At 64.7% G+C, this 56,924-nt stretch carries 51 protein-coding genes and 1 tRNA gene (2 of these 52 only partly in view); 30 read left to right on the top strand and 22 right to left on the bottom strand.

Annotated elements, in window-relative coordinates; translation table 11 throughout:
- From AC25M7_RS09755 to AC25M7_RS09730, 6 genes are all read left to right on the top strand, one after another.
- Nucleotides 1-1,267, top strand: partial view of a sensor domain-containing diguanylate cyclase gene (locus AC25M7_RS09755; RefSeq protein WP_486970979.1) — the 3' portion only. Its footprint begins 224 nt before the window's first position; 1,267 of the gene's 1,491 nt are visible here — the last part of the coding sequence; the start codon falls outside the window, past its left edge; it ends in the stop codon at nt 1,265-1,267.
- Nucleotides 1,260-1,481: a cysteine-rich CWC family protein gene (locus tag AC25M7_RS09750; RefSeq protein WP_028690173.1), complete on the top strand. Its 222-nt coding sequence runs from the start codon at nt 1,260-1,262 to the stop codon at nt 1,479-1,481. Before AC25M7_RS09755 ends, AC25M7_RS09750 begins: the two co-directional genes overlap by 8 nt.
- A gap of 34 nt (nt 1,482-1,515) precedes the next feature.
- Nucleotides 1,516-2,208, top strand: coding sequence for a 16S rRNA pseudouridine(516) synthase (locus AC25M7_RS09745; RefSeq protein ID WP_062364144.1), 693 nt, complete (start codon nt 1,516-1,518; stop codon nt 2,206-2,208).
- A gap of 379 nt (nt 2,209-2,587) precedes the next feature.
- A complete protein-coding gene (locus AC25M7_RS09740; RefSeq protein ID WP_088852653.1) occupies nt 2,588-3,472 on the top strand; it encodes an alpha/beta fold hydrolase in 885 nt (294 codons plus the stop codon).
- Between the two features lie 115 nt (nt 3,473-3,587).
- Nucleotides 3,588-3,661, top strand: a tRNA-Gly gene (locus tag AC25M7_RS09735).
- Nucleotides 3,662-3,849: 188 nt separating this feature from the next.
- Nucleotides 3,850-5,550, top strand: coding sequence for a SulP family inorganic anion transporter (locus tag AC25M7_RS09730; RefSeq protein WP_028690176.1), 1,701 nt, complete (start codon nt 3,850-3,852; stop codon nt 5,548-5,550).
- 91 nt (nt 5,551-5,641) lie between these two features.
- Here the strand turns inward: AC25M7_RS09730 and AC25M7_RS09725 are convergent, their stop codons facing one another.
- Complete coding sequence (locus AC25M7_RS09725; RefSeq protein ID WP_028690177.1) at nt 5,642-6,700, bottom strand: glycerophosphodiester phosphodiesterase family protein; 1,059 nt, start codon at nt 6,698-6,700, stop codon at nt 5,642-5,644.
- 140 nt (nt 6,701-6,840) lie between these two features.
- Here AC25M7_RS09725 and AC25M7_RS09720 point away from each other — a divergent pair, with 140 nt between their 5' ends.
- The 4 genes from AC25M7_RS09720 (at nt 6,841) to AC25M7_RS09705 (ending at nt 12,071) form a co-directional block, all read left to right on the top strand.
- Entirely contained in the window at nt 6,841-7,857 is a 1,017-nt protein-coding gene (locus AC25M7_RS09720) for a DUF4917 family protein (RefSeq protein ID WP_486970978.1), read from the top strand.
- Between the two features lie 76 nt (nt 7,858-7,933).
- Nucleotides 7,934-8,455 (top strand): RNA polymerase sigma factor, encoded by a 522-nt coding sequence (locus AC25M7_RS09715; protein WP_486970977.1) that lies wholly within the window; start codon nt 7,934-7,936, stop codon nt 8,453-8,455.
- Complete coding sequence (locus AC25M7_RS09710; protein WP_062364137.1) at nt 8,452-9,399, top strand: FecR family protein; 948 nt, start codon at nt 8,452-8,454, stop codon at nt 9,397-9,399. The genes AC25M7_RS09715 and AC25M7_RS09710 overlap by 4 nt, the downstream gene beginning before the upstream one ends.
- Nucleotides 9,400-9,518: 119 nt before the next feature.
- Entirely contained in the window at nt 9,519-12,071 is a 2,553-nt protein-coding gene (locus tag AC25M7_RS09705; RefSeq protein WP_028690181.1) for a TonB-dependent receptor, read from the top strand.
- A 33-nt stretch (nt 12,072-12,104) separates the two neighbouring features.
- On the opposite strand, the gene AC25M7_RS09700 is transcribed toward AC25M7_RS09705, so the two are convergent.
- The 4 genes from AC25M7_RS09700 to AC25M7_RS09685 all read right to left on the bottom strand — a co-directional run bounded on the left by AC25M7_RS09700 (nt 12,105) and on the right by AC25M7_RS09685 (nt 15,035).
- The gene (locus tag AC25M7_RS09700; RefSeq protein WP_247284096.1) at nt 12,105-12,599 is read right to left on the bottom strand and encodes a helix-turn-helix transcriptional regulator; all 495 of its coding nucleotides are present in this window, start codon (nt 12,597-12,599) and stop codon (nt 12,105-12,107) included.
- Nucleotides 12,599-12,871: a hypothetical protein gene (locus AC25M7_RS09695; protein WP_486970976.1), complete on the bottom strand. Its 273-nt coding sequence runs from the start codon at nt 12,869-12,871 to the stop codon at nt 12,599-12,601. Before AC25M7_RS09695 ends, AC25M7_RS09700 begins: the two co-directional genes overlap by 1 nt.
- Nucleotides 12,872-13,048: 177 nt before the next feature.
- Nucleotides 13,049-14,269 (bottom strand): class I SAM-dependent methyltransferase, encoded by a 1,221-nt coding sequence (locus tag AC25M7_RS09690; protein ID WP_088852650.1) that lies wholly within the window; start codon nt 14,267-14,269, stop codon nt 13,049-13,051.
- Between the two features lie 157 nt (nt 14,270-14,426).
- Nucleotides 14,427-15,035 (bottom strand): TPM domain-containing protein, encoded by a 609-nt coding sequence (locus AC25M7_RS09685; RefSeq protein ID WP_486970975.1) that lies wholly within the window; start codon nt 15,033-15,035, stop codon nt 14,427-14,429.
- Between the two features lie 203 nt (nt 15,036-15,238).
- On the opposite strand from AC25M7_RS09685, the gene bglX reads away from it, so the two are divergent.
- From bglX to AC25M7_RS09650, 7 genes are all read left to right on the top strand, one after another.
- Nucleotides 15,239-17,530 carry a beta-glucosidase BglX gene (gene bglX / locus AC25M7_RS09680; RefSeq protein WP_028690186.1) on the top strand — a complete coding sequence of 764 codons (2,292 nt, stop codon included), beginning with the start codon at nt 15,239-15,241 and terminating at the stop codon, nt 17,528-17,530.
- 118 nt (nt 17,531-17,648) lie between these two features.
- Nucleotides 17,649-19,406, top strand: a complete 1,758-nt coding sequence (locus tag AC25M7_RS09675; protein ID WP_028690187.1) for an ATP-binding protein — start codon at nt 17,649-17,651, stop codon at nt 19,404-19,406.
- Complete coding sequence (locus AC25M7_RS09670; protein ID WP_088852649.1) at nt 19,400-20,734, top strand: sigma-54-dependent transcriptional regulator; 1,335 nt, start codon at nt 19,400-19,402, stop codon at nt 20,732-20,734. The genes AC25M7_RS09675 and AC25M7_RS09670 overlap by 7 nt, the downstream gene beginning before the upstream one ends.
- Nucleotides 20,735-20,993: 259 nt before the next feature.
- Nucleotides 20,994-22,313, top strand: coding sequence for an MFS transporter (locus tag AC25M7_RS09665; protein ID WP_028690189.1), 1,320 nt, complete (start codon nt 20,994-20,996; stop codon nt 22,311-22,313).
- 124 nt (nt 22,314-22,437) lie between these two features.
- Entirely contained in the window at nt 22,438-23,589 is a 1,152-nt protein-coding gene (locus tag AC25M7_RS09660) for a Fic family protein (protein ID WP_088852647.1), read from the top strand.
- Nucleotides 23,590-23,937: 348 nt separating this feature from the next.
- A complete protein-coding gene (locus AC25M7_RS09655) occupies nt 23,938-24,342 on the top strand; it encodes a heme utilization protein (protein WP_197866699.1) in 405 nt (134 codons plus the stop codon).
- A gap of 118 nt (nt 24,343-24,460) precedes the next feature.
- The gene (locus AC25M7_RS09650) at nt 24,461-25,066 is read left to right on the top strand and encodes a flavin reductase family protein (protein ID WP_062364125.1); all 606 of its coding nucleotides are present in this window, start codon (nt 24,461-24,463) and stop codon (nt 25,064-25,066) included.
- On the opposite strand, the gene AC25M7_RS09645 is transcribed toward AC25M7_RS09650, so the two are convergent.
- A complete protein-coding gene (locus tag AC25M7_RS09645) occupies nt 25,067-25,300 on the bottom strand; it encodes a hypothetical protein (RefSeq protein ID WP_028690193.1) in 234 nt (77 codons plus the stop codon).
- Nucleotides 25,301-25,342: 42 nt separating this feature from the next.
- Nucleotides 25,343-25,636 (bottom strand): putative quinol monooxygenase, encoded by a 294-nt coding sequence (locus AC25M7_RS09640; protein WP_028690194.1) that lies wholly within the window; start codon nt 25,634-25,636, stop codon nt 25,343-25,345.
- A 202-nt stretch (nt 25,637-25,838) separates the two neighbouring features.
- Between AC25M7_RS09640 and AC25M7_RS09635 the strand changes: the two genes are divergently transcribed.
- Entirely contained in the window at nt 25,839-26,759 is a 921-nt protein-coding gene (locus tag AC25M7_RS09635) for an AraC family transcriptional regulator (RefSeq protein ID WP_028690195.1), read from the top strand.
- A 73-nt stretch (nt 26,760-26,832) separates the two neighbouring features.
- Here the strand turns inward: AC25M7_RS09635 and AC25M7_RS09630 are convergent, their stop codons facing one another.
- Nucleotides 26,833-28,470: a 5-guanidino-2-oxopentanoate decarboxylase gene (locus tag AC25M7_RS09630; protein ID WP_486971003.1), complete on the bottom strand. Its 1,638-nt coding sequence runs from the start codon at nt 28,468-28,470 to the stop codon at nt 26,833-26,835.
- 112 nt (nt 28,471-28,582) lie between these two features.
- On the opposite strand from AC25M7_RS09630, the gene AC25M7_RS09625 reads away from it, so the two are divergent.
- Nucleotides 28,583-29,464, top strand: coding sequence for a LysR substrate-binding domain-containing protein (locus AC25M7_RS09625; RefSeq protein WP_028690197.1), 882 nt, complete (start codon nt 28,583-28,585; stop codon nt 29,462-29,464).
- Between the two features lie 120 nt (nt 29,465-29,584).
- On the opposite strand, the gene AC25M7_RS09620 is transcribed toward AC25M7_RS09625, so the two are convergent.
- Entirely contained in the window at nt 29,585-30,199 is a 615-nt protein-coding gene (locus AC25M7_RS09620; RefSeq protein WP_028690198.1) for an NAD(P)-dependent oxidoreductase, read from the bottom strand.
- Between the two features lie 28 nt (nt 30,200-30,227).
- Complete coding sequence (locus tag AC25M7_RS09615) at nt 30,228-31,103, bottom strand: MBL fold metallo-hydrolase (RefSeq protein ID WP_069016085.1); 876 nt, start codon at nt 31,101-31,103, stop codon at nt 30,228-30,230.
- 103 nt (nt 31,104-31,206) lie between these two features.
- Here AC25M7_RS09615 and AC25M7_RS09610 point away from each other — a divergent pair, with 103 nt between their 5' ends.
- Together AC25M7_RS09610 and AC25M7_RS09605 are read left to right on the top strand one after the other, a co-directional pair.
- Nucleotides 31,207-32,115 (top strand): LysR family transcriptional regulator, encoded by a 909-nt coding sequence (locus tag AC25M7_RS09610; RefSeq protein ID WP_028690200.1) that lies wholly within the window; start codon nt 31,207-31,209, stop codon nt 32,113-32,115.
- Nucleotides 32,116-32,191: 76 nt separating this feature from the next.
- Nucleotides 32,192-32,365 (top strand): hypothetical protein, encoded by a 174-nt coding sequence (locus AC25M7_RS09605; protein ID WP_167388398.1) that lies wholly within the window; start codon nt 32,192-32,194, stop codon nt 32,363-32,365.
- A gap of 6 nt (nt 32,366-32,371) precedes the next feature.
- Here the strand turns inward: AC25M7_RS09605 and AC25M7_RS09600 are convergent, their stop codons facing one another.
- Nucleotides 32,372-33,241: an isocitrate lyase/PEP mutase family protein gene (locus AC25M7_RS09600; protein ID WP_486970974.1), complete on the bottom strand. Its 870-nt coding sequence runs from the start codon at nt 33,239-33,241 to the stop codon at nt 32,372-32,374.
- 396 nt (nt 33,242-33,637) lie between these two features.
- Here AC25M7_RS09600 and AC25M7_RS09595 point away from each other — a divergent pair, with 396 nt between their 5' ends.
- Nucleotides 33,638-35,089, top strand: coding sequence for an MDR family MFS transporter (locus AC25M7_RS09595; RefSeq protein WP_028690202.1), 1,452 nt, complete (start codon nt 33,638-33,640; stop codon nt 35,087-35,089).
- A gap of 78 nt (nt 35,090-35,167) precedes the next feature.
- Here AC25M7_RS09595 and ttgR read toward each other — a convergent pair whose 3' ends face one another.
- Nucleotides 35,168-35,800, bottom strand: a complete 633-nt coding sequence (ttgR, locus tag AC25M7_RS09590; protein ID WP_028690203.1) for an efflux transport transcriptional regulator TtgR — start codon at nt 35,798-35,800, stop codon at nt 35,168-35,170.
- Nucleotides 35,801-36,047: 247 nt separating this feature from the next.
- Here ttgR and ttgA point away from each other — a divergent pair, with 247 nt between their 5' ends.
- The 5 genes from ttgA to AC25M7_RS09565 all read left to right on the top strand — a co-directional run bounded on the left by ttgA (nt 36,048) and on the right by AC25M7_RS09565 (nt 44,450).
- Nucleotides 36,048-37,202 (top strand): toluene efflux RND transporter periplasmic adaptor subunit TtgA, encoded by a 1,155-nt coding sequence (gene ttgA / locus AC25M7_RS09585; protein WP_028690204.1) that lies wholly within the window; start codon nt 36,048-36,050, stop codon nt 37,200-37,202.
- A gap of 3 nt (nt 37,203-37,205) precedes the next feature.
- On the top strand, nt 37,206-40,358 hold the full coding sequence (ttgB, locus tag AC25M7_RS09580) for a multidrug efflux RND transporter permease subunit TtgB (RefSeq protein ID WP_028690205.1): 3,153 nt from the start codon (nt 37,206-37,208) through the stop codon (nt 40,356-40,358).
- A complete protein-coding gene (locus AC25M7_RS09575; RefSeq protein WP_028690206.1) occupies nt 40,355-41,800 on the top strand; it encodes an AdeC/AdeK/OprM family multidrug efflux complex outer membrane factor in 1,446 nt (481 codons plus the stop codon). Before ttgB ends, AC25M7_RS09575 begins: the two co-directional genes overlap by 4 nt.
- 241 nt (nt 41,801-42,041) lie before the next feature.
- Nucleotides 42,042-43,295: an OprD family porin gene (locus AC25M7_RS09570; RefSeq protein WP_207851285.1), complete on the top strand. Its 1,254-nt coding sequence runs from the start codon at nt 42,042-42,044 to the stop codon at nt 43,293-43,295.
- 171 nt (nt 43,296-43,466) lie between these two features.
- Entirely contained in the window at nt 43,467-44,450 is a 984-nt protein-coding gene (locus tag AC25M7_RS09565) for a LysR family transcriptional regulator (protein ID WP_028690208.1), read from the top strand.
- Here AC25M7_RS09565 and AC25M7_RS09560 read toward each other — a convergent pair.
- The gene (locus AC25M7_RS09560) at nt 44,350-45,036 is read right to left on the bottom strand and encodes a Crp/Fnr family transcriptional regulator (protein ID WP_028690209.1); all 687 of its coding nucleotides are present in this window, start codon (nt 45,034-45,036) and stop codon (nt 44,350-44,352) included. The genes AC25M7_RS09565 and AC25M7_RS09560 overlap by 101 nt on opposite strands.
- A 92-nt stretch (nt 45,037-45,128) precedes the next feature.
- Here AC25M7_RS09560 and AC25M7_RS09555 point away from each other — a divergent pair, with 92 nt between their 5' ends.
- Nucleotides 45,129-45,653 carry an Mpo1 family 2-hydroxy fatty acid dioxygenase gene (locus AC25M7_RS09555; RefSeq protein WP_486970973.1) on the top strand — a complete coding sequence of 175 codons (525 nt, stop codon included), beginning with the start codon at nt 45,129-45,131 and terminating at the stop codon, nt 45,651-45,653.
- Between the two features lie 120 nt (nt 45,654-45,773).
- Here AC25M7_RS09555 and pcaC read toward each other — a convergent pair whose 3' ends face one another.
- The 9 genes from pcaC to pcaR all read right to left on the bottom strand — a co-directional run bounded on the left by pcaC (nt 45,774) and on the right by pcaR (nt 55,358).
- Nucleotides 45,774-46,175 (bottom strand): 4-carboxymuconolactone decarboxylase, encoded by a 402-nt coding sequence (gene pcaC / locus AC25M7_RS09550; RefSeq protein ID WP_028690211.1) that lies wholly within the window; start codon nt 46,173-46,175, stop codon nt 45,774-45,776.
- Nucleotides 46,176-46,185: 10 nt separating this feature from the next.
- Nucleotides 46,186-46,977 carry a 3-oxoadipate enol-lactonase gene (gene pcaD / locus AC25M7_RS09545; protein WP_486970972.1) on the bottom strand — a complete coding sequence of 264 codons (792 nt, stop codon included), beginning with the start codon at nt 46,975-46,977 and terminating at the stop codon, nt 46,186-46,188.
- A 12-nt stretch (nt 46,978-46,989) separates the two neighbouring features.
- On the bottom strand, nt 46,990-48,342 hold the full coding sequence (locus tag AC25M7_RS09540; RefSeq protein ID WP_486970971.1) for a 3-carboxy-cis,cis-muconate cycloisomerase: 1,353 nt from the start codon (nt 48,340-48,342) through the stop codon (nt 46,990-46,992).
- A 9-nt stretch (nt 48,343-48,351) separates the two neighbouring features.
- Nucleotides 48,352-49,641, bottom strand: a complete 1,290-nt coding sequence (locus AC25M7_RS09535) for an MFS family transporter (protein WP_062364114.1) — start codon at nt 49,639-49,641, stop codon at nt 48,352-48,354.
- Nucleotides 49,642-49,776: 135 nt separating this feature from the next.
- Nucleotides 49,777-50,982, bottom strand: coding sequence for a 3-oxoadipyl-CoA thiolase (pcaF, locus tag AC25M7_RS09530; RefSeq protein ID WP_486971002.1), 1,206 nt, complete (start codon nt 50,980-50,982; stop codon nt 49,777-49,779).
- Entirely contained in the window at nt 50,979-51,758 is a 780-nt protein-coding gene (locus AC25M7_RS09525; protein WP_028690216.1) for a CoA-transferase subunit beta, read from the bottom strand. Before AC25M7_RS09525 ends, pcaF begins: the two co-directional genes overlap by 4 nt.
- Entirely contained in the window at nt 51,755-52,615 is an 861-nt protein-coding gene (locus AC25M7_RS09520; RefSeq protein ID WP_028690217.1) for a CoA transferase subunit A, read from the bottom strand. The genes AC25M7_RS09525 and AC25M7_RS09520 overlap by 4 nt, the downstream gene beginning before the upstream one ends.
- Before the next feature lie 168 nt (nt 52,616-52,783).
- Nucleotides 52,784-54,130, bottom strand: coding sequence for a 4-hydroxybenzoate transporter PcaK (pcaK, locus tag AC25M7_RS09515; protein ID WP_288519650.1), 1,347 nt, complete (start codon nt 54,128-54,130; stop codon nt 52,784-52,786).
- Between the two features lie 358 nt (nt 54,131-54,488).
- The gene (gene pcaR, locus AC25M7_RS09510) at nt 54,489-55,358 is read right to left on the bottom strand and encodes a pca regulon transcriptional regulator PcaR (RefSeq protein WP_028690220.1); all 870 of its coding nucleotides are present in this window, start codon (nt 55,356-55,358) and stop codon (nt 54,489-54,491) included.
- A gap of 566 nt (nt 55,359-55,924) precedes the next feature.
- Between pcaR and AC25M7_RS09505 the strand changes: the two genes are divergently transcribed.
- Both AC25M7_RS09505 and AC25M7_RS09500 read left to right on the top strand, forming a co-directional pair.
- Nucleotides 55,925-56,125 (top strand): hypothetical protein, encoded by a 201-nt coding sequence (locus AC25M7_RS09505; protein WP_028690221.1) that lies wholly within the window; start codon nt 55,925-55,927, stop codon nt 56,123-56,125.
- 312 nt (nt 56,126-56,437) lie between these two features.
- Nucleotides 56,438-56,924: the beginning of an inorganic phosphate transporter gene (locus AC25M7_RS09500; RefSeq protein WP_028690222.1), read on the top strand. It continues 986 nt past the right edge of the window; 487 of the gene's 1,473 nt are visible here — the first part of the coding sequence; its start codon is at nt 56,438-56,440; the stop codon falls past the right edge of the window.

Below are 56,924 nucleotides of genomic sequence, written 5' to 3'. Positions count from 1 at the left end.
CCAGGACACCTTCCTGCGCGACTGGGTGCTGGCCGGCGAGCAGGACACCGGGCGCATCACCCGCTACCTGGGCGCCGTGATGGGCAGTCAGGCCACCTGCACCAGCTTCTTCGTCTCCGACCGCAGCCTCACCTACTACCAGGCCAAGGGCGTACTCAAGCAGGTGCGGGCCAACGCCTGGCGCGACGCCTGGTACTTCCGCCTGCGCCAGTCGGGCAAGCCCTATGAGATCAATGTCGATGTGGACATGGCCAACCAGGACAAACCCACCGTATTCATCAACCACCGCGTGCTCGATTATCAGCAGCGCTTCATCGGTGCCGCCGGCGTGGGCTTGAGCGTGGAGTCGGTGGTCCGACTGATCGACGAATACCAGCGACGCTACCAGCGCTCGGTGCTGTTCACCGACGCCGGTGGAAAGGTTTTGCTGACCGGCTCCGACGGTGGCCCCCATGGCCTGCGCGCCGGCCAGCAACTGGCCGACAGCAGCCAGTGGCAGGACCTGCTGGCACGCATGCCGACACCGGCCAGCGGCAGTCACGAGTACACCGACAACGACGGCCACAGCCACTTTCTCAATGTGCGCCTGCTGCCGGAACTGGACTGGTACCTGCTGGTGGACAAGCGCGAAAGCGGCGCCCTGGACCGCATCCGCCAGTCGCTGTACCTGAACTTGGCTATTTGCGCCATGATTACCCTGGTAGTCCTGTCACTGCTCAATGCCATGATCAAGCGGCACCAGGACAACGCCGAGGCACTGGCCACCCTCGACAGCCTCACCGGCCTGCCCAATCGCCGCAGCTTTGACCTGCTGGCCGGCCAGGCGCTCATCGAAGCACAGCGTGACAGCGCGCCGCTGGTCGCCCTGCTGATCGACCTCGACCACTTCAAGACCCTCAACGACACCCATGGCCACCTGGCCGGCGACGAAGTGCTGCGCCAGTTCGCCAATGTGCTGCAGGGCAGCCTGCGCCAGTCCGATATACTGTGCCGCTGGGGCGGCGAGGAGTTCATCGTGCTGCTGCGCGAAGCCGAAGGCCGCCAGGCCATCGAGGTGGCGGAAAAGATCCGCCGGCGCACCGAGCAACTGACCTTCAGCCACGCCGACCAGCCTCTGCGCCTGACCGTGAGCATCGGCCTGTCCGCCCTGCGGCGCGACGACAGCCTGCACAGCCTGCTGACCCGGGCCGACCATGCGCTCTATCGTGCCAAACAAGGCGGACGCAACCGCGTCTGCAGCGAAATGCCCGGACCCGACCATGCCTGAACTTCAACGCTGCCCCGCCTGTGGCGCCCTCAACCAGTGCGGCCTGGCCGACCCGCGCAACGCCGCGCAAGGCTGCTGGTGCTTCGACGTGGCCATCGATCCGACGCTGATCGAGGCCCTGCCGGCCGAGCTGCGCGACAAGGCCTGCCTGTGCCCGCGCTGCGCGCAGGTGGACGCGCAGCTCAAGGCAGCACCAGCACGCACGATCCGCTAGACTGCGCGCCGATTTCCCGCAAGCGACCCGCCCCATGCGCCTTGACCGATTCCTCGGCAACCTGCCCTGCTACAACCGCCAGCAAGTGCGCCTGCTGCTGGCTCAGCGGCGCGTGCGCGTGGATGGCCTGCCGACCGGCGACCCGCTGCTGGAGGTGCGCGAATTCAACCGCGTCGAGGTCGACGAGCAACTGCACCAGCCCGGGCGTCCAGCGCGCTACCTGATGCTGCACAAGCCCGCCGGGTGCGTCAGCGCCACCCAGGATCCGCAGCACCGCACCGTGCTCGACCTGCTGCCGGCAGCGCTGCGCGATGACCTGCACATCGCCGGACGTCTGGACTACAACACCACCGGGCTGCTGATCCTGACCAACGATGGTCAGTGGTCGCGGCGCCTGACCCAGCCACGGACCAAGCAGCCCAAGACCTATCTGGTGCACACCGAGGACGAAATCGGTGCACATTACATCGATCGGTTCCGCGAAGGGTTCTACTTCGCCTTCGAAGACCTCACCACCCTGCCCGCGCAGTTGGACATCCTCGGCCCGCGCAGCGCGCGCCTGGTCATCGTCGAGGGCCGCTATCACCAGGTGAAGCGGATGTTCGGACACTTCCAGAACAAGGTCGTGGGACTGCATCGGGAAAGCATGGGGTCGATCACACTGGACCCGATATTGCATCCGGGAGAATTCAGGGCGCTGACCGCCGAGGAAATCGCCTCGGTCTGAACGAACTCGCCATTCGGCAGTTTCCCACGAAAGATTGCCTCAACGGCACTTGCGCGATCCCGGCCTCGCTGCTTGACTGCTAACTCGTCGGTCTGCATGTGACTCATTGGTCACAACCGCAGTCCAAGACGCCCTTTACCGGCCACCCGGGGTCTCGATGCCCTGGGGCACGGTAATCGCCCGCACAACAATACCGTCGTCTACAAGCGTCAAGGATCGACACAAGGGCCTACCGGTTTCAGTTCCAGGCGAATGCCTACCTGTCATAAAGCACGTGCACCCTAATGGCCTGTCCGATCGATTCGGCGCCCAACCCGCCTGCCGATCGCACACGCCACCAGGTGACGCGAATACCCTTTTTGCGCCAGGAGTCGATGACATGAGGCCAGAAATCGCTGTACTTGATATCCAAGGGCAGTACCGGGTTTACACGGAGTTCCATCGCGCGGAAGGCGCCGAAAAGACGATCATCCTGATCAATGGCTCATTGGCCACCACGGCGTCCTTTGCACAGACAGTGCGCAACCTGCACCCACAGTTCAACGTGGTGCTGTACGACCAGCCCTACGCCGGCAAGTCCAAACCCCACAACCGCCATGAACGGTTGCTGACCAAGGAAGCCGAGGCACACATCCTGCTCGAGCTGATTGAACACTTCCGTGCCGACCACGTGATGTCGTTCTCCTGGGGCGGCGCCTGCACCCTGCTGGCGCTGGCGCACCAGCCGCGGCTGGTGAAGAAGGCCATCGTCAGCTCGTTCTCACCGGTGATCAACGAACCGATGCGCGACTACCTGGAGCGCGGTTGCCAGTACCTGGCCGCCTGCGACCGCTACCAGGTGGGCAACCTGGTCAACGACACCATCGGCAAGCACCTGCCGTCGCTGTTCAAGCGCTTCAACTACCGGCACGTCAGCAGCCTGGACAGCCACGAGTATGCGCAGATGCACTTCCACATCAACCAGGTGCTCGACCACGACCTGGAGCGGGCACTGAAGGCCGCGCGCAACATCGACATCCCGGTGCTGTTCATCAACGGTGACCGCGACGAGTACACCACCGTGGAGGATGCCCGCCAGTTCAGCCGGCATGTGGGGCGTAGCCACTTCAGCGTGATCCGCGGCGCCGGCCACTTCCTGGACATGGAGCACAAGACTGCCTGCGAGGATACCCGCAATGCGATGCTCGGTTTCCTCAAACCGGCGCTGCGCGAACCCCGCCACCGCTACACACAGGAAACGGGGCAGCATGCACTGGCCATCTGAGCGCATCGGCGTCCTGTAGCCCTCGACAGCCGCAGGCTACGGGCCGCCGACAGGCTTTTTTACAGCCTTGGGCTTCTCATTCAGGGAGGGTTCTGGTAAAAAGTCGTGCTTCGAAGCGGGTATAGTTTATTGGTAAAACTATAGCTTCCCAAGCTATTGAGGAGGGTTCGATTCCCTCTACCCGCTCCAACTCGCATTCCCCGCCCGACGTTCCAATAGCGTCGTCGCTGTCAAAAGGAGCCTCGGCTCCTTTTTTCGTTTCCAGTGTTCCTTTGTTGATCTGGCCCATGGCCATGGCCGCGCCGATTGGCTTGAATGCCCAGTGATTCGCGGTGCATAACCGCTACGCTTTGTGAAACATTTCCAAAGGACTGCGCATGTTTCTCTCCCGCTGGCTACCGGGCCTGGCCAACCTGTTGCACTACCGCCGCGAGTGGTTCCACGCAGACCTGCAAGCCGGCCTGTCGGTGGCCGCGATCCAGATCCCCATCGCCATCGCCTATGCGCAGATCGTCGGCCTGCCACCGCAGTACGGCTTGTACGCCTGCGTGCTGCCGATGATGGTCTATGCCCTGGTCGGCAGCTCACGCCAGTTGATGGTCGGCCCGGACGCCGCCACCTGCGCCATGATCGGCGGGGCCGTGGCGCCGCTGGCCATGGGTGATGCGCACCGCATCGCCGAGCTGTCGGTAATCGTCACCGTGCTGGTGGGCGTGATGCTGATCGCCGCCGGGGTGGCGCGGGCCGGTTTCATCGCCAGCTTCTTCTCGCGGCCGATCCTCATCGGCTACCTCAATGGCATCGGCCTGAGCCTGCTTGCCGGGCAGTTGTCGAAAGTGGTGGGCTTCAGGATCGAAGGCGATGGGTTCATCCTCAGCCTGATCAACTTCCTCCAGCGCCTGGGCGAGATCCACTGGTTGACCCTGGCCATCGGCCTGGCCGGGCTGGGCCTGCTGATCTGGCTGCCGCGACGCTACCCGCGGCTGCCGGCGGCACTGGTGACGGTGGTGGTGTTCACCGCCCTGGCCGGGTTGTTTGGTCTTGACCGTTATGGGGTGGCGATCCTCGGCCCGGTACCGGCGGGCATCCCGGAGCTGGCCTGGCCGCAGAGCACCCTGGCGGAAACCAAGAGCCTGCTGCGCGATGCCCTGGGTATCGCCACCATCAGTTTCTGCAGCGCAATGCTCACCGCCCGCAGCTTCGCCGCCCGCCACGGCTACGCGATCAACGCCAACCACGAGTTCCTCGCCCTGGGCGTGAGCAACCTGGCCGCCGGCATCTCCCAGGGCTTCGCCATCAGCGGCGCCGACTCGCGCACCGCGGTCAACGACATGGTCGGCGGCAAGAGCCAGCTGGTGGGCATCATCGCCGCCCTGGTGATCGCCTTGATCCTGCTGTTCTTCACCGCGCCCATGGCCTGGATTCCCCAGGCCGCGCTGGGCGCGGTGCTGCTGATGGCCGGCTGGGGGCTGATCGACGTGAAGTCGCTAAAGACCATCCGCAAGCTCAGCCGCTTCGAGTTCTGGCTGTGCCTGCTGACCACGGTCGGCGTGCTCGGCCTGGGCGTGTTGCCGGGCATCGTGTTCGCCGTGACCCTGGCCATCCTGCGCCTGCTCTACAGCATCTACCAGCCCACCGACGCCGTGCTTGGCTGGGTGCCGGGCATCGAAGGCCAGGTGGACGTGCGCCAGCACAAGGACGCCCGTACCGTGCCAGGCCTGGTGGTGTACCGCTTCGACGACGCGATCCTGTTCTTCAACGCCGACTACTTCAAGATGCGCCTGCTCGAGGCCGTGCAAGGCGTGGAGAAACCCCAGGTGGTGCTGTTCGACGCAGAAGCCGTGACCAACATCGACGTCAGTGGCGTGGCAGCCTTGCGCGAAGTCCGCGACACCCTCGCCGCCCAGGGTATTCATTTCGCCATCGCCCGTGCCCGTGGCACCTTCCTGCGCATGCTGGTGCGTTCCGGGATGGCCCGGGAGATGGAGGAAAAATTGCTGTTCGGCTCGGTACGGGCGGGGATTCGGGCGTATCGGGTATGGCGCAACAGGGCTCGCCGGGAGGGTACCGCGGAGTGAGGGAGGGGACTACCACCCACGACGTCCCTTGAACGGGACGTGGGCTCGGTATCACGGCACAGCCTGTGTCCCCTGCCGATCATGTTGCCGTTCAGTAACCCAGCTTGCGCAGTAACTGGCCTTCGCTCTGTGGCATCGGTCGTTTATAGAAACGCATCAGCTCACCGGCACGGTTGGTGAAGATGCCATCGACGCCGGCCTTCATCGCCTTGTCGAAGTCCACCGCCTCGTCGAGGGTGTAGACGTGCACCAGCAGGCCTTTGTCATGACTGGCCTGGTTCATCCAGGGCTGAATCAGGTCGGAATAGCTCTGCTCGCCCAGGTGGGTGCGGATCGCCGAAGGGCCGGTGCCGATGGCGCCGCCGGCCTTGGCGTAGTCGAGCCAGCGCTCGAACTCGGCGCGGTCCTTGGGCTGCTGGCGGGCGTAGAAGGCCGACTTGTCCTGCTCGCCGGACTCGGCGAAGTCCTGCCCGGAGGCCGGTTCGATGCTGCCCTTGGCCACCCAAAGCAAGAGGATCTTCGGTACCTGCGGCATGGCTTCGTGCAGCAGCTTGAGGCTGTTGCGGTCGAAGGTCTGCAACACCACCCGGCCCGGCTTGTCGAGCCAGCCACGGGCTTCGAGGCGCTGCTTCAGATCTTGCTCGATGCCGGGGAACTGGGCCGGTTCCTTGGTCTCGATGTACAGGCCGGGGTGACGCTCGGGATTGCCTTCGGCGATGTCGATCACCTCGTCCAGGGTCAGGATGCGCTGGCCCTTGAACGCATCCCGGGCACGCTCGGGGTAGGCCTTGTTGAACCAGCTGCCGGCATCCAGCGCCTTGAGCTCGGCCAGGGTGAAGGCGCTGACCGGGCTGGCCTTGCGCTCCGGGTAACGTTCGGCGACGTCGCTGGTGCGCGCCAGCACATCGTCGTGGACCACCACCAGCACGCCATCGCGGGTGCGCTGCAGGTCCATTTCCAGGTAGTCGGCGCCCAGTTCACGGGCCAGCAGGTAGGCAGGGGTGGTGGACTCGGGCGCGTCGAACGAGGCGCCGCGGTGGGCGATCACGGCCGGGTGAGGGATGTCCTGGGCATTGGCAAGGTCCTTGCCATCAGTGGCATGGGCGGCAGTGCTCGCCAGCAGGGTGGCCAGGAGAAGGGTCTTGTACATGGGTAGTCCTTTGCAGATCGGGGCCAGCCTCTGGAAGCGCCGGCAAGGTCAACGGTGCAGTCCTTGAAGGCGCAAGCCTCGCACACTCTGCCTGACATGCTAAAGTCCCTGGCGTTTCCGCCCCACCCAACGGACCACCCATGCCCGCACTCGACGCCCACCTGCCCTCCTGGGCCGACCTCAACCAGCGCCACCCCTGCACCGCCCTGCTGCTGGGCAACGGCGCCAGTCGCGCGCTGTGGAAGCCGTTCGGCTACTTCTCGTTGTTCGAGCAAGCCCAGCAGGTACGGCACAAGGCGCTGGGGGTGAGCGACCAGGCGCTGTTCAAGGCTTTGGGTAGCGAGCTGTTCGAGCCGGTGCTCAGCACCCTGAACACCACGGTACGGGCCAATGCCGCGCTGGCGATCAACTCCACCGCACCGCTGAACCGCTACTACTCGATCAAGGAGGCGCTGATCCACGCGGTGCGCGCCGTGCACCTGCCCTGGCCGCTGTTCCCCGCCGCGACGCGCACGGCCATCAACCAGGCGCTGCGCCAGTACCGTACCGTCTACACCAGCAACTACGACCTGATCCTGCCCTGGGCCGTGGCCCAGGATGCGCAAGGTTTTGCCAGCCTGTTCGACGAACAGGGTTTCTTCGATGTGCGCCGCAGCGAGGTAGAAGGCATCCGCGTGCTGCACCTGCATGGCGGCATGCACCTGCTTAAACTACCCGACGGCAGCACCCGCCAGCGCGGCGCGGAACAGGCCGAGCTGCTCGAAGGCTTCGCCGTCAACATCCCTGGCGAAGTGCCGCTGTTCGTCAACGAGAGCCGCAGTGACGACAAGCTACGCGCCATCCGCCACTCGGACTACCTGTCCTGGAGCCTGGGCCAGCTGGCCCGCGAACAGGGTGGCCTGTGCCTGTTCGGCCAACACCTGGATGCCAGCGACCAGCACCTGCTCGAGGCCATCCGTCAGGCACGGCCATGGCACTTGTCAATCGCCATCCGACCATTGAGCGAGGCGTCGATCATCAACCAGAAGCAACACTTTATCGACCGTTTCGCCGACCTTGACCAGGTTTCACTGCATTTCTTCGATTCAACCAGTCATCCCTTGGGGTTGGCTGAGCTGGCGATTGCCGTACCCGCCAGCCACGCTCGTCGGCATTGAATCGGCCACTTTGCAAATGTAAATAATTCTCGATAAGATCCGCACCCTTTCCTCCACGCCAGCCCGGAAAGCGTGCATGCAGCGCCCCAAGCCCGACCCTGTCGCCCACGGTTTCTATGCCGACATCCTGCATTTCCTGCGCAAGCGCATGAACAATGCCAGCGATGCCGCAGACATGACCCAGGATGTGTTCGCCCAGTGGCTGGGCTATCGGGACCGGGTCAAGGTGGAACAGCCGCGCGCGTTCCTGTTCCAGGTGGCGCGCAACCTGCTGAGCGACCATTGGCGACGGCAAAAAGTCCGCCACGCGGTTTTGGCCGACGACACCCTGCCCGAGGCCCATGACACGTCCGCCAATGACCCGCTGGATCACGCCCAGCAGCAGCAACGACTGAATCAATTGCGCCAAGTGCTCGCCGAACTCTCGCCGCGACGCCGCGAAGCCCTTATGCTCCACCGTTTCGAAGGCCTGACCCAGGCCCAGATCGCCGAACGCATGAACATTTCCGTCAGCATGGTCGAGAAGCACATCGCCGCCGCCCTGCTGCAATGCAAGCAACGCCTGGACAGTGACAACGGCACGGAGCAGTTCCCATGACCCCCACCGACGAGCTCGACCCGCGCCCGATCGACGCCCAGGCGGCGAGCTGGTTCAGCCGCAACCGCAACCAGCCGTCGCGCCAGGAGCGCAAGGCCTTCGCCCTGTGGATGCAGACGCCCGAGCACACCCGTGCCTATCGTCAGTTCGAACAATTGTGGGATGACCTGGCCGCGCTCAAACAGGCCAACCGCCCCGTGCCCTTGCCGGTGCGCCGCACGCCACGCTGGCGCCCGGCCCTGGCAGCCGCGGCGGCCCTGCTCTGTGCGGTGCTGGCGGGCAATCTGGGGGCGGGCAGCACCGCCTTCAGCCAGTACATCGCCGCCGGCCAGGCCCTGCAGCCCCTGCAACTGCCCGACGGCAGCCAGCTCTTCGTCAACGCCCAGACTCGCCTGCGCCTGGACTTCAGCGCCGAGCGCCGACTGATCCATCTCGACCACGGCCAGTTGTACATCGAGGTGGCACCCGACAAGGAGCGCCCCCTGTTCGTCGACGCCGGCAGCGGCCAGGTGCGCGTGGTCGGTACCGGCTTCGACCTGCGCCGTGGCGAGCGCGAACTGGTGGTGGCGGTCGCCCACGGTCAGGTGGCGTTCGATACGCCGGGTGAGCGACAACCACCCGTGCTGCTCGGTGCCCGACAGGGCGTCACCTACGACCTGGCGCGCGGCAGCCTGACCCGCCACGAACTCGGTGAGCAGCAGGTCGCCGACTGGCGCGAAGGCCATGTGAGCTTCCGCAACCGCGAGCTGGCCAGCCTGGTCGACGAGCTCGGCCTGTATCGCCAGCAGCCGGTGGTGCTGGCCGATCCGGCGCTCGGCCGCTACAAGGTGTCCGGCAACCTCGACGTGCGCGATCCGGACGCCCTGCTCAATGCCCTGCCTGCGCTGTTGCCGGTCAAGACAACCTTGCTCGCCGATGGGCGCCTGCGCATCGAGCGGCGCTAAAAAATAATTTGAGAATTTTTATCATTCGCAGGTGAGGTTTTGTCGCAACGCCGCGTCTTCCTCCCCGCCTGCTGTTTGATGGCGGGCTTTTTCCGGCCTTTTGCCGTTTGGGGGAATCCATGTTGTCCGCGTTGCGTCCATTGCACTGCCTGCCTGCCCGACCCACCCTGCTGGCCCTGTGCCTGGCCATGAGCCTGGCCGCTGAAGCCGCGCCGGTACCCTTCGACCTGCCTGCACAACCGCTGGCCCGTTCGTTGAGTCAGCTGGCCCAGCAGGCCAAGGTCCAGTTGCTGTTCGACGAGGCCCTGCTCGGCAGCGCACAGGCACCGGCACTCAAGGGAGATTTCGAGGCCGAGGCGGCCATCGGGCGCCTGCTGGTGGGCAGCCGCTTCAGTGTCGTGCGCATGGGCAACACCTACGTGGTACGCCTGCGCGAGGACGCCCCGAGTGCCGACAACAGCATCCAGCTCGGCGCCTTGAGCATCGTCGGCGACGGCAAGCAGGTGGAGCCCGGCAACGTCGGACGCTCGACCCTCGACCAGGAACAGATCGACCGCTACCAACCGAACAACATCCCCAGCGTACTGGCCACCTTGCCCGGCGTGAACATGGGCGGCTCGGCCAAACCCGGCGGCCAGACCATCAACATCTGGGGCCTGGGCGACGCCGAGGATGTGCCGATGACCCTTGATGGCGCGCCCAAGAGCGGCTTCGAGCGTTACCAGCAAGGCACGATCTTCATCGAGCCGGAACTGATCAAGCACATCGAGGTGGACAAGGGTCCACATTCGGTGAAGACCGGCAACGGCGGCTTCGGCGGCAGCGTCAACATGCAGACCAAGGACGCCGGCGACCTGCTGCAGGAAGGTCGCGACAGTGGCGCCATGCTCAAGTATGGCTACGCCAGCAACGACCATCAGCAGATCTACAGCTCGGCGCTGTTCGGCCGCAGCGATGACAGGCGCTTCGATGGCCTGGTCTATTACACCAAACGCGACGGCGGCAACCTGAAAATGGCCGACAACCTGCCGGACCCGAACAACCAGTGGCCGGTCAACCCCAAGCGCGTGCCCTACAGCGCCTTGGACCTGGACGGCATGCTGCTCAAGGGCAACGTCCACTTCACCGACGAGCACAGCCTGGGCCTTTCCTACTCGCGCTCCGAAACCGACCGCTGGACCACCTTCGCCGCCACCGCCTACCCGGCGCCACCCTCGGCCGCAGACATCAAGAAGTATGGCTACGAAGGCTCTCTCAAACGCTTCCTGGCCTATCGCACCACCATCGACACCACCTGGTCGGCCACCTACAAGTACCAGCCCATCGAGAATCCGTGGGTCGATTTGCAGGTGAAATACTCCGAGTCCGACACCAAGCAGACCGACGAGCGTGAAGCCACGGCGTTCTTCCAGCCGGCCACCGGTGGTCGCAAGATGGACACCGAGTACAAGGACCGCATGCTCGATGTGAAGAACACCAGCACCTTCCTTACTGGACCGCTGGAGCATGCGCTTACCGCTGGCGTACAGCTTCGTCGCCACGATCGCGACACGCAGATGTGGATGCCCGGCAAGACCTATGAAGTGCCCAAGTACAACTATGGCCACTACCAGCCCTACTTCATGCCCAGCGGCCAGGTCCACAGCCAGGGCTACTACCTGCAGGACGCCGTCACCCTGGGCAGCGTGACCATCACTCCGTCATTGCGCTATGACCACGTCACCAACGAGGGCAAGCCCAACCAGGCGCCCTACTACAACAACCCGGCCGCCGGCCACGACTACAGCGACAAGACCTACAGCGGCTGGTCGCCACGCCTGTCGCTGTTCTGGAAGGCCACCGAACAGACCGTGCTGTTTGCCGACTACAGCAAGACCTGGCGCGCCCCCGTGCTGGATGAGCAGTACGAGGTGCAAGGCGTGGGAAGCCGCACGTCCACCAGCCGCGACCTTGACCCGGAACGCATTACCGGCGTGCGCGTGGGGAGCATCAGTGATTTCTCCAACGTGTTTGTTCAGGGCGACAGCGCCCAGGTACGCACGACCTTGTTCCGCAACAAGATCACCGACGAGATCTTCAAGGCCACTGGCGTCGGCTGCCAGGAGCAACTGGTCACTGGCGGCAGCATCGCCAACACCTGCGGCGGTGGCCTGATGGGCAACTACCGCAACATCGGCGACGTGGAGTACAAGGGCTTCGAGATCGAGACGTTCTACGATTCCACCTACCTGTTCGGCGCGGTATCGTACGCCTGGATGGAAGGTCGCCATGAGGGCGCCTATACCAACCCTTGGGGCCCCGACGTATGGGCCAAGGATGTGCCGGCGCCGAAATGGATCACCACCCTGGGGGTCAAGATTCCGTCCTGGGACGCCCGTGTCGGCTGGACCGCACAGTTCGTCGGCGCCACCCGCCACCTGCCCAGTGACAAATACTTCGAGGGCCCGGCCAGCGCCCTCGGTGACCGCTACTACGACAACTTCGGCAACGAGAAGTACGAAATTCACGGCCTGTTCGCCAACTGGAAACCCCAACAGCCGTACCTCAAGGGCACCGAGGTCAACCTGACCGTGGACAACCTGTTCAACAAGGCAATCCGACCGGAATTGTCAGGCGAGAACGCCTATACCCAAGGGCGCAATGCCAAGATCAGCGTGACCCGGTTCTTCTGAGTCTGTCCAACGGCGATGATGCAAAGGACTGCATCACCTGCCACTCGCCACCCGTTCCTGGGCCCTGGCGACATTCACCTGCATCGCCACGACAGCCAGTTCGTGAAGCGCCTGGCCCACGGCGTGGGTACCACGTTCCTGCATCCAGGCCAGGATGTCGGCCAGGTGCCAGAGCGAAAGGCTGCCGTCATGCACCGGGGCCGGGAAAGTGCGGTGATGCGTGAGCATGAGCTTGCGCATGTTCTGTCGGGACACCCCCACCAGCGTCGCCACATCGGTCAGGCCGACCAGGTCAGGACTGGCTTCGATCAGGCGGGCCTCCGGCAAGACCTGCCGGACATTCTCCAGGGCGCTGTGCACCGCTTCCCGCGCAGTCTTGCCCTCGCGGGAGAAAGCCAGGGCCAGGCGTCCGGGCTGACCGCTACCGACCATCGCGTCATCGCAACCGGCCTCTCCCAGAAGCTCGATCAGTGCATCGACGTCCACACCGTCGTGCAATTGGTACTTGAGGGTGAATTCGTACTCCATCACTTTCGCTCCACTGGCTGTTTGACGATCCCGCGCATCGATGTGCAGTTGTCCACGCCCCGGCGCAACTGGCGAGCGAAGGTGCCCGGATTTCTGGGTGTGCTCCACACGCTGGTGATGCAGAACTCGCCACAGCGGCATTCGCGGTCGTTGTTGGGGCAATAGATCCGCCCCCAGCAGTGGCCGCCCCGCACCGTGACTTTCCAGCCCTGCGCCTCAGCGTGTGCCAAGGACTGCTCGACTTCCTTGTTTGGATGGAGGGGACGGGCCATCGATTGAGCTCCAGTATGGGCATGGGAAGAAGGTTGTCAAGTGACAACCCAGTAACGCCGACGGGCGTCACCACAAGCCAGACTAGGTGCCAGGAAGGCTGCAACAGACTCAGAAAAGCTCTTTCGGAAACGGCCTAACCGAAACGGGGAAGGTGCTGTAGGTCCAGGCGAGGTCGATCACCCAGCGATCAGGCCATCCGCCTGCAGCAGGGTTTCCAGGCAATGCTCGCGTACCCCATAGAACGCCTTGAGCTCGGCGATCTTCTCCAGCAGCGCCGCATTGTCCTGGGGCTGTCGGCGCTTGACCGCAAGAATCATCTTGTTCTTGTTGGTGTGCTCGAGCGAGATGAATTCGAACACCTTGGTCTCGTAGCCACAGGCCTCAAGATAGAGTGCCCGCAGGCTGTCAGTGAGCATTTCAGCCTGCTGCCCCAGGTGCAGCCCGTATTGCAGCATCGGTTGCAACAGGCCGGGGCTGCGCAGTTGCGGACGAACCTGCTTGTGGCAACACGGCGAGCACATGATGATCGCGGCCTTGCAGCGAATGCCGGTATGGATGGCGTAGTCGGTGGCAATGTCGCAGGCATGCAGGGCGATCATCACGTCGATGGCTTCAGGCACCACGCTGCGCACATCACCGCATTCGAACACCAGGCCCGGATGCTCCAGGCGAGCGGCGGCGGCGTTGCACAGCTCGACCATGTCCGCGCGCAATTCGACACCGGTGACCTGCGCCTCACGCCCTAGGGTATTGCGCAGGTAATCGTGCATGGCGAAGGTCAAGTAGCCCTTGCCCGAGCCGAAGTCGGCGACCTTGAGCGTCTGTTGCGCACTCACCGGCGCGCTGCTCAAGGCATGGTCGAAGACTTCGATGAACTTGTTGATCTGCTTCCACTTGCGCGACATCGAGGGGATCAGCGCACCTTGACCGTCGGTCACCCCCAGGTCGCGCAGGAACGGTCGCGACAGTTCCAGGTAGCGCTTCTTTTCGCGGTCGTGCCCGCCAGCCCCGGTCTCGCGTGGCGTCGGCTGGGCCAGGTGGCGGCGCAGCATCGGCTTGCCCTTCTTGCTGAATTCCAGTTGCACCTCGCCGGCGGCGGTGAACAGGTGCGCGTTGCGAAAGCTTTCCGGCAGCAGCTCGGTCACCAGCGCCAGCGCCGGGTCCAGCCCCAGGTTGCGGGTGATGTCGCGGGTCTGATGACGGTAGACCAGCGACAGGCAGGCCTGCCCCTTGATCTGCACCGGTTTGGCGATGATCCGCTGCAGGGTCTGGTCGGCGCCGACATGGCGGGCCAACACCAGCTTGCTCAGGCTGCCATCGGCCAGGGCGTCGGCGAGCAGGTTCAGGAACTGGGCACGCGCGTCCGGCGCGGTGGGGGCTGAAGAAGGGGACGACATGGGAACGGGTGCCTCGGAATGCGGGGGGCGCAATGCGCAATGCCCGGCATTCTACGTCGATGGTGATCCTCACGAAACCAGCACCCGGCGTAATGCACCGGCTTCACCGGTGTTTGCGGGGCAAGCCCGCTGCGACTCGCCTCCGGTCTGATCAGACTCAGTCGAGAATCACCAGGCGGTTGGGCAGCTCGTTGCGCGCATGGGTGGGCGGCACGTGTTCGCTGAGCAGCTCGCCGCAGGCCTCGATGCATTCGACGAAACCCTGCAGGGTATGACCCAGGCGCACCTGCTCGGTGAAGCGGGCAACAATCGCCTCGCGTGCCTGCTCCGGCAGGTGTCGGACAATGCCTTCGTCAACCAGGATCTCGACATGACGCTCGGCTTCGCTGACGAAGATCAACACCCCGGTGGCACCGGCGGTACGCTGCAGATTGAGTTCAAGAAACTGCTGGCGGGCCAGGCCCGAGGCACGTCGGCGCCGCAGCACCGACGGCACCACCCAGGCCGCCAGACGCGGATGGCGCAGCAGCAGGCACAGGCTGATGAAGGTCAGCATCTGCGCCAGCAGCAGGCCATTGACGCCGATACCGCCCAGCCACAGGTGCAATGCGCCGGGGATCAGCAAGGCCAGAAGGGCGGCCCAGAGTAACGGCAGGTAGGGAAAGTCGTCGGCGCGGCGGGCCAGCACGGTCACCAGCTCCGCATCGGTACGCCGCTCGGCGCGGGCGATCGCCTCGGCGATCTGGCGCTGTTCGTATTCGGTCATGCCATCGTCTCTCGAGCGTTCTTATCGTTGTTATCCCGGCAATCGGGTGGGCGAGAGTGTATCTCAACAAGCGCTTCATATAAGGCATAATCCGCGACTGCGCTGGATCATGGATGAATGATCCACAGAACCGCCAGCGGACGCGACAGCTACAAGCGTACGAAACGTCTCGACCAGCCGCTTATCACTCGACAACGGAATTGATGATGAAACTGTCTTTGCTGGGCCTGGCCATGGGCCTTGCCAGTCAGGCGGCCCTTGCCGCCCCCACCGCCGCGCCCCTGCAAGACAAGCAGGCGTTCATCGACCACCTGGTCGGCCAGATGACCGAGGCCGAGAAAATCGGCCAGTTGCGCCTGATCAGCATCGGCCCCGAGATGCCCCGCGACAAGATCCGCGAGGAAATCGCCGCCGGACGCATCGGTGGCACCTTCAACTCGCGCACCGCCCCCGAGAACCGGCCGATGCAGGACGCGGCCATGCGCAGCCGCCTGAAGATCCCGATGTTCTTCGCCTACGACACCATCCACGGCGAGCGCACCATTTTCCCGATCGGCTTGGGCCTTGCCTCGTCCTGGGACATGGATGCCATCGCCAAGGTCGGCCGCACCTCGGCCATCGAGGCCGCCGCCGATTCCCTGGACATGACCTTCGCGCCGATGGTCGATATCGCCCGCGACCCGCGCTGGGGCCGCACCAGCGAGGGCTTCGGCGAGGACACCTACCTGACCTCGAGGATCGGTCAGGTGATGGTCAAGTCGTTCCAGGGCTCGAGCCCGGCCAACGCCGACAGCATCATGGCTATCGTCAAGCACTTCGCCCTCTACGGCGCGGTCGAGGGCGGGCGCGACTACAACACGGTCGATATGAGCCTGCCGAAGATGTACAACGACTACTTGCCGCCCTACCGCGCAGCGCTCGACGCCGGTGCCGGCGGGGTAATGGTCGCGCTGAACTCAATCAACGGCGTGCCGGCCACCTCCAACACCTGGCTGATGAACGACCTGCTGCGCAAGGAGTGGGGCTTCAAGGGTGTGACCATCAGCGACCACGGCGCAATCCAGGAACTGATCCGCCATGGCGTGGCCCGCGACGGCCGCGAAGCGGCCAAGCTTGCGATCAAGGCCGGCATCGACATGAGCATGAACGACACGCTCTACGGCGAAGAGCTGCCGGGGCTGCTGAAGTCCGGCGAAGTCAGCCAGGCCGAGCTGGACCAGGCAGTGCGCGAAGTGCTGGGCGCCAAGTACGACATGGGGCTGTTCAAGGACCCCTATGTACGCATTCCCAAGGCCGATACCGACCTGAAGGACTATTACGCCGAAGACCGCCTGCACCGTGACGCCGCTCGCGACGTGGCACGCCGTGGCCTGGTGCTGCTGGAAAACCGCGAGCAGACCCTGCCGCTGAAGAAGTCCGGCACCATCGCCCTGGTCGGCCCCCTGGCCGACGCGCCGATCGACATGATGGGCAGCTGGGCCGCTGACGGTAAACCGCAGCATTCGGTCACCGTGCGCGAGGGGCTGCGCCGCGCCGTCGAAGGCAAGGCCAAACTGGTCTACGCCAAGGGTTCGAACGTGACCGGCGACAAGGCCATGTTCGACTACCTGAACTTCCTCAACTTCGACGCGCCGGAAATCGTCGATGACCCACGTCCCGCCGCCGTGCTGATCGACGAAGCGGTCAAGGCGGCCAAGCAGGCGGATGTGGTGGTGGCCGTGGTCGGCGAGTCCCGTGGCATGTCCCACGAATCGTCGAGCCGTACCACCCTGGAAATCCCAGCGGTACAACGTGACCTGATCAAGGCGCTGAAGGCCACCGGCAAGCCCCTGGTGCTGGTGCTGATGAACGGCCGCCCGCTGTCGATCGCCTGGGAGCGCGAACAGGCCGATGCCATCCTCGAGACTTGGTTCAGCGGTACCGAGGGCGGCAACGCCATCGCCGACGTGCTGTTCGGCGACTACAACCCGTCCGGTCGCCTGGCCATCACTTTCCCGCGCTCGGTCGGGCAGATCCCGATGTACTACAACCACATGCGCATCGGCCGCCCGTTCACCCCGGGCAAGCCGGGCAACTACACCTCGCAGTACTTCGAGGAGCCGAACGGCCCGCTGTACCCGTTCGGCTACGGCCTGAGCTACACCCGTTTCGAGCTGTCGGGGCTGGCGCTGTCGCAGAAGGCACTCAAGCGTGGCGACACCCTGCAGGCCAAGGTGACGGTGAAGAACACCGGCAAGCGTGACGGCGAGACCGTGGTGCAGCTGTATATCCAGGACCAGAGCGCGTCGATGAGCCGCCCGGTCAAGGAATTGAAGAACTTCCAGAAACTGATGCTCAAGGCAGGCGAAGCGCGAACCTTGACCTTCGACATCAGTGAGCAGGACCTGAAGTTCTACAATGGCCAACTGCAGCACGTCGCCGAGGCTGGCCAGTTCAATGTCCAGATCGGCCTCGACTCGCAGGCGGTACAGCAACAGAGCTTCGAGCTGCGTTAAGCAGGATCGGCCCCTTCGCGAGGCAAGCCGGCTTCCACAGGACCCTCTGCAATCCTGTGGGAGCGGGCTTGCCCCGCGATAAGGCTGGCACAGACAACCGAGATCCCGGATCCGCCCCATGCCCTCATCCTTCCGCGCCCTGCGCCTGGGTTTGATCATCCTGCTGATCCTGGTCGGCACCACCCTCAGCGCCGGCTGGGCCATGCACCAGGCCAAGCGCCAGGCCATGGAAACCGACGCCCGCCGGGCCAGCGAACAACTGGGGTTGTACGCCAACGCCCTGCACACTCTGATTGAGCGCTACCGCGCCCTGCCCGCAGTGCTGGCGCTGGATCCAGAGCTGATTGCCGCCCTGCGCGGCCCAGTCACCGAGCCGGTGCAGGACGCCCTGAACCGCAAGCTCGAACGCATCAACGGCGCCGCCAACTCCTCCACCCTGGAGCTGCTCGACCGCACGGGCCTGGCCATCGCCGCCAGCAACTGGCGCCTGCCGACCACCTATGTCGGTTCCAACTACGGCTTTCGCCCCTATTTCAAGCAGACCCGCAGCCAGGGCAGCGGCCGCTTCTACGCGGTCGGCGTGACCAGCGGCGTGCCGGGCTACTTCCTGTCCAGCGCGGTAGACGACGAACACGGCCGCTTCCTCGGCGCCATGGTGGTCAAGCTGGAGTTCCCGGAGCTCGAGCGCGAGTGGCGCCAAGGCAGCGATATCCTGCTGGTCAGCGATGCCCGCGGCATCACTTTCATCGCCAATCAGGACGGTTGGCGCTACCGTGAGCTGCAACCGCTGTCCGGCGCCGACCGCGCCGAGCTGGCCGAAACCCGCCAGTATGACAAGCAACCGCTGGTGCCCCTGCAGCACCAGGTCCTGACCCGCTTCACCGACACCAGCCACCTGACCCGCGTCCAGGGCCCGGATGGCACCGCCGAGTACCTGTGGGAGCGCCTGCCGCTGGAGGCCGAAGGCTGGACCCTGCACCTGCTGCGCAAGCCACAGGTCGCCGAGGACGGGCGCAACGCCGCCCTCGCCGCCGCGGCCATCTGGCTGAGCCTGGTGTTCGCCGCGCTGTTCGTCAGCCAGCGCCTGCGCCTGGCCCGACTGCGCCAACGCAGCCGACAAGAGCTCAAGCGCCTGGTCGAAGAGCGCACCCGCGAGCTGCATACCGCCCAGGAAGGCCTGGTGCAGTCAGCCAAGCTGGCGGCGCTGGGGCAGATGTCGGCAGCCCTGGCCCATGAAATCAACCAGCCGCTGACCACCCAGCGCATGCAATTGGAAACCCTGCGCCTGCTGCTCGACCATGGCCGCCATGACGAAGCGCGCCAGGCCTTGGAGCCTCTGGAGCAGATGCTGAGCCGCATGGCCGCGCTCACCGGCCACCTGAAGACCTTCGCCCGCAACAGCCCCGGCGGCCTGCGCGAGCGCCTGGACCTGGCCACGGTGGTCGACCAGGCGCTGCACCTGCTGGACACCCGCATCCGTGCCGAAGGCGTCGAAGTGGCGCTGTACCTGGCACGCCCGGCCTGGGTCCGCGGCGACGCGATCCGCCTGGAGCAGGTGCTGATCAACCTGCTGCGCAACGCCATCGACGCCATGGCCGACAAGCGTTACAAACGCCTGGAGATCCGCATCGAGGCCGACGATGCGCAGTGGCGCCTGAGCGTGCTCGATTCCGGTGGTGGTATCCTCGACTGCGACCTGGACCGGGTCTTCGATCCGTTCTTCACCACCAAGCCGGTCGGTGAGGGGCTGGGGCTGGGCCTGGCCATCTCCTATGGCATCGTCATCGACGCCGGTGGTCGCCTGCAGGTCGAGAACCTGCCGGGCGGTGCCCGCTTCAGCCTCACCCTGCCGCGCGACCTGGAGCCTGTATGTTGAATTCGGTGATCGTCGTCGACGACGAAGCGAGCATCCGCACCGCGGTGGAACAGTGGCTGAGCCTGTCGGGCTTCAACGTGCAGTTGTTCGCCCGCGCCGAGGACTGCCTGGACAGGCTCGAGCCGCACTTCCCCGGCGTGATCCTCAGCGACGTGCGCATGCCCGGTATGTCCGGCTTGCAGCTGCTCGAACGGTTGCAGGCAAGCGATCCCGACCTGCCGGTGATCCTGCTCACCGGCCATGGCGACGTGCCCATGGCGGTGGAAGCCATGCGCAATGGCGCCTATGACTTCCTGGAGAAACCGTTCACCCCGCAACACCTGATGGGCAGCCTGCGCCGGGCCCTGGAAAAGCGCCAGCTGGTCCTGGAGAACCGCCGCCTGCATGAACAGGCCGACCTCAAGGCACAACTGGAGAACACCCTGCTGGGCATGTCCCAAGGCTTGTTGCAACTGCGCCGTCAGGTGCTTGAGCTGGCCGGCCTGCCGGTCAACGTGCTGATTCGTGGCGAAACCGGCAGCGGCAAGGAGCGCGTGGCGCGCTGCCTGCACGACTTCGGCCCGCGCGCCGACAAGCCCTTCGTCGCCCTCAACTGCGCGGCCATTCCCGAGACGCTGTTCGAGGCCGAGCTGTTCGGCCATGAGAGCGGCGCATTCACCGGTGCCCAGGGCAAGCGTATCGGCAAACTGGAGTACGCCAATGGCGGTACCGTGTTCCTCGATGAAATCGAAAGCATGCCGTTGGCCCAGCAGGCCAAGCTGCTGCGGGTGATCCAGGAGCACAAGCTCGAGCGGCTGGGCGCCAACCAGAGCATCAGCGTCGACTTGCGCATCATTGCCGCGACCAAGCCGGACTTGCTGGAGGAAGCGCGCGCCGGGCGCTTTCGCGAAGACCTGGCCTACCGCCTGAACGTCGCCGAACTGAGACTGGCGCCCCTGCGCGAGCGGCGCGAGGACATCCCATTGCTGTTCGAGCATTTCGCCCGCGCCGCCGCCGAACGCCTCGGACGCAGCGCCCCGCCGCTGACCGGCGTGCAACTGGCGCGCCTGCTGGCTCACGATTGGCCGGGCAATGTGCGCGAGCTGGCCAATGCCGCCGAACGGCATGCCTTGGGGCTGGGCTCGCCGGCCCTGGAGATCGAGTCCGGTGGGCAATCACTGGTCGAGCAGATGGAAGCGTTCGAGGCCCAGTGCCTGCGCGCGGCCCTGCGCCAGCACAAGGGTGAGATCAAGGGCGTGATGGAGGCCTTGCAACTGCCGCGGCGCACACTCAATGAAAAGATGCAGCGGCATGGGTTGGTGAGAGAGGACTTTCTTGAGCGCGAATGAGCGGATTATTGCTCAGTATTTCAGGCCAACAAGCGGAAAACCGCCTATCCGTTGCCGTTGTTTCACACCTCATCGCGGGGCAAGCCCGCTCCCACGAAGGTCCTTGAAACGCAGGCGGCACAGGCTTTGCGTGGGAGCGGGCTTGCCCCGCGATGCCCTCGAATGGATCACCACGCACTCATCTGGCACACCTCCTGCAAAACCCTTCTCAAGCTGCGCCTCGAGCGCGCTCCACAAAAACAACGAGAAGGTATCCCTGATGGATAACGCCAGCACTCTGCCCACCGGGGCGGCCGTTGCGCCCGCCGCGCAAAAGTCCACCGCCAGCCGCCTCAAATCGATCTTCAGTGGCTCCATCGGCAACATGGTCGAATGGTACGACTGGTACGTCTACGCCGCATTTTCGCTGTACTTCGCCAAGGCCTTCTTCCCCGCCGGCGACACCACCGCCCAGTTGCTCAACACCGCCGCGATCTTCGCCGTGGGCTTCCTCATGCGCCCGATAGGCGGCTGGCTGATGGGCCTGTACGCCGACCGCAAGGGCCGCAAGGCGGCACTGATGGCCTCTGTACTGCTGATGTGCGCAGGCTCCCTGGTCATCGCCCTGACGCCGGGCTACGAGACCATCGGCGTCGCCGCGCCGATCCTGCTGGTCATCGCCCGCCTGATGCAGGGCCTGTCGGTAGGTGGTGAGTACGGCACCTCGGCCACTTATCTCAGCGAGATGGCCAGCAAGGAACGCCGTGGCTTCTTCTCCAGTTTCCAGTACGTCACCCTGATCTCGGGCCAGCTCATCGCCCTGGCGGTGCTGATCGTCCTGCAGAACACCCTGACCACCGAGGAGCTGTATGCCTGGGGCTGGCGCGTACCGTTCGTGATCGGCGCGCTATGCGCGGTGGTCGCCCTGTACCTGCGCCGCGGCATGGAAGAGACCGCCTCCTTCACCAAGAAGGAAAAATCCAAGGAAAGCCTGATGCGTACTCTGCTGCGCCATCCCAAGGAGCTGATGACCGTGGTCGGTCTGACCATGGGCGGTACCCTGGCCTTCTACACCTACACCACCTACATGCAGAAATACCTGGTCAACACCGTGGGCATGAGCATCAGCGACTCGACCACCATCTCGGCGGCCACGCTGTTCCTGTTCATGTGCCTGCAGCCGGTGATCGGCGGGCTGTCCGACAAGATTGGCCGACGCCCTATCCTGATCGCCTTCGGCGTGCTCGGCACCCTCTTCACCGTGCCGATCCTTAGCACCCTGCACACCATCCAGACCTGGTGGGGCGCGTTCTTCCTGATCATGGCCGCGCTGATCATCGTCAGCGGCTACACCTCGATCAACGCCGTGGTGAAGGCCGAACTGTTCCCGACCGAAATCCGCGCCCTGGGCGTCGGCCTGCCGTACGCGCTGACCGTGTCGATCTTCGGCGGCACCGCCGAGTATGTGGCCCTGTGGTTCAAGAGCATCGGCATGGAGACCGGCTTCTACTGGTACGTCACCGCCTGCATCGCTTGCTCGCTGTTGGTGTACGCGACCATGAAGGACACCAAGCAGCATTCGCGGATCACCACCGACTGATCCCTCCTCGCAGAACTGAAAAGGGGCGCTGCGGATGACCGTGCGCCCCTTTTTAAGGATTGTGAGCCGAATAATAGCGCCATTCGGCTCACACAATGAGCCGAATGGCGCTATTATTCGGCTCATGAACCCAAAAGCGCATACGGCTGCCGACACCGTCTGGGTCTGGCAGCAGGCCGACTGGCCCGACTTTCGTTGGGACGCATCACAACTGGCAACCTTGCTCAGAGACTGCGTCCAGGCGCAGGGCTGCCTGCTGGGCAGAGCGGGGGCAGTGACCGAGGCCAATGCCAACCTCGATACGCTCGATACCCTGCTGCAGAACATTGTCACATCCTCGGCCATCGAGGGTGAGCAGCTCAATGTGGAGTCCGTCCGCTCTTCCCTGGCCCGCCGGCTCGGCATCGCGGAGCCGGGTACGACCACGACACGCAGCGAGGGCCTGGCCGAACTGATGGTGGATGCGGCCATGGGCTATGTTCGGCCACTGGATCAACAGCGCCTGTTCCTGTGGCACCGCTGGCTGTTTCCCGAACCTGACGATTCACTCGCACCGCCCCTGCCAGTCGGTGAATGGCGCGACGATGCTCCAATGCAAGTGGTATCGGGGCGTATCGACAAACCCAGGGTGCATTTCGAAGCACCGCCGCGTGCCGGCCTGGAGCAGCGGGTGCGGCAGTTCATCGACTGGTTTGAAAATAGCCGCAGCGATCGGCAACTCGACCCCCTGCTACGCGCGGGGCTCGCCCATTTCTGGTTCGTCACCTTGCACCCCTTCGCCGATGGCAACGGCCGCCTGGCGCGCGCCATCACAGACCTGGCATTGGCCCAGGGCGAGCAGCGTGCGGTCCGTTTCTACGCCATGTCCAGCAGCATCCTGGAAGACCGGGCCGGCTACTACGCAGTCCTTGAAAGCAGCCAGCGCGGCGACCTGGACGTCACACAATGGCTGGCCTGGTTCCTGTCCACCTTGCTGCGCAGCCTCCAGCAAGCGCTGGTGCGCATCGACCGGGTGCTGGCCAAGGCGCGCTTCTGGCTGATCCATCGTGACGATGGCTTGTTGCCCGAACAAGTCAAGGTGCTCAACCGCCTGCTCGATGGTGGGCCTCGCGGGTTCGAGGCCGGTATCAGTGCCAGCCAGTACCAGGCGGTGGCCAAGGTCTCCAAGGCCACAGCCACCCGGCACCTTGTCGACCTGCTGGACAAGCATTGCCTGGTTCGTCTGCCCGGCGGCGGGCGTAGCACCCGATACAGGGTGAATACCCAAGAGACCTGAGCAGGGCTGGTCAACGAGCGCCCTGAACAGCTCGCTCCCCGCTGTACCTCGCGTCACTGGTAACAGGTCGCTATCTCATGGAAAGCCACTTCTTCCCTTAATTCCCAATTAACTGCCTGGGCCCATTCTGAAATGGCCCTGCCACTGACCTGCCCTTCCGAAACCGATGGGAACGGCGTTGGGCGGTGGCTGGGGCGCCAATGGCAGCTTCCTGACATTACCCGCGCCACTATCAATCGATTTAATCGATTCTAATTTGCTATTTTTTGCGCTTTTTAATCAATTTAATGGGCGTAGCATTGAACCCATAGAAACAACAACCCCAAGCAACCCACCGGAGCAACGACCATGAAAAACCAACTGATCCTCACCCTCGCCCTCTCTGTTCTGGCCACTGGCGCCTTCGCCGAAGACGGTTTCGACCGTACCGGCGCCCACACCTTCGCTGCCGTACAGAGTCAGTCGGCCACCTACGCAGAAGATGGCTTCGATCGTACCGGCGGCCAGCGCTTCGCTGAAGATGGCTTTGATCGCACCGGCGGCCAGCGCTTCGCCGAAGACGGCTTCGATCGCACCGGCGGCCAGCGCTTCGCCGAAGACGGCTTTGATCGCACTGGCGGCCAGCGCTTCGCCGAAGATGGCTTCGACCGCACCGGCGGCCAACGCTTCGCCGAAGACGGCTTCGACCGCACCGGCGGCCAACGCTTCGCCGAAGACGGCTTCGACCGCACCAACGGCCACCGCATCAGCTGATCGCTGATGCGCGCTACCAGCCCGGCTTCGGCCGGGCTTGATTATTTGCAGCCGGGCCAAGCCTTGGCACACTAGGCGTCTTGTCCCCCACCAGGAAGGGCCTCGCGGCCTTGCGCAGATGTACTACTACGAACCCGCCAAAGGCCACGGCCTGCCCCACGACCCGTTCAACGCCATCGTCGGCCCACGGCCCATCGGCTGGATCTCCAGCCACGACCGCGAAGGCCGCCTGAACCTGGCGCCCTACAGCTTCTTCAACGCCTTCAACTACATCCCTCCGATCATCGGTTTCTGCAGCGTCGGGCGCAAAGACAGCCTGAACAACATCGAGCAGACCGGAGAGTTCGTCTGGAACCTGGCCACCCGTCCACTGGCGCAGCAGATGAACCAGAGCTGCGCCGCCGTGGCGGCGGATGTCGACGAGTTCGCGCTCAGCGGCCTCACCCCGACCGCCTCGAATGTGGTCAAGGTGCCGCGTGTCGGCGAAAGCCCGGTGAGTTTCGAATGCAAGGTCAGCCAGATCGTCCAGCTCAAGCGTGCGGACCAGGAAGTGGTGCCCAGCTGGCTGATCCTCGGCGAGGTGGTGGCGGTGCACATTGCCGAGCACCTGCTGAAAGACGGTATCTACGACACCGCCGCCGCCGAACCGATCCTGCGTGGCGGCGGCCCGGCCGACTACTTTGCGCTGGGCGAGCTGTTCAAGATGGCTCGGCCACAGGCCTGATCAGAAGATCAGCTCACCTTCCTCGCCCACGCCCTGCAGGCGTTCGAGTTCGGCACAAGCGGCCTCGTCGGCCGCGATCGCCGACTGGAACACCTGCCCGTCCAGCACTTTGTGAAAGCGCGGCGCGCCGCCCATGACCAGGGCCTTCACGGCAATCGCCGCGTGGTAGCCGCCGCCTTGTACCGGGACCATTGCCGAAACCGCTTCGAAGTGGGGGAATTCTCTACGTGCCATGTCGCTCTGCGCCTGTGTGATCGAGGGACGACATTTTACACGCTAGGCGAACGTATGCAGGTCGAGGCTGCTGACCACCTGCTCCTGCACCAGCTCACCAAATACGTCGAGGGTGGGCGAGGCGAAATAGCCACTCATCGCCTGCTGGTCGCACCAGCTGCCGCTGAGCAGCCACAGGTCGGCATCGACCTGCGAGCGCTGCACGCTGAAGCTCAGGCAGCCCGGCGCACGCCGCGACGGCTCGAGCAGGTCGCGCAGGCGCACGCCAAGTTCCGCGGATCGACCGTTGCTGGCGCGGATGAAAGCCAGGTGTGTGACCGGTTGCTGCTGGCTCATGAACGATCTCCTTGAAGCGCTACGGACGGGAAAACCAGGCTGCCAAGGTTAGGGGGTCGCCCACGCGGAACGTTAGGCCATTACTGCCGGCCGATTGCCTGATCCTGCAACGGAGCAGGATCAGGCAATCGATCTGCAGCTTTCGACTAGCGCCTGCCATTGCCCAAACCTATGCTGCGTCCGTCAGCAGAGGAATACCGCCATGAGTTCATCCACGTCCCTCGATCCGCTTCTGGAGCAGCAACGCCAGGAGCTGGCCGGACTGATCCGGCGTCACGCCCAAATCCCCCATGGCTCGGTGTCGGCCATCGAAGACCTGTACCTGACCCGCTACGAAGAGGATGTACGCGGCATGCCGGCCCTGGCACAACCGGCCTTGTGCATCCTGGCCCAGGGCAGCAAGACATTGTTCCTGGGCGACGAGCGCTATACCTACGACCCGCTGCACTACATGGTGGTCTCGGTGACGCTGCCCATTACCGGCGCCCTGCTCGAGGCCAGCCCCGAGAACCCCTGCCTGGGTTTGCGCCTGGATATCGACCCGGCACAGATCAGCCAGCTGATCGCCGAGAGCGGGCCGATACTGGTCCCTGGCCAGGCTTCCGGCCGTGGACTGTTCGTGGAGAAAAGCGATCCGCAGTTGCTCGACACGCTGCTGCGCCTGGTGCGCTTGCTCGACAGCCCGCGGGATATCGCCGTGCTCGCCCCACTGGTGCGCCGCGAGCTGATGTATCGCGTGCTGCGTGGCCCCCAGGGCTGGCGTCTGTGCGAGATCGCCCTGTCCAGCAGCCAGACCCACCGGGTATGCCAGGCCATCGCCTGGCTCAACCGGCATTACCAGGAGCCCTTGCGCATCGAGGACCTGGCACGCGAGGTCAACCTCAGCACCTCGACCCTGCACCACCGTTTCAAGGCGGTGACCTCGATGAGCCCGTTACAGTACCAGAAGCAGCTGCGCCTGCAGGAGGCGCGGCGACTGATGCTCAATGACGGGCTGGAGGCCGCGGTGGCTGGCTACCGGGTGGGCTATGAAAGTCCTTCGCAGTTCAGCCGCGAGTACAGCCGCTTGTACGGAGCACCGCCGATTCGCGACGTGGCGCGCCTGCGCGCCAGCGCCAGCTGAAAAGAGACAAACATTGGACGACCGTAGGATCGGGCTTGCCCCGCGATCGACGGCAAAGCCCTCGCTACTGCGCTCAGGCTAGTACCGCCTGCTGCCACCGGCCTTGATCCACCTGGATCAAGGTCGGTCCCTGACGCTCCACTGCCCGGCCCAACGCCGCCTGCAACTGCCCCACATCGCCCACGTCCTCTGCCTCGGCCCCCAGCGCCAGCGCCACGCCAATGAAGTCCGGGGTATGGATGTCCACGCCAACCGGCTCGATCGCCCGGTTGACCATGTACTTCTTGATTTCCTCGTACCCCTGGTTGTTCCACAGCAGCACGATCAGCGGCACCTGCGCCTCGACCGCGCTGGCCAGCTCGGGCAAGGTGAACTGCAACCCGCCGTCACCGATAAGGCACACCACCGGCGCGCGTTCGGCGGGCGACTCGGCGCTGCCCAACCAGGCGCCCATGGCGGCCGGCAACGCGTAGCCCAGCGTGCCGTAACCGGTCGAGGCATTGAACCAGCGGCGCGGCTTGGCCATGTCCAGGGTCAGGTTGCCGGTATAGACCGGCTGGGTCGAATCGCCCACCAGGATGGCGTCCGGCAGGGTTTGCAGGATGCTGGTCAGCAGACGGGTCTGGCTCAGGGTCGGCTGGTCCCAACTGGCCGCGTTGTCCTGGCGCAGGCGGGCGGCCCGCGCCGCTCCCCAATCGCTATCACGCGGCGGTTGCGCCTGCAGGTTCAGGGCTACCAGCAGCGCTTCGGTGGCCTGGGCGGCATCGCCCACCAGGGCCAGTTCTGGCAGGTAATTGCGTACTGTCTGGTCAGGGTCGATATCGATCCGCAGCAGGCTGCCGGGAATCTCGAAACCGCCCTTGAAGGTCACGTCGTAGTCGGTTTCGGCCAGTTCGGTGCCGATGGCCAGCACCACGTCGGCCTCGGCCACCAGCGCGCGGGTGGCAGACAGGGTCTGGGTCGAACCGATCTGCAGCGGATGGTTGGCGGGCAACAACCCCTTGGCGTTGATGGTCAGCGCCACCGGCGCCTGCAGGTGCTCGGCCAGTCGCGCCAGCGCGGTGCCCGCCTCCAGCGCACCGCCACCGGCCAGGATCAGCGGACGCCGCGCCTTGGCCAGGCGCACGGCCATGCGCTGCACGGTCTGTGGCGCGGCGCCGGCACGGGTGGTACGCACCACGCGGCCCGGCAACAGGTGATCGGCGGGTTCCACCAGCACATCCAGCGGGATTTCGATATGCACAGGGCGAGGTCGGCCACCGTCGAACACGGCGAAGGCCCGGGCCAGCACCTCAGGCAGGTCATCGGCGCTCATCAGCGTGTGCGAGAACGCCGCCACCCCCGCTACCAGCCCGGCCTGGTTGGGCAGCTCATGCAGCTTGCCACGGCCGCCGCCCAGCTGGTTGCGCGATTGCACGCTGGAAATCACCAGCATCGGAATCGAGTCGGCATAGGCCTGGCCCATGGCGGTGGTGATGTTGGTCATGCCCGGGCCGGTGATGATGAAACACACGCCAGGCTTACCCCGGGTACGCGCGTAGCCATCGGCCATGAACCCGGCACCCTGCTCGTGGCGGGGGGTGATGTGACGGATCGAGGAAGCGGCCAGGCCGCGGTAGAGTTCCACGGTATGCACGCCGGGAATGCCAAAGACATGATCGACGCCATAGCCTTCGAGGAGTTTGACCAGCACTTCACCACAGGTTGCCATCATCGAGTACCCGATTCTTGTTAAGACCTGTGCTCATGGAAACAAGCGCCGACTACCGCCACAATGCAAAAAAACACATACTAGCCATGACCCCATATCATGGCTTGTCACAATGAAACGCCTGCCGCCCCTCCCCGCCCTGCACACCTTCCTGGTGACCGCCCAGCACTGCAACTTCACCCGCGCCGCGCACCATCTGCATATCACCCAAGGCGCGGTCAGCCGGCAGATCGCCGGGCTCGAGGAGCACCTGGGCTACGCATTGTTCCAGCGCCAGGCCCGAGGCCTGGCGCTGACCCGCGAAGGGCAGGACTGGCTGCCCCGGGTGCAGCAGATCTTTGCCCTGATCGAGCAAGGCGTGCGCGAGGTCGGCGGACGCAGCGCGACACTGCAGCTCAAAGCGCCGACCTGTGTGATGCGCTGGCTGCTGCCACGCTTGCTGGAATGGCAGGCACTGCGCCCAGATGTCCCGGTGGAGTTGACCACCACGGTGCAGCATGGCGTGGATTTTCGTCGCGAGGGCTTCGATGCGGCCGTGGTCTATGGCGCGGCGCCGAACCAGGGGCAGCAGGTACGCAAGCTGTTCGACGAACAACTGACGCCGGTCTGCGCGCCATCGGTGTCTAGCGGCCCCTTGCAGTTGCAGGACCTGGCACGGCAGATGCTGCTGCACCCCTCGCGGGACGAACATGACTGGCGGTTGTGGTTGCAGGCGGCCAATGCCGGGTTCGAGCCCCAGGGGCCGAAGCAGCATTTCGAGACGTTGGACATGGCGATGGCCATGGCCTCCCAAGGGACGGGGATCGCCATTGGCGATTTCTCGCTGATCGGCGACGACCTGCACGCAGGCCGGTTGTGCATGCCGTTCGAGCTGAAGGTGACGACCGGGAAGGGGTATTACCTGGTGACACCTTCGAAGACCATGCCCGCGGGGCTGGTCGAGTTGATGGAGTGGCTGCAGGCACGTGCCTCAAGCCTTGCACAATCCCTGTAGGAGCGGCCTTGTGTCGCGAAAGGGGCGCGCAGCGGCCCCAGGATCGTGGCCATGGCATAGATCGCCGGGGCCGCTTGCGGGTCCTTTCGCGACACAAGGCCGCTCCTTGTACCGTGCGACTCAGTAACCGACTGTGAACCTTGCCCGCGAGTGTGCCGGCTTTTCCAGCTCTTCGAGCATGGCGATGGCGTAATCGGCAAAGGTGATCCAGCTCTTGCCGTCTGCGCCGATCAGCAGGTGGTCCTTGCCCAGAGTGTAGTGCCCGCTGCGCTCGCCTTCGACGAACTCCGCCGACGGCGACAGGAAGGTCCAGTCCAGGGTCGGTTCGCGGCGCAGCGTATCGAGAAAGCGCACCCCGGCGCTGGCCTCGGCCTTGTAGGCCTCGGGGAAGTCCGGGCTGTCGATCACCCGGTGCCCGGACGGCAGCAGCAGGCTGCCGGCCCCGCCCACCACCAGCAGGCGCTTGACCCCGGCCCGCTTGACCGGCTCGATGATCGCGCCCGGCTCGAGAGTGGAAAAATGCGCCGCGCTCAGCACCGCGTCGCAGCCCGCCACGGCCGCCTGCAGGGCGGCGCTGTCCTTGGCATCCAGCGCCTTGACCGTCACGCCGTCACGGCCTTGCAGGCTGCCCGGATCACGGGCGATCGCCACCACACTGTGACCACGACGCAGGGCCTCTTCCAGTAACTGGCTGCCGGCGCGCCCGGTGGCGCCGATGATTGCGATCTTGCTCATGGGAAACACTCCAACAGGTTGAAAGGGATTACCACTTCATCTCGCCCTTGGCGACCTTGGCCCCCAGTTCCAGGGAACTCTCGTCGCCAAGGTTCGGGTAGCGTTGCTTCATCGCTGCGATCAGCGCGGCGGAGTCGGCGGCCTTGGCGGCTTCGGTATCGAAGTCACGAATGTAGCCGGCGGTGAAGCGCACCGCGTCCAGCGAGCGGCTGCTGTCGCCCAGGTAATGCCCAGGGATCACCGTGCGCGGGGCAAGCTGCTCGATCTTCGCCAGGGTGCTCAGCCAGTCGGCGTGGGATTGCGCAGTCTGGGTGTCGGCCATCCACACGTGGATGTGCTCGGAAACCACCACGCCACCGACCACTGCCTTGATCGAGGGAATCCAGACGAAGCTGCGGTCCGGCTGTGGACCGTCCAGGCCGACAACCTCCAGTGCCTGGCCTTCCAGCTCCAGGCGATTGCCCTCGAGGACCTGCGGCACCACCAGGCGTGCCGGCTTGTCCGCGCCCATCTGCGGGCCCCAGTAGGCCAACTTGGCGTCCATGGTCTTGCGAATGTGTTCGACAGTGGCGGCCGAGGCGACCACCCGGGCCTTGGGAAACGCCTGGGTGATGGTGTCCAAGCCAAAGTAGTAGTCTGGGTCGCCATGGCTGACATAGATGGTGGTGAGCTGCTTGCCGCTGGCACGCAGGCGTTCGACCACCTGCTCGGCCTGGCCTTTGCCGAACTGGGCGTCGACCAGGATGGCCTCATGGGCGCCACTGACGATCACCGAACTGACTGGGAAGATCGCCGCGTGGCCAGGGTTGTAGGCTTCGAGCTTTAGCGGTTCGCTGGCCATGGCCTGGCCGCCGAGGGTGAGACAGGCCAGCAGCAGGCCGCGCAGGGGAGTGAGAAGAGACATCGCAAGATCCTGTGAGTGGGACGATGCAGACAAGCTTAGTTGCCCGAACCAATACAAAAAATGCGATGCTTCGACATAGTTTGTTTCTAAAATCGGACAGATCATGGACCGTCTCAACGCCATGCGCGTATTCGTCACCGTCGTCGACCTGGGCAGCCAGTCCGCCGCGGCGGATCATCTGGAGCTTTCCAGGCCCGTGGTATCGCGCTACCTGGCGGAGCTGGAGGACTGGGTGGGCGCACGCCTGATGCAACGCACCACGCGCAAGCTCAGCCTGACGGCGGCGGGTCTCGAAACCCTGCCCCGCTGCCGCCAGTTGCTGGAGCTGGCCGGCGACCTGCAGAACGCCGTGCGCCAGCCGGACGACGCCCCCCGCGGTGAACTGCGCATCAGCGTCAGCACCTCGTTCGGCCAGGCCCAACTGGTGGATGCGCTGGCCGCCTATGTCAAACGCTACCCTGGGGTGAAAGTGGAACTGCAAATGCTCGACCGCACCGTCAACTTGGTGGACGAGCGCATCGACCTGGCCATCCGCACCAGCAACGACGTCGACCCCAACCTCATCGCCCGGCGCCTGAGCGTGTGCCGCTCGGTGGTCTGCGCCAGCCCCGCCTACCTGCGCGAGCACGGTACGCCGCGCCAGGTCGAGGAACTGAGCCGGCACAACTGCCTGACCCACGCCTACTTCGGCCACAGCCTGTGGCATTTCGAGGTGGACGGGCAGAACGTCGCCGTGCCGGTGCAGGGCAATATCAGCGCCAACGAGGCCATGACCCTGCAGAAAGCCGCCCTGGCCCACGCCGGGATCGCCATGTTGCCCACCTACCAGGCGGCGGCCGCGTTGCGCAGTGGCGAGCTGGTGCGGCTATTGCCGCACGCCAGGCCACGGGAGCTGACCCTGAATGCGGTGTACACCTCGCGCAAGCACATGCCGGCGACGCTGCGCAGCATGCTCGACTTCCTGGCGCAGCGGTTCGGCGACGAGCCGGAGTGGGACAAGGGATTGAGCTGAGTCCAGGCGATGCAGATTCGTGCACAAGGCCTATGCTTGAAGGTATGACCTGTTGCACCAACAGGAGGTCCGCACCATGAGCATCAAATCCAGGCGTTGCGCCCTCGTCTTCGCCCTGGTCGCGGTGGCCGGGCTTTATGGCTCGGCCTGCTGGCGGGTCGAGCTGCTGCGAAGCCAGCCCAACACGGCGGCCAGTTGCGTCCACGAACACTGCGTTCCCCACAGCGCCACCCTGAGCGCCGTCAGGTAGAGAAAATCACTCCTCGACGCTCATGTACTCTTTCGCCCAGCGGATGTAGTCCTCGGGCTGGGTGTAGGTGTGCGAAAGCTCGGTGGCGCCGAGGCTGTCCGACTTGTGCTGCTGGCCACGCTGCTGGCGCAGGCAGTCGTAGGTGGCCTTGATCGCGGCGAAGTAGGCGGCATGGCCATCGACCACGATGCGCACGCCCAGGCGCGCCAGGCGCTCGTCGTCGCGCAGGTTCGGGTTGGCGTAGGTGACCAGCATCAGCGGCACGCTCAGGTGCTCGGCGATCTGCTCCAACTGCTCGAAGTCCTTGACCCCCACCATGCAGATGCCATCGGCGCCGGCCTTCTGGTAGCTCTGGGTGCGGACGATGATTTCCTCGGTGGTGAGCACGCCGGCATTGGTCCGGGCGATGATCGCCAGCGCCGAATCGACACGTGCCTCCAGCGCCGCGCGAATCTTGCCCACGCCCTCCTCCACCGAGATCAGGTCGGTGGACTTGCGGCCGAACTGGGCCGGCAGCAAGGTGTCCTCGATGGTCAGCGCGGCCACGCCGGCGCGCTCCAGCTCGATGACCGTGCGCATCACATTGAGCGCATTGCCATAGCCGTGGTCGGCGTCGGCGAGCACCGGCAACTGGGCCACGCGCCCGATGCGGGTGGCCTGCTCGACGAACTCGCTGAGGGTGATCAGGGCGAAGTCCGGCGCGGCCAGGACCTGCAACGAGGCGACCGAGCCGCCGAGGATGCCGACTTCGAAGCCCAGGTCCGCGGCGATACGGGCGGACATCGGGTCGAAGACCGAAGCGATGTGATAGCACGAACCTGAAGCAAGCAGTTCGCGAAAGGCAAAACGCAGATCGTGGTGGGAAGCCTTGGGCATGATCACTCCGCTTGTAATGAAATTTGTGAACGGCTGACAACCGACCCCTGTATCGGGTCTACCTGACTGTTCCAACCGTCGCCATCAGGGCGGTCATGCTCGACATGCAGGCAGAGGAATAGAAGGTGTGGACATACAGCGACGCGAAACCCTGCGGCAAACAGCTGCACCATGCTGGTGCAGCCCCCGGATTTCAGCCTCTGCGGCCCTGCCACGATATCACGCGGTCATGCATCGCTGGATGAATGCGCTAATGCCGATCTTGCATAGGGGATGCATGGAGTACATAGGTAGCTATGTAACTCAGGCTACAATACGCCCCCATTGACGATCCCATCGCACGACAAGCCCACGACGCCTCGCGCTCGTGCCAGCTCTGACCACAAGGTATCCACCGTGACTGCCGCCCTGCCCCCCACCGTCCTGCGTAGCGTCCTGACCGCCCTGATGCTGGCGATCTTCCTCGGCGCACTCGACCAGACCATCGTCGCCGTGTCCATGCCGGCGATCTCCGCGCAGTTCAATGACGTCGGGCTGCTGGCCTGGGTCATCTCCGGCTACATGGTGGCCATGACCATCGCGGTGCCGATCTACGGCAAGCTCGGCGACCTGTATGGTCGGCGGCGCATGATCCTCACCGGCACTGCCCTGTTCACCCTGGCCTCGGTGGCCTGCGGCCTGGCCCAGGACATGCCGCAGTTGGTGCTGGCGCGGGTGCTCCAGGGCATCGGCGCCGGCGGCATGGTGTCGGTGAGCCAGGCGATCATCGGCGACTTCGTGCCACCGCGCGAGCGCGGACGCTACCAGGGCTATTTCAGCAGTATGTACGCCCTGGCCAGTGTCGCCGGGCCGGTGCTCGGCGGCTGGCTGACCGAGTACCTGTCCTGGCGCTGGGTGTTCTGGATCAACCTGCCGCTGGGACTGGTCGCCCTGTGGGTCATCCATCGGGCGCTGGACGGGTTGTCGGTCAAGCGCCGCGAGGCCCGGGTGGACTACCTGGGCGCTGTGTTGATGATCGTTGGTCTGGGCAGCCTGCTGCTGGGCATCACCCTGGTCGGCCAGGGGCATGCCTGGCTGTCGTCGCAGGTGCTGGCGCTGCTGGGTTGCGCGCTGCTCGGGCTGCTGGCGTTCATCGCCCACGAGCGCCGTTGCCGCGAGCCGCTGCTGCCGCTGAGCCTGTTCGGCAATCGGGTGGCGGTGCTGTGCTGGTGCGTGATCTTCTTCGCCAGCTTCCAGTCGATTTCGCTGACCATGCTCATGCCCCTGCGCTACCAGGGCATCACCGGTGCGGGTGCCGACAGCGCGGCGCTGCACCTGCTGCCACTGGCCATGGGGCTGCCCGTCGGCGCCTTCACCGGTGGACGCATGACCAGCCGCACCGGCCGCTTCAAACCGCAGATCCTGACCGGAGCACTGCTGATGCCGCTGGCCATTGCCGCCATGGCGCTGACACCACCACAGTCGGGCTTGCTCGGCGCGGTGTTCATGCTGCTGACCGGCATCGCCTGCGGCCTGCAGTTCCCCACCTCGCTGGTGGGCACGCAAAGCGCGGTGGACAGCAGGGACATCGGCGTGGCGACCAGTACCACCAACCTGTTCCGCTCGCTCGGCGGGGCGATGGGGGTGGCGTGCATGTCGAGCCTGTTGCTGGCGCTGCTGCATCAGGGCGGTTTCGAAATGCTGGGCAACCCGCTGCTGGGGAGCCTCAAGACCGGCGAGGCGGATCCGCAGACGCAGGCGCGCTTGTTGGAAACCTTCCGCGACCTGCTGCTGGTCAGTGCCGGCGCTTCGCTGATCGGACTGCTGGCGGCGCTGGCCTTACCCGACCGGCAGTTGCGCGGGCGCTAGCTGTCTGCGCCCACAGGGGGTACTAACGCCCCCTTAATCGCAAAGGAGTAACACTTCCTCACAATCCTTAACAAAGTGTCATTTGCGCAAGCCTGGGCTCAAGCGCAGCATATCCAGCCCGGTATCGACCCATTTTTCGACATCGGCCAACAGGTCGAAGCTGTCCGGCAGCAGCAGCCAGCGGCCGATCAGGCCGTCCACATAGGCAAACATGGCCACGGCAGCCCGATCGATATCGAGCTCCCCGGGCAACTGGCCACGACGTACCGCATTGCCCAGGGCCAGGGCGATGCTCTGATGGCAGTCCAGCACCGCGCCCTGGCGTTGCTGGCGAATCTCACACATGTCGTCGGTGAACTCGCACTTGTGATGCAGGATTTCATTGATACGCCGGGTACGGGCATCGAGCACCAGCTCGTTGAACACTTGCAGCAAGAGCTTGCGCATGCAGCCGAGCGGGTCGAGTTCGTCCTCGCTTTCACTGGCCCGGGCCAGGTGGTCATGGGTTTCGTGCAGGCTATCGAGCAGCGCCTGCACCAGCTCCGCCTTGTTGCTGAAATGCCAGTAGATCGCCCCGCGGGTCACCCCCGCGAGCTCGGCGATGTCGGCCAGGGTGGTACGCGCGACACCGCGCTTGTAGAAGGCCTTTTCCGCCGCCTCAATGATCTGGGCACGGGTTTCCTGGGCTTCTTCTTTGGTTCGACGGACCATGGCAGTACAACCTCATCAGGCCCCGCCCGCACATCTGGCGGACGGGAATCGGGCCGGGGCGAGCATTTTATGGGCCACTCCCGGGTGCATGTGGACGATCCGCGGCGACTCACCGACGGTATTTACAAACAACCATGAATGTAAGTATATTCCTTAGCAAGCTATTTATCCACCGGATAGCGTTTTTCTCTTAAGACTCTTCCACTATATTCTTGAGCTCCCTTGCTCCTGCGACCCGAGGATCCTCATGCAATTCAAGCCAGCCGTAACCGCCCTGGTTTCCGCCGTGGCCCTGGCAACCCTGCTCAGTGGCTGTAAGAAAGAGGAAGCAGCGCCTGCGCCGCAGGCTCCTCAGGTCGGCGTCGTGACCGTGCAACCGCAAGCCTTCACCCTGACCTCGGAACTGCCGGGGCGCACCAGCGCCTACCGTGTGGCCGAGGTTCGCCCGCAGGTGAACGGCATCATTCTCAAGCGCCTGTTCAAGGAAGGCACCGACGTCAAGGAAGGGCAGCAGCTCTACCAGATCGACCCGGCCGTCTACGAGGCGACCCTGGCCAACGCCCAGGCCAACCTGCAGGCTACCCGCTCGCTGGCCGAACGCTACAAGCAACTGATCGACGAGCAAGCCGTCTCCAAGCAGGAATACGACGACGCCAATGCCAAACGATTGCAGGCCGAGGCCTCGCTCAAGAGCGCCCAGATCGACCTGCGCTACACCAAGGTACTGGCCCCGATCAGTGGCCGCATCGGTCGCTCCTCGGTCACCGAAGGCGCCCTGGTGAACAACGGCCAGACCAACGCCATGGCCACCATCCAGCAGCTCGATCCGATCTACGTCGACGTCACCCAGTCCACCGCCGAGCTGCTCAAGCTGCGTCGTGACCTGGAAAGCGGCCAACTGCAGAAGGCCGGCGACAACGCCGCCCAGGTGCAACTGGTGCTGGAGGACGGCAGCCTGTTCAAGCAACAGGGTCGCCTGGAGTTCTCCGAAGTCGCCGTCGATGAGACCACAGGCTCGGTCACCCTGCGCGCGATCTTCCCCAACCCCGACCACACCCTGCTGCCTGGCATGTTCGTGCATGCGCGGCTCAAGGCCGGGGTCAACGCCAACGCCATCCTGGCACCGCAACAGGGCGTGACCCGCGACCTCAAGGGCGCGCCGACCGCGCTAGTGGTCAACCAGGAGAACAAGGTCGAACTGCGCCAGCTTAAGGCCAGCCGCACCTTGGGCAGCGACTGGCTGATCGAGGAAGGCCTGAACCCGGGCGATCGTCTGATCACCGAAGGGCTGCAGTTCGTGCGACCGGGCGTCGAGGTCAAGGTCAGCGAAGCCACCAACGTCAAGAAGCCGGCCGGCCCTGCTCAGGCCAACACGGCCAAAGCCGACGCCAAAGCGGAGTAAACCATGTCGAAGTTCTTTATCGATCGCCCGATCTTCGCCTGGGTGATCGCCCTGGTGATCATGCTGGTCGGCGCCCTGTCGATCCTGAAGCTGCCGATCAACCAGTACCCGAGCATCGCCCCGCCGGCCATCGCCATCTCCGTGACCTACCCGGGCGCCTCGGCGCAGACGGTGCAGGACACCGTGGTGCAGGTGATCGAGCAACAGCTCAACGGTATCGACAACCTGCGTTATGTGTCGTCGGAAAGTAACTCCGACGGCAGCATGACCATCACCGCCACCTTCGAGCAGGGCACCAACTCCGACACCGCGCAGGTCCAGGTCCAGAACAAGCTGAACCTGGCCACCCCGCTGTTGCCGCAGGAAGTGCAGCAGCAAGGTATCCGCGTCACCAAGGCCGTGAAGAACTTCCTGCTGGTGATCGGCCTGGTGTCCGAAGACGGCAGCATGAGCAAGGACGACCTGGCCAACTACATCGTCTCCAACATGCAGGACCCGATCTCGCGGACCGCGGGCGTCGGTGACTTCCAGGTGTTCGGTGCGCAGTACGCCATGCGTATCTGGCTGGATCCGGCCAAGCTGAACAAGTTCCAGCTGACCCCGGTCGACGTGCGCACCGCCGTGGCCGCGCAGAACGTCCAGGTCTCGTCCGGCCAGCTCGGCGGCCTGCCAGCACTGCCGGGCACCCAGCTCAACGCCACCATCATCGGCAAGACCCGCCTGCAGACCGCCGAGCAGTTCGAGAAGATCCTGCTCAAGGTCAACAACGACGGTTCCCAGGTACGCCTGGGCGATGTCGCCACGGTCGGCCTGGGCGGCGAGAACTACGCCATCAGCGCCCAGTACAACGGCAAGCCGGCCTCGGGCCTGGCGGTCAAGCTGGCCACCGGCGCCAACGCCCTGGACACCGCCAAGGCGCTGCGCACCACCATCAGCGACCTGGAGCCATTCTTCCCGCCGGGCGTGAAGGCCGTATTCCCGTATGACACCACGCCAGTGGTCACCGAATCGATCAGCGGGGTGATCCACACCCTGATCGAGGCCGTGGTTCTGGTGTTCCTGGTGATGTACCTGTTCCTGCAGAACTTCCGCGCCACCATCATCACCACCATGACCGTGCCGGTGGTGTTGCTGGGTACTTTCGGCATCCTTGCCGCCGCAGGCTTCAGCATCAACACCCTGACCATGTTCGCCATGGTCCTGGCCATCGGCCTGCTGGTGGACGACGCCATCGTCGTGGTGGAGAACGTCGAGCGGGTGATGTCCGAGGAAGGGTTGCCGCCCAAGGAGGCAACCAAGCGCTCCATGGAGCAGATCCAGGGCGCCCTGGTGGGTATCGCCCTGGTCCTGTCGGCGGTACTGCTGCCGATGGCCTTCTTCGGCGGTTCCACCGGTGTGATCTATCGCCAGTTCTCCATCACCATCGTCTCGGCCATGGGCCTGTCGGTGCTGGTGGCGCTGATCTTCACCCCGGCCCTGTGCGCCACCATGCTCAAGCCGCTCAAGAAGGGCGAGCACCATGTGGCCAAACGCGGCTTCTTCGGCTGGTTCAACCGCAACTTCGACCGCAGCGTCGCCGGCTACGAACGCAGCGTCGGCACCATCCTGCGCAACAAGATCCCGTTCCTGCTGGCCTACGCCCTGATCGTGGTCGGCATGATCTGGCTGTTCGCGCGCATCCCCACCGCGTTCCTGCCCGAGGAAGACCAGGGCGTGCTGTTCGCCCAAGTGCAGACCCCGGCCGGCTCCAGTGCCGAGCGCACCCAGGTGGTGGTCGACCAGATGCGCGAGTACCTGCTCGACAAGGAAGCCGATACCGTGGCTTCGGTGTTCACCGTCAACGGCTTCAACTTCGCCGGTCGTGGCCAGAGCTCGGGCATGGCCTTCATCATGCTCAAGCCGTGGGGCGAGCGCTCGAAGGAGAACAGCGTGTTCGCCCTCGCCCAGCGCGCGCAGATGCACTTCTTCAGCTTCCGTGACGCGATGGTGTTCGCCTTCGCCCCGCCGGCGGTACTCGAACTGGGTAACGCCACCGGCTTCGACGTGTTCCTCCAGGACCGCGCCGGCGTCGGCCACGCGAAACTGATGGAAGCGCGCAACCAGTTCCTGGCCAAGGCCGCGCAGAGCAAGATCCTCAGCGCCGTGCGTCCGAACGGCCTGAACGACGAGCCACAGTACCAACTGACCATCGACGACGAACGCGCCAGTGCCCTGGGCGTGACCATCGCCGACATCAACAACACCCTGTCGATCGCCCTGGGCGGTAGCTACGTCAACGACTTCATCGACCGCGGTCGGGTCAAGAAGGTCTACATCCAGGGCGAGCCAAACTCGCGGATGAGCCCGGAAGACCTGCAGAAGTGGTACGTGCGCAACGGCAAGGGTGAAATGGTGCCGTTCTCCTCCTTCGCCAAGGGCGAATGGAGCTACGGCTCGCCGAAGCTGTCGCGCTACAACGGCGTGGAAGCGGTCGAGATCCTCGGTACCCCGGCCCCGGGCTACAGTACCGGTGAGGCCATGGCCGAAGTCGAGCGCATCGCCGGCGAACTGCCAACCGGCATCGGCTACTCCTGGACCGGCATGTCCTACGAGGAAAAACTCTCCGGCTCGCAGATGCCGGCGCTGTTCGCCCTCTCGGTACTGTTCGTGTTCCTGTGCCTGGCGGCGCTGTACGAAAGCTGGTCGATCCCGATCGCGGTCGTGCTCGTGGTACCGCTGGGCATCATCGGTGCCCTGCTCGCCACCAGCCTGCGTGGGTTGTCCAACGACGTGTACTTCCTGGTCGGCCTGCTGACCACGATCGGCCTGGCGGCGAAGAACGCCATCCTGATCGTCGAGTTTGCCAAGGAACTGCACGAGCAAGGCCGCAGCCTGTACGACGCGGCGATCGAGGCGTGCCGCATGCGTCTGCGCCCGATCATCATGACCTCGCTGGCGTTCATCCTCGGCGTGGTACCGTTGACCATCGCCAGCGGCGCCGGCGCCGGCAGCCAGCACGCCATTGGTACCGGCGTGATCGGCGGCATGATCAGTGCGACCGTGCTGGCCATCTTCTGGGTACCGCTATTCTTCGTCGCAGTGTCGTCGCTGTTCGGCAGCAAAGAGCCGAAAGAACACGCCACCCCTGAAACTCCACGTTATGAGGCTGGGCAATGACCAAGTCTTTGTTGTCCCTGGCGGTAACCGCCTTCATCCTCGGCGGCTGCTCGCTGATCCCCGACTACCAGACGCCCGAGGCGCCGGTGGCCGCGCAGTGGCCGCAAGGCCCTGCGTACTCGCCGACCGAGTCGGCCAACGTTGCCGCGGCCGAGCAAGGCTGGCGCCAGTTCTTCCACGACCCGGCGCTGCAGCAACTGATCCAGACGTCGCTGGAAAACAACCGCGACCTGCGCGTCGCGGCGCTGAACATCGACGCCTACCGCGCCCAGTACCGCATCCAGCGCGCCGACCTGCTGCCGGCGGTATCGGCCAATGGCAGCGGTAGCCGCCAGCGGCTGCCGGCGAACATGTCGCAGACCGGCGAGGCATCCATCAGCAGCCAGTACTCGGCCACCCTGGGTGTCAGCGCTTATGAACTGGACCTGTTCGGCCGTGTGCGCAGCCTGACCCAACAGGCCCTGGAAACCTACCTGTCCAGCGAGCAGGCGCGTCGCTCCACGCAGATCAGCCTGGTGGCCAGCGTGGCCAACGCCTATTACACCTGGCAGGCCGACCAGGCGTTGCTGAAGCTGACCGAAGAAACGCTCAAGACGTACGAAGAGAGCTACAACCTGACCCGCCGCAGCAATGAGGTGGGCGTGGCTTCGGCGCTGGACCTGAGCCAGGCCCGCACCGCCGTCGAAGGAGCGCGGGTCAAGCTGTCGCAGTACCAGCGCCTGGTCGCCCAGGACCTGAACAGCCTCACCGTGCTGGTAGGTACCGGCGTGCCGGCCAACCTGCCCAAGCCGCTGGAGCTCAATGCCGACCAACTGGCCGAAGTGCCGGCGGGCCTGCCGTCCGACATCCTGCAACGTCGTCCGGACATCCAGGAAGCCGAGCACCTGCTCAAGGCCGCCAACGCCAACATCGGCGCCGCCCGCGCCGCGTTCTTCCCGAGCATCAGCCTGACCGCCAACGCCGGTACCCTGAGCCCGGACATGGGCGGGCTGTTCAAGGGTGGTTCGGGCACCTGGCTGTTCCAGCCGCAGATCAACCTGCCGATCTTCAACGCCGGTAGCCTCAAGGCCAGCCTGGACTACTCGAAGATCCAGAAGGACATCAACGTCGCCAAGTACGAAAAGACCATTCAGACCGCCTTCCAGGAAGTCGCCGATGGCCTGGCCGCACGCAAGACGTTCGAGGAGCAGCTGCAGGCGCAACGTGACCTGGTGGCCGCCAACCAGGACTACTACCGCCTGGCCGAGCGCCGCTACCGCATCGGAATCGACAGCAACCTGACCTTCCTCGACGCCCAGCGCAACCTGTTCAGCGCCCAGCAGTCGCTGATCGGCGATCGCCTGTCGCAGCTGGTCAGCGAGGTCAACCTGTACAAGGCCCTCGGTGGCGGCTGGTACGAGCAGACCCAGCAACAAGCCTCGATCCAGACGCCGAAAGGCTGATTGGCCCGGTAACGCATCAAGCCCACCCTTGCGGTGGGCTTTTTGTTGCCCGCGATGACGCTCGGTCAACATTACGTTCGATAATCGCCCCATTCCGCGTTCCACGAATTGCCTCGCCCCCACCCTCCCCCGCACCATCGCCCACGCAACGTTGCACTCGTTCTCTCTAAAGACGCCCACCCCTGCGGCCCGTACCCGCAGTGCACCGGCTCGCCCAATAAAAACAAGAGATCCACGACAGATGAGCACTTTGCAACCCGCACGCCAGCTGCTCCCGGGCCTGTTGGCCCTGTCCTGCGCCCTGCCCGCCGTCGCCGCCGAAAGCGGTTTCCTGGAAGACGCCAAGGCCAGCCTCAACCTGCGCAACTTCTACATCAACCGCAACTTCGTCGACCCGGCCAACCCCCAGGGCAAGGCCGAGGAATGGACCCAGAGCTTTATCCTCGACGCTCGCTCCGGCTTCACCCAGGGCACCGTCGGCTTCGGTGTCGACGTGCTGGGGCTGTACTCGGTCAAGCTCGACGGTGGCAAGGGCACGGCCGGCACTCACCTGCTGCCGGTGCATGACGATGGCCGCCCGGCCGATGATTTCGGCCGCCTGGGCGTGGCATTCAAGGCGCGCCTGTCGCAGACCGAACTCAAGGTCGGCGAGTGGATGCCGGTGCTGCCGATCCTGCGTTCGGACGATGGCCGCTCGCTGCCGCAGACGTTCCGCGGCGGCCAGCTCACCGCCAAGGAGATCGAAGGCCTGACCCTCTATGCCGGCCAGTTCCGCGGTAACAGCCCGCGCAACGACGCGAGCATGGAAGACATGTTCATGCAGGGGCGCGCCGGCATCACCTCCGACCGCTTCAACTTCGCCGGTGGCGAATACAGCTTCAACGACAAGCGCACGATGGTCGGCCTGTGGGATGCCCGACTCAAGGACATCTACCGCCAACAGTACCTGAACCTGGTCCACAGCCAGCCGCTGGGCGACTGGACCTTGGGCGCCAACCTGGGCTACTTCCTCGGCAAGGAAGAGGGTAGCGCCCGCGCCGGCGACCTCGACAACCATACGGCCTCGGCCATGCTTTCGGCACGTTACCAGGGCCACACCTTCTACATCGGCCTGCAGAAGGTCAGCGGCGATGACGCCTGGATGCGGGTCAACGGCACCAGCGGCGGCACCCTGGCCAACGACAGCTACAACGCCAGCTTCGATAATGCCAAGGAGCGCTCCTGGCAAGTGCGCCATGACTTCAACTTCGTCACCGTGGGCATCCCTGGGCTGACCCTGATGAACCGCTACATCAAGGGTGACAACGTGCACGCCGGTGGGGTGGACGATGGCAAGGAGTGGGCCAGGGAGACCGAGCTGGCCTATGTGGTACAGGCCGGGACGTTCAAGGACCTTTCGGTGAAATGGCGCAACTCGACCATGCGCAGGGACTTCAGCAGCAATGCGTTCGACGAGAACCGACTGATCGTCAGTTACCCACTCAATCTTCTTTGATGCCATCGCGGGGCAAGCCCGCTCCCACATCGTCCGCACAAGAGAGGAGCGGCGTGGGAGTGGGTTTTCCTCAAATAATCAAAAGACATATTCAAATCAAATTAAATTCTTTGACGCTATATGCGAGAACTCGCTAAAACCAAGCTCCGATCCCCGCCCCAGAGCCCGAGCATGGACCTGCGCCAACTGCGCTACTTCATCGCCCTTACCGAATACCGCAGTTTCGTCCGCGCTGCCGAAGCCATGGGCATCACCCAACCCGCCTTCAGCCGCGCCATCCAGAACCTCGAACAGGCCTTCGGCTGCGCTCTGGTCGATCGCGCCAACAAGTCACTGCGCCCAACTCCCGAGGGGCAGGTGGTACTGCAACACGCCCGTCGCCTGGTGCAAGGCGCGGCGCAGTTGAACAACGAAGTGCTGCAGATGACCAAGCTCGATGCCGGCGAACTGCATTTCGGCAGCGGCCCGGCACTGGCCGTGCGCCTGGTGCCCCAGGCCCTGCAACAGTTCATCGAGCGCCATCCGGGCATCCGCACCGCGCTGCTGGTGGACAACGCCGAACGCCTGGGCCAGGCGCTGCGGCGCGAGCAGATCGAGTTCTTCGTCGATGACGTGCGCACCTTCGAGGCCGACCCGAACTTCCACACCGAACCGCTGACCCCGCGCCCCGGCCTGTTCTTCTGCCGCCCCGGGCACCCATTGCTGGCCAAGGAAAGCTTGTCGACCAACGACTTGTTCGCCTATCCCCTGGCCAGTGCATTGCTGGCGCCGGGCGTGCGCAAGCGCCTGGCCAACCTCAGCGGACGCAGCGACTTCACCCCGCACCTGCAGACCGAGCACCTGGCGGTGCTGCGCAGTGTGGTGCTGGCCAGCGACGCCATCGGCACGGCCAGTGAGGAGGCGGTGGCCGAGGACCTGGCCGCCGGCGATCTGGTGCGCCTGCACTGGCGCAACCTGCCGCCAGGCCTGGAGGTGCTCAGCGTCCGCTGCGGGGTGATCAGCCGCAGCGGCTATCGCCTGTCACCGGCGGCACGGGCGATGATCGACACCCTGGTCAGCCTGGATGCTGCCCCATCGCCCGCAGACGCCGGGCATCGACAATCTCCACCTCGCCATAGCCCAGGCGTACCACGCCGGACTGCTCGAAGCTCTTGAGGATCTGGTTGATGGTCTGGCGCGACAGCGACAGCATCAGCGCCAGCTGTTCCTGGGACACCTGCAGCCGCCACTGGGCGACATCGCGCTCGCCGTAGCCTTCGGCCATCTGCAGTAGGCGCTGTGCCACCCGCGGCGCGGCGGACAGCAGGCTCTGCTGCTCCAGGGCAACGAACACCCAGCGCAACTTGTGGCTCATCAGCAAGGCCAGCTCACGCCAATGCACAGGCTCGCGCGCCAGCCACTCGAGCAGCGGCGCCTGGGGGATCCACAGCAGGCGCGTCGGTCCTTCGGCATAGGCGTCATGGGTACGCGGCTGGCCGTCGAAGAGGCTGATCTCGCCGAACCAGTGGGGCGATTCAACCAACGTCAACAACGCCTCCTTGCCCTCGCTGCTGACCGCGCCGACCCGCATCGCCCCCTCGAGCACCGCATACAGGCCACAGGGCGCATCGCCGCGCTGGAACAGGCACTGCCCCGGCGCCAGCTCGCGCGCACGCCCCTGGGCCAGAAGGCTATCCTGAACGGTAGCGGGCAATTGCCGGAACCACTGGCCATGCAGCAGCTGGGTACGCGGATCGTGCATGGCGCCTCGCAAAACGAACTCTGTCGGCCAGGCGACAGACGACGGTGACTGAACGGGGGCAAGCTGCGCTCACCCCTGATGGAGGAACAACAATGAAAAACCTCGTCGAGCACCTGAGTCAATACGCGACCTACCACCGCGACCCGCGCAATATCGCCACCCACTTCATCGGCATTCCGCTGATCGTGCTGGCCGTGGCCATCCTGCTGTCGCGCCCCGGCTGGGAACTGGCCGGCGTCTGGCTGTCGCCGGCGCTGTTGCTGGCGGGCTGGTCGGTGTGGTTCTACCTGCGCCTGGACCTGCGCTTCGGGCTGGTGATGGGCCTGCTGCTAGGGCTGTGCCTGTGGGCCGGCCAGGCGCTGGCCGTACAGAGCACCGGGCTGTGGCTGAGCGCCGGGCTGGGGGCATTCGTGGTGGGCTGGATCATCCAGTTCGTCGGCCACTGGTACGAAGGGCGCAAGCCAGCGTTCGTCGATGACCTGAGCGGGCTGATCATCGGGCCGCTGTTCGTGGTGGCGGAGCTGGCGTTCATGGCCGGGCTGTGCCCTGAGCTGAAAAAGGACGTGGAGGCCAATGCCGGGCCGGTGGCCATCCGCCACAAGAAAGCCGCGATCTGACCACAAGAGTCAGGGGCCGCCGCACACCCCAACGCGACACAGCCACTCCCGCAGGCTTGTGCAAACCCTGTGGGAGCGGCCTTGTGTCGCGATGGGCTGCACAGCAGCCCCGGCAATTTCTCAAGTCACCTGGGTGCGCGACTCCACCCCCAGCTCATCCCACACCGACTCGGCCAGGTGGAACGTGGCGTTGGCCGCCGGGATCCCGCAGTAGATCGCGCTCTGCATGATCACCTCCTTGATCTCCTCTCGCGTCACGCCATTATTGGCGGCAGCGCGAAGGTGCAGCTTGAGCTCTTCGTTGCGGTTCATGCCGATCAGCATGGCGATGGTGATCAGGCTGCGGGTATGTCGCGACAACCCCGGGCGCGTCCAGATATCGCCCCAGGCATGCCGGGTGATCATCTCCTGGAACTCGCCGTTGAAGTCATTGAGCTTCTCCAGACTGCGGTCGACATGAGCATCGCCCAGTACCGCGCGGCGCACTTGCATGCCCGCCTCGTAGCGTTGTTTCTCGTCCACGGTGTACTCCTCAGCGGCTCGACAGGAAGTCGAGCACACGGGCGCCGAACGGCGCGCCGATTTCGACATTGGACAGGTGCGCCGCCGCAAACTCGGCGTACTCGGCGCCATGGATGCCGGCCTGCATGAAGCGACCATGCTCGGGGGTGGTCACTGCATCTGCAGTGCCGGCGACGATCAGGGTCGGCACCTGGATGTGGGTGAGCTGGTCACGGAAATCGGCATCGCGCACCGCGGCGCAATTGGCCGCGTAGCCCTCCGGTGAAGTCTGCGCCAGCATCTGGCAGATACGCAGGGTGCGTTCCGGCTCGGCGGCGGCGAACGCCGGGGTGAACCAGCGGGCGATGGACGCATCACGCAGTTCGGCCATGGCCTGCCGGCCCCCCGCGAGCACGGTGGCGATGCGGGTGTTCCACACCTCGTCGTTGGCGATCTTCGCTGCGGTGTTGCACAGGGACAGGCTGAGCAAGCGGTTACCCGCATTGATACCCAGCCACTGACCGATCAGGCCGCCCATGGACAGGCCTATGAAGTGGGCCCTCTCGATATCCAGGGCATCGAGCAGGGTCAGCACGTCGCCGCCCAACTGCTCGATGCTGTAGGGCCCCTCGCTGACCAGCGAACCGCCATGCCCCCGGGTATCGTAGCGCAGCACACGGAAATGTTCGGCCCATGCCGGGATCTGCGCATCCCACATGTGCAGGTCGGTGCCCAGCGAATTGGACAGGACCAACACCGGCGCATCGGCCGGGCCGTCGAGTTGGTAATGCATTTCGCCATCGGCCAGTTGCAGGTGCGCCACAGCAGTCTCCTTTCAGGCAGTGAATCGTTGATGTTCGGCCACGGCGCGCGCCACCCAGACGCGGGCCTGGCCAAGGTAATGGGCCGGGTCGAGCAGGCGGTCGAGTTCGTCGGCGGACAGTCCGGCGCTGACCTGTGGCTCGTCGCCCAGCACGGCACGCAAATGGCGCTCCTCGGCCACGGCGCGCTGGCAGCATTGCTCCAGCAGGTGATGGGCACGCTCGCGCCCCAGGCGCTGGGCGAGCACGATACTGACGGCCTCGGCCAGCACCAGGCCCTGGGTCAGATCCAGGTTGCGGCGCATGCGGGCGGCGTCCACCTCCATGCCCTCGGCGATCAGCTGCGCCTGGCGCAGGGCGCCGGAGACCAGGCAACAGATTTCCGGCAGGGTTTCCCATTCGGCGTGCCACAGGCCGAGGCTACGCTCATGCTCCTGGGGCATCGCGGCAAACAATGTCGAGACCAATCCCGGTACCCGGGTGGCAGCACCGATCAGCACCGCCGCGCCCACCGGGTTACGCTTGTGCGGCATGGTCGAGGACCCGCCCTTGCCCGGCGCGGCGGGCTCGAACAGCTCGCCCGCCTCGGTCTGCATCAGCAGGCTGACATCCCGGCCGAACTTCCCCAGGCTGCCGGCGACCAGGCCCAATACCGAGGCAAACTCCACCAGGCGGTCCCGCTGGGTGTGCCACGGCTGTTCGGGCAAGGACAGTTTCAACTGCGCGGCCAGGGCTTCTGCCACCGGCAAGGCCTTGCTGCCCAGTGCCGCCAGGCTGCCCGAAGCGCCGCCAAACTGCAGTACCAGCAGGCGCGGGCGCAGCTCCTTGAGGCGCTGGCGATGACGGGTCAGGGCGCCGAGCACACCGGCCAGTTTCATCCCCAGCGTCACCGGCGTGGCATGCTGCAGCCAGGTACGCCCCACCAGCGGCGTGTCGGCATGTTGCAGGGCCTGACGAGCCAAGGTGTCGGCCAATTTGCCAAGGTCACGGTCGATCAGCGTCAGGGCGTCACGCAGTTGCAGCACCAGGCCGCTGTCCATCGCATCCTGGCTGGTCGCGCCCAAGTGCACGTAGCGCTCGGCCTCGGGCACGCCGCTGGCGACCACCTTGCCCAAGGCCTTGACCAACGGAATCGCCGAGTTGCCAGCGGTGGCGATGGCATCGGCCAAGGCACGCACGTCATAACGCTCGGCCTTGCAGGCCGTCTCGATGGCGGTCACCGCCGTGTGCGGCACTAGACCGGCACCGGCCTCGGCGCGGGCCAAGGCGGCCTCGAAATCGAGCATGCCCTGCAACCGGCCGCGGTCAGAGAAGATCTCGCGCATCGCCGGCGCGGTGAAGTAGGCGTCGAACAGTTGGTTGCTCATGCAACGTCCTTAATGATCGTGATGCAGATACGCCGCCTGCTTGGGCAGGCGCAGGCTGAACAGGAAGGCCACCGCCATCATCGCGGTCACGTACCAGTAGAAGGTGTTCTCCATGCCTAAGGTTTTCAAGCCCAGCGCCACGTATTCGGCCGAGCCGCCAAACACCGCGTTGGCCACCGCGTAGGCCAGCCCCACCCCCAGCGCACGGACCTGCGGCGGGAACATCTCGGCCTTCACCAGGCCGCTGATGGAGGTGTAGAAACTGACGATGCACAGCGCCAGGGTCACCAGCACGAAGGCCATGAACGGACTGCTCACGGTCTTCAGCGCCATCAGCAGCGGCACGGTGAAAATCGTCCCCAGGGCGCCGAACAGGAGCATCGAGTTGCGTCGACCGATACGGTCGGAGAGCATGCCGAACACCGGCTGCAGGATCATGAACAGGAACAGCGCGCCGGTCATGACGTAACTGGCGCTCTTGGCGTTCATGCCGGCGGTGTTGACCAGATACTTCTGCATGTAGGTGGTGAAGGTGTAGAAGATCAGCGAGCCACCGGCGGTGTAGCCCAATACCGTGACAAAGGCGGCGGCATGGTTGCGGAAAAGCCCGCGAATGGTACCGGCCTCCTTGTCCTGGCGGGTCTCGGCACTGCTGGTCTCCTTCAGCGAGCGGCGCAGCATCAGCGAGATCAGCGCGGCGATGGCGCCGACCACGAACGGGATGCGCCAGCCATAAGCACGCAGCTCATCCTCGGTGAGCAGCTGTTGCAGGATCACCACCACCAGCACCGCCAGCAACTGGCCGCCGATCAGGGTGACGTACTGGAACGAAGCGAAGAAGCCGCGCTGACCGCGCAAGGCCACTTCGCTCATGTAGGTGGCGGTGGTGCCGTACTCGCCGCCCACCGACAGGCCCTGGATTAGCCGCGCCAGGAGCAGCAGCGCCGGCGCCCAGGCGCCAATGCTGGCGTAGGTGGGCAGGCAGGCGATGATCAGCGAGCCGCCGCACATCATCAGCACCGAGATCATCAGCGAATTCTTGCGCCCGTGCCGGTCGGCCAGGCGGCCGAAGATCCAGCCACCGATGGGGCGCATCAGAAAGCCCGCGGCGAACACGCCTGCCGTGTTGAGCAACTGCACGGTGGGGTCATCGGAGGGAAAGAAGGCCGGTGCAAAGTAGATCGCGCAGAAGGCGTAGACATAGAAATCGAACCATTCCACCAGGTTGCCCGAGGAGGCGCCGACGATGGCGAAGATCCGCTTGCTGCGTTCTTCGCCGGTGTAATAGCTGGAAGTCATGGTGTTTTTACTCCTGGGAGGTCACTGCAAAGTCTAGACATACCCAGTAACAATCTCGTTCCCTGTCAGACACGGCGCCCTGTAGGAGCGGCCTTTCGCGACACAAGACCGCTCCTACAGGGCGCGCGTCCAACTTCAGACCCGCTCGATGGCCAGTGCCAACCCTTGGCCAACTCCGACGCACATGGTCGCCAACCCCTTGCGCCCACCGCTCCTCTCCAGCTGATGCAACGCCGTCAGCACCAACCGCGCCCCGCTCATCCCCAGCGGATGCCCCAGGGCAATCGCACCGCCGTTAGGGTTGACCTGCGGCGCATCATCCGCCACGCCCAGCTCGCGCAGCACCGCAAGCCCCTGGCTGGCAAACGCCTCGTTGAGCTCGATGACATCGAAATCCGCCACCGCCACACCCAGCCGTTCGGTCAGCTTGCGCACCGCCGGCACCGGGCCGATCCCCATCACCCGTGGCGCCACGCCGGCACTGGCCATGCCCAGCACCCGGGCCCGTGGGGTCAGGCCATGTTTCTTCACCGCATCGGCCGAGGCCAGGATCAGTGCGGCGGCGCCATCGTTGACGCCCGATGCATTACCTGCGGTAACCGTCTTGTCCGGGCCATTGACCGGCTTGAGCCTGTTCAGCGCCTCCAGCGTGGTGTCCGGGCGCAGGTGCTCATCCTGCTCGACCACGGTCTCGCCTTTTTTATGGGCGATACGCACCGGCACGATCTCTTCGGCGAAGTAACCAGCAGCCTGCGCGGCGGCAGCCTTTTGCTGGCTGCGCAGGGCGAAGGCGTCCTGGTCGGCGCGCGACACCTGGTAATCGTCAGCGACGTTGTCGGCGGTCTCGGGCATGGCGTCCACGCCATGTTGCGCCTTCATCAACGGATTGACGAAGCGCCAGCCGATGGTGGTGTCCTCGAGCTTCATGTTGCGCGAGTAGCCGCTTTCGGCTTTTCCCATCACGAACGGCGCACGGGACATCGACTCGACGCCACCGGCGATGGCCAGCTCCATCTCGCCACTGGCGATGGCGCGAAACGCGCTGCCGATGGCGTCCATGCCCGAGGCGCACAGACGATTGAGGGTCACGCCAGGAATGCTCTGCGGCAGGCCGGCCAACAGCAGCGCCATGCGCGCCACGTTACGGTTGTCCTCGCCGGCCTGGTTGGCGCAACCGAGGAACACTTCGTCGAGCAGCTCCCACTGCACCTTCGGATTGCGCTCGACCAGCGCCTTGAGCGGCACCGCCGCCAGGTCGTCGGCGCGCACGCCGGCCAGGGCGCCGCCAAAGCGGCCAATGGGGGTGCGAATGGCGTCGCAGATAAAGACGTCACGCATCAGGCTTCTCCTGCCGTCTGGCCATGGGCGGCGGCGGTGCGCGCTTCGAGGTCGCGCAGGGCGGACAGCTCGACATCGCTGGGTGCCGCGGTCTGCAGCACGTCGTCGGCGAAGCGGATCGCCCAGCCAGTGGCGGCAACGATCTGCTCGCGGGTTACGCCCGGGTGGATCGACGTGACCACGAATTCATGGGTGCCCGCTTCCGGCTCCATGATGCACAGGTCGGTGATGATGCCGACCGGCCCCTCGCCGGGCAGGCCCAGGTGCTTGCGCGAGTCACCACCTTCACCGTGGCCGACCGAGGTGATGAAATCGAGCTTGTCGACGAAGGCGCGTGGCGACTGCTTGAGGATGATCAGCACCTGCTTGGCGGAACCGGCGATCTCCGGCGCACCACCGGCACCTGGCAGGCGAGTCTTCGGCGCGTGGTAGTCGCCGACCACCGTGGTGTTGATATTGCCGAAGCGGTCGACCTGGGCCGCGCCGAGGAAACCGACGTCGATGCGCCCGCCCTGCAGCCAGTAGCGGAAGATCTCGCCGGTCGGCACCACGGTGTCGGCAGTCTCGGCCAGCTCGCCGTCACCGATGGACAGCGGCAACACACTCGGCTTGGCACCGATCGGGCCGGACTCGTAGATCAGCACGACATCGGGCGACGAGGTCAGGCGCGCCAGATTGGCGGCCTTCGACGGCAAGCCGATGCCGACGAAGCACACGGCACCGTTACGCAGGCGGCGGGCCGCCGCGACGGTCATCATTTCGGAAGTGGAATAGCTCATTGCGCGGCCTCCGCGGTGCTGGCCAGCTTGGCCTGGAATTCGGTGAAGTCCCGGGTGCCACGGATGAAGGTGTCGATCCAGGCGGTGAACGACTCGCGGTTGCGGGCGATCGGGTCCCAAGCCTGGTAGAAGCGGTTGTCGCGCTCGTAGTAGCCGTGGGCATAGGACGGGTGGGCGCCGCCGGGCACCAGGCACACCGCGCTGAGCGCCCAGGTCGGCAGCACGCAGGCATTCATCGGCGCATTCAAGTCATCGACGATCTCCTCGACGGTGACGATGCAGCGCTTGGCCGCCAGGGCCGCTTCCTTCTGCACGCCGAGGATGCCCCACAACAGCACGTTGCCCTTGCGGTCGGCCTTCTGCGCGTGGATCACGGTGACGTCCGGACGCACCGACGGCACAGCGGCGAGCACCTCGCCGGTGAACGGGCAGGTGACGCTCTTGATCAGCGGGTTGACCTTCGGCAGGTCGGAGCCGGCGTAGGCACGCAGCACCGCGAACGGCAGGCCGGAGGCGCCGGCGACATAGGCGTTGGCCAGGTCGGCGTGGCTGTGCTCTTCGATCTCGATGGCGTGCGGCCACTGCTTCTCCACCGCGTCGCGCAGGCGATGCAGCGAACCGACGCCGGGATTGCCACCCCAGGAGAAGATCAGCTTGCGCGCGCAACCGGCACCGATCAGCTGGTCGTAGATCAGGTCCGGGGTCATGCGCACCAGGGTCAGGTCGCGCTTGCCCTGGCGGATGATCTCGTGACCGGCCGCCGTCGGGATCAGGTGGGTGAAACCTTCGAGGGCGACGCTGTCGCCGTCCTGGATGAACTGCTTCACGGCCTCGTGAAGCGAGAGGATTGCTGCCATTGGAGACTCCTGGTCAGGTCGAGTCGAGTCAGTGAGCAGCGGGCCATTGCGTCGCTGCGATGGGCCCAGATTACGGAGGCTATCGGGGTGGTTACAATCCGATAATCGCACTTTGGTGCGATTATCGAACAGATTGTTATCTTGCTATTTATGCGCGCCCCTGTCGTCTCAGGTCGCGTCGGCGTGGCTTACCAGCCCCTTGACCACCACCGCCAGGGTGGCCAGCGCCGCCGGCACCAACAGCGCGGTCAGTACCTGCTCGAAAGTCCACCCCAGCCCCAGCAGCGTCGCCCCGCTCCAGGCACCGAGAATCGCGCCGAAGCGACCGATCCCGAGCATCCACGACACCCCAGTGGCGCGCCCCTGGGTCGGGTAGAACCGCGCTGCCAGCGAAGGCATGGCCGACTGCGCGCCGTTCACGCACATGCCGGCGACCAGCACCAGCGTGGCCAGCAAGGTAATGTTGCCCAGGCTCTGCCCCACGGCATAGGCGAAAACACCCGCCAGCAGGTAGAAGATGCCGATCACCTTGTGCGGGTTGAAGCGGTCCATCGCCCAACCCACGGCCACCGCACTGAGCACGCCGCCGAACTGGAACAATGCGCCGATGAAGGCAGCCTGCTCCATGCTCGCGCCGCTGTCACGCATCAGGGTCGGCAGCCAGCTGGTCAGCAGGTAGACGATCACCAGCCCCATGAAGTAGGTCAGCCACAGCAGCACGGTGCCCAGGCCATAAGTGCCCGAGAAGATCACCGCGAACACGTTGCGCGCCGCCACCACTTTGTGCTCAGGCACACTGAAGCTCGCAGCCTGGGCCACCAGGGCCGGGGCAATCGGCGCCAGGGTCCGGCGCACCTTCTCGGTGCCACGATTGCGCACCACCAGGAACCGCGCCGACTCCGGCAACCAGACCAACAACACCAGCGCCAGCAGCAACGGCAGCACCCCGCCGATCACCAGCAGGCTATGCCAGCCGTAGGCCGGGATCAGCTTGGCCGAGATGAAACCACCCCCGGCCATGCCCAGGTTGAAGCCACAGAACATGCTGGTCACCAGCAGCGACTTGAGCCGTTCCGGGGTGTACTCGGAAAGCAAGGTAGTGGCATTGGGCATGCCCGCCCCCAGGCCCAGGCCGGTCAAAAAGCGCAGCACCAGCAACTGGTCGACATTGCTGGCGTAGGCCGAGGCCAGGCTGAAACCGCCGAACACCAGCACCGCCCCCACCAGCACGCCCTTGCGCCCGAAGCGGTCGGCCAACGGCCCGGACCCAAGGGCACCGAACACCATGCCGATCAGCGCGGCGCTCATCACCGGGCCGAGGCTGGCGCGGTCGATGCCCCATTCCTGGGATAGCGCCGGGGCGATGAAGCCCATGGCGGCGGTGTCCAGGCCGTCGAGGAAGACAATCAGGAAGCACAGGATCACCACCCGCCATTGATAGCGAGACAGCGGTTGGTCGTTGATGAGAGACTGGACATCGAGGCAGTTGCCGACAGCGGATTGTGGCTTGTTCATTGTTGTTATCCGGGAGTTGGGCACAGGCAGGCTACCGCGCATCGCTGATACGCAGGAGCAGGAAACGTTGGATACGACGGCCTGGGATCAGCCGGGCAGCAGCACTGCGCGCGGGTGTGGCCGCGACAGCAAAGGGACGGTCTTCATGGGGGGATGCCCTCGGGCCTGTTGTTATTGTCCGGTCGGCGAAGCCGACTCGTGCGACAGACATTAATCAGCAGGCGTGGGTGGCGCAATTCGTCGGGAACGACACTGTGCGTTTATCGAACAGGAAACGGCAGCGCCGCTTCGACCGCTCAGCCCACACGGTATGAAAGCCCGTCTGCCGCCGATGGGGCGCAATGCGCCCCGACGTTGTTCAGCCAAACAACTGGTGACACAGGTCCCGGCTGGCCGCCAGCAGGATCGGCAGGAAACGTTGCTCCAGTTCGCCACGGCTGACCCGACCGACATGGGTGCTCACGTTCAACGCCGCCAGCACCTGCCCGGAGGCGTCATAGATCGGCACGGCAATCGAACGCAACCCCTGCTCCAGTTCCTGGTCGACCACGCACCAACCCTGCTCGCGCACCTGCTGGATGCAGGCGAACAACGATTCAGGGTCGTGCAGTGTACGGCTGGTCCGCGCCTTGAGGTCGGCCCTATCCAGATATTCGTGCAGGCTGGCATCGTCGAGCGCCGCCAAGAGGATGCGCCCCATCGAGGTGCAATAGGCCGGCAACCGCCCACCGACGGACAGGTCGACCGAGATCAACCGTTCGACCGTGGCCGAGCGCGCTATATAAAGAATGTCGTCGCCTTCCAGCGTGGCCATGTTGGCCGCTTCGTGCAGCTGGTCGCTGATCCGGTCGAGGTAGGGCTGTGCCGATACCGCCAACGGCGTCGACGACAGGTAGGCATGGCCAAGGGTCAACACCTTGGGCAACAGCGAATAAGTACGCCCGTCAGTGGTCGCGTAACCCAGCTTCATCAAAGTATGCAGACAACGCCGGACCGCCGCCCGGGGTATTTCCGTGCGGTGGCTGATCTGCGCGATGGTCAGGTGTCGCTTGCGCTCCTGGAACGCCTGGATCACTGCCAGCCCACGGGCCAGGGAAGTCATGAAGTCCGGGTCGCCGGTGAAGGCCTGAATGCGCTTGGCCGCGGACGCCACGATCGGCGGTGCCAGGGCGGGGCTGGTACTGCGCGTGGGCTCGTTTGCTGGCGGCGCGCTGGTTTCTTCGCTCATGGACATGCCTCAAAAAAATCGCTACCTCGTGCGATTATCGAACGAACGGCCGATAATCGCAATTGACCGCCGACACGTTTGCTTATACCTTTCCCCTGCCACATGTGGCTTCTTTGGAGAGACTGGTCAGGTACCCACCGTAGAAGTCCCAGGCAGCGGCCTCGCCTCCTAGCGAGGCCGTTTTCATTTCTGACAGCGAACGGTCAAAGTGGCCCCCTGACAAGTGGAACTTTCAGCACGCCAATCAGGCCAAAACTTTGGCTGGCCAGAATAACTTCCGGTCTATTGTCAATGACGCGTAAAGAACGATAGCCTTCGAATTGACGATTGCTATAATCGGCACTGTTGATTGTCAGTGCTGTATAACGGATCCAATCGATAAACTTTCGTTGCCTTCCTGACGCCAGCCCGCTGCTTGAGCAGTGGTGTGTCGTGTGGTGCACGGCAGGTCGCCCTCCCACGCCCAGTCATTCCAAGTGCAACGATGTGTACGCGCTGCCTGTATGTCCACATTCAGCATGTGTATTTAACGGCCAACGCCCAACTTAAACTATTCAGGTATGACTGTGACGAAAGAAGAACTGCGCGCCGAACTCGAGCGCCAGGCTGAACGTTACAAGGATGTTTACGGTGGTGAAGTCACCACCTATGCCGCACAACCCGACCCGGAACGCAAACCCTGGCGTAAACGTGCCAGCATTCTCGACCAGGCCTTCGCCCAGGAGATCGAGAAGATCGAAAAGGAACTGCGCAGCGACGGCGATTGAAGCTGAGCGATGCTATAGCGCCATCACCCTATGGCGATTGCAGCGAGGTATCCTGGACAAAATTGCTCGATATGAAATGGAATCACACAAATTTCATACAAGCGTTTTAATTGCGGACAACTTGCCTAAATCGTCTCAAATCGCTGATTTTTCTGAAATTTATCGATTTTTTACGGCATTTTTTCGCAACAGCCCACTCGCACGACGCGTGGATGGGGTCGACATTCCCCTGCCATCGGTCAGTGGCGGGTGCATCGATTGCAATGGTTTTCTGGCATAATCCGCCCCCCCTAAGACCGCCAGACAACCTTCATGATCGATTTATTCAGCGGACTGGATGCCTGGGTTATCGTGAGCCTGACGCTCGCTCTGACCTTCGTGCTCGCATTCGAGTTCATCAATGGCTTTCATGACACCGCCAACGCGGTAGCCACTGTCATCTATACCAAGGCCATGCCACCGCACCTGGCCGTGTTCTTCTCCGGGGTGTTCAACTTCCTCGGCGTTCTGCTCGGCGGTGTCGGGGTGGCCTACGCCATCGTCCACCTGCTTCCGGTCGAACTGCTGATCAACGTGAACACCGGCCACGGCCTGGCCATGGTCTTCTCGCTGCTGGCTGCCGCCATCACCTGGAACCTGGGCACCTGGTACTTCGGTATCCCGGCCTCCAGCTCGCACACCCTGATCGGCTCGATCCTCGGTGTCGGCCTGGCCAACGCCCTGCTCAGCGACATTCCACTGGGCGACGGCGTCAACTGGCAGAAGGCGATCGACATCGGCATGTCCCTGGTGCTTTCGC

It is taken from the genome of Pseudomonas sp. P106(2024), assembly GCF_057480815.1.
Note: the sequence above shows the minus strand (reverse complement) of the source record. Positions and strands in the feature narration are given on the sequence as shown.

Excerpts from the sequence above, each read along its gene's own strand:
- AC25M7_RS09750 (WP_028690173.1), top strand. The coding sequence starts at position 1,260 with ATGCCTGAACTTCAACGCTGCCCCGCCTGTGGCGCCCTCAACCAGTGC.
- AC25M7_RS09745 (WP_062364144.1), top strand. The coding sequence starts at position 1,516 with ATGCGCCTTGACCGATTCCTCGGCAACCTGCCCTGCTACAACCGCCAG.
- AC25M7_RS09740 (WP_088852653.1), top strand. The coding sequence starts at position 2,588 with ATGAGGCCAGAAATCGCTGTACTTGATATCCAAGGGCAGTACCGGGTT.
- AC25M7_RS09730 (WP_028690176.1), top strand. The coding sequence starts at position 3,850 with ATGTTTCTCTCCCGCTGGCTACCGGGCCTGGCCAACCTGTTGCACTAC.
- AC25M7_RS09725 (WP_028690177.1), bottom strand. The coding sequence starts at position 6,700 with ATGTACAAGACCCTTCTCCTGGCCACCCTGCTGGCGAGCACTGCCGCC.
- AC25M7_RS09720 (WP_486970978.1), top strand. The coding sequence starts at position 6,841 with ATGCCCGCACTCGACGCCCACCTGCCCTCCTGGGCCGACCTCAACCAG.
- AC25M7_RS09715 (WP_486970977.1), top strand. The coding sequence starts at position 7,934 with ATGCAGCGCCCCAAGCCCGACCCTGTCGCCCACGGTTTCTATGCCGAC.
- AC25M7_RS09710 (WP_062364137.1), top strand. The coding sequence starts at position 8,452 with ATGACCCCCACCGACGAGCTCGACCCGCGCCCGATCGACGCCCAGGCG.
- AC25M7_RS09705 (WP_028690181.1), top strand. The coding sequence starts at position 9,519 with ATGTTGTCCGCGTTGCGTCCATTGCACTGCCTGCCTGCCCGACCCACC.
- AC25M7_RS09700 (WP_247284096.1), bottom strand. The coding sequence starts at position 12,599 with ATGGAGTACGAATTCACCCTCAAGTACCAATTGCACGACGGTGTGGAC.
- AC25M7_RS09695 (WP_486970976.1), bottom strand. The coding sequence starts at position 12,871 with ATGGCCCGTCCCCTCCATCCAAACAAGGAAGTCGAGCAGTCCTTGGCA.
- AC25M7_RS09690 (WP_088852650.1), bottom strand. The coding sequence starts at position 14,269 with ATGTCGTCCCCTTCTTCAGCCCCCACCGCGCCGGACGCGCGTGCCCAG.
- AC25M7_RS09685 (WP_486970975.1), bottom strand. The coding sequence starts at position 15,035 with ATGACCGAATACGAACAGCGCCAGATCGCCGAGGCGATCGCCCGCGCC.
- bglX (WP_028690186.1), top strand. The coding sequence starts at position 15,239 with ATGATGAAACTGTCTTTGCTGGGCCTGGCCATGGGCCTTGCCAGTCAG.
- AC25M7_RS09675 (WP_028690187.1), top strand. The coding sequence starts at position 17,649 with ATGCCCTCATCCTTCCGCGCCCTGCGCCTGGGTTTGATCATCCTGCTG.
- AC25M7_RS09670 (WP_088852649.1), top strand. The coding sequence starts at position 19,400 with ATGTTGAATTCGGTGATCGTCGTCGACGACGAAGCGAGCATCCGCACC.
- AC25M7_RS09665 (WP_028690189.1), top strand. The coding sequence starts at position 20,994 with ATGGATAACGCCAGCACTCTGCCCACCGGGGCGGCCGTTGCGCCCGCC.
- AC25M7_RS09660 (WP_088852647.1), top strand. The coding sequence starts at position 22,438 with ATGAACCCAAAAGCGCATACGGCTGCCGACACCGTCTGGGTCTGGCAG.
- AC25M7_RS09655 (WP_197866699.1), top strand. The coding sequence starts at position 23,938 with ATGAAAAACCAACTGATCCTCACCCTCGCCCTCTCTGTTCTGGCCACT.
- AC25M7_RS09650 (WP_062364125.1), top strand. The coding sequence starts at position 24,461 with ATGTACTACTACGAACCCGCCAAAGGCCACGGCCTGCCCCACGACCCG.
- AC25M7_RS09645 (WP_028690193.1), bottom strand. The coding sequence starts at position 25,300 with ATGGCACGTAGAGAATTCCCCCACTTCGAAGCGGTTTCGGCAATGGTC.
- AC25M7_RS09640 (WP_028690194.1), bottom strand. The coding sequence starts at position 25,636 with ATGAGCCAGCAGCAACCGGTCACACACCTGGCTTTCATCCGCGCCAGC.
- AC25M7_RS09635 (WP_028690195.1), top strand. The coding sequence starts at position 25,839 with ATGAGTTCATCCACGTCCCTCGATCCGCTTCTGGAGCAGCAACGCCAG.
- AC25M7_RS09630 (WP_486971003.1), bottom strand. The coding sequence starts at position 28,470 with ATGGCAACCTGTGGTGAAGTGCTGGTCAAACTCCTCGAAGGCTATGGC.
- AC25M7_RS09625 (WP_028690197.1), top strand. The coding sequence starts at position 28,583 with ATGAAACGCCTGCCGCCCCTCCCCGCCCTGCACACCTTCCTGGTGACC.
- AC25M7_RS09620 (WP_028690198.1), bottom strand. The coding sequence starts at position 30,199 with ATGAGCAAGATCGCAATCATCGGCGCCACCGGGCGCGCCGGCAGCCAG.
- AC25M7_RS09615 (WP_069016085.1), bottom strand. The coding sequence starts at position 31,103 with ATGTCTCTTCTCACTCCCCTGCGCGGCCTGCTGCTGGCCTGTCTCACC.
- AC25M7_RS09610 (WP_028690200.1), top strand. The coding sequence starts at position 31,207 with ATGGACCGTCTCAACGCCATGCGCGTATTCGTCACCGTCGTCGACCTG.
- AC25M7_RS09605 (WP_167388398.1), top strand. The coding sequence starts at position 32,192 with ATGAGCATCAAATCCAGGCGTTGCGCCCTCGTCTTCGCCCTGGTCGCG.
- AC25M7_RS09600 (WP_486970974.1), bottom strand. The coding sequence starts at position 33,241 with ATGCCCAAGGCTTCCCACCACGATCTGCGTTTTGCCTTTCGCGAACTG.
- ttgR (WP_028690203.1), bottom strand. The coding sequence starts at position 35,800 with ATGGTCCGTCGAACCAAAGAAGAAGCCCAGGAAACCCGTGCCCAGATC.
- ttgA (WP_028690204.1), top strand. The coding sequence starts at position 36,048 with ATGCAATTCAAGCCAGCCGTAACCGCCCTGGTTTCCGCCGTGGCCCTG.
- ttgB (WP_028690205.1), top strand. The coding sequence starts at position 37,206 with ATGTCGAAGTTCTTTATCGATCGCCCGATCTTCGCCTGGGTGATCGCC.
- AC25M7_RS09575 (WP_028690206.1), top strand. The coding sequence starts at position 40,355 with ATGACCAAGTCTTTGTTGTCCCTGGCGGTAACCGCCTTCATCCTCGGC.
- AC25M7_RS09570 (WP_207851285.1), top strand. The coding sequence starts at position 42,042 with ATGAGCACTTTGCAACCCGCACGCCAGCTGCTCCCGGGCCTGTTGGCC.
- AC25M7_RS09565 (WP_028690208.1), top strand. The coding sequence starts at position 43,467 with ATGGACCTGCGCCAACTGCGCTACTTCATCGCCCTTACCGAATACCGC.
- AC25M7_RS09560 (WP_028690209.1), bottom strand. The coding sequence starts at position 45,036 with ATGCACGATCCGCGTACCCAGCTGCTGCATGGCCAGTGGTTCCGGCAA.
- AC25M7_RS09555 (WP_486970973.1), top strand. The coding sequence starts at position 45,129 with ATGAAAAACCTCGTCGAGCACCTGAGTCAATACGCGACCTACCACCGC.
- AC25M7_RS09540 (WP_486970971.1), bottom strand. The coding sequence starts at position 48,342 with ATGAGCAACCAACTGTTCGACGCCTACTTCACCGCGCCGGCGATGCGC.
- AC25M7_RS09535 (WP_062364114.1), bottom strand. The coding sequence starts at position 49,641 with ATGACTTCCAGCTATTACACCGGCGAAGAACGCAGCAAGCGGATCTTC.
- AC25M7_RS09525 (WP_028690216.1), bottom strand. The coding sequence starts at position 51,758 with ATGAGCTATTCCACTTCCGAAATGATGACCGTCGCGGCGGCCCGCCGC.
- AC25M7_RS09520 (WP_028690217.1), bottom strand. The coding sequence starts at position 52,615 with ATGGCAGCAATCCTCTCGCTTCACGAGGCCGTGAAGCAGTTCATCCAG.
- pcaK (WP_288519650.1), bottom strand. The coding sequence starts at position 54,130 with ATGAACAAGCCACAATCCGCTGTCGGCAACTGCCTCGATGTCCAGTCT.
- pcaR (WP_028690220.1), bottom strand. The coding sequence starts at position 55,358 with ATGAGCGAAGAAACCAGCGCGCCGCCAGCAAACGAGCCCACGCGCAGT.